The organism is Adlercreutzia murintestinalis (assembly GCF_943192905.1).
Lineage (GTDB): Bacteria > Actinomycetota > Coriobacteriia > Coriobacteriales > Eggerthellaceae > Adlercreutzia_A > Adlercreutzia_A murintestinalis.
The window spans coordinates 57,672-114,693 of record NZ_CALPCC010000005.1 but is presented as its reverse complement, the minus strand read 5'-3'; the positions used below and the strand labels follow the sequence as shown (position 1 = coordinate 114,693).

Sequence of the window (57,022 nt, the reverse complement as noted above, 5' to 3'; positions counted from 1 at the left end):
TAAAACCAGCGCTTGCTCGTATCTTGATACCACCCTGTCTTCATGGCACCCGCATTGGCAGGATCGAGGTAGTACCAGGTTTTCCCCAAGAGCAACCACCCTGTTCGCGCACTCCCATCCTTGTTGCCGTAATGCCAGATACCCTTCGCATCTTTGCTCCACCCTACTGGATACTTTGGAGTTGCAGGCGTTGTTTGAGCAGGCTTGGTAGGCTTCCCTTGTGTCGACTGGGAGCTGCTTGACGTGCTAGATCCTGCAGATGATGATGAGCTTGAGCTCGAACTTGCCTGAGTCCCCTGCTCCGACGAAGGCTCTACGGATGGCTTCGTTGACGTCTCATCGATACACCCATCCACTTTCGAGCTGTCAAGAAACGTCTCCTGGCTCAGCACAGAAGCAGGTGACGCTTGTTCAACTGCCCACGCTACCGCAGGTGCACCAAAAAGAATGCATACCGAAGAGACCAGCGAGAGAATTAGGGAAGACGTTTTCAACATATAGAACCACCTTCATAGAACCGACACAAGAGATTCTACGCCAGGGAGCACCAATATCAAAATGGAAAACGATGCAAACCGTTCGTTAAACGGCAGCATGCTACAAAAAAGCCGGGGAAACCCCGGCTTGATGCGTATGGAGCCAGTGACAGGAATCGAACCCGCAACCCACTGATTACAAATCAGTTGCTCTACCGTTGAGCCACACTGGCATTGTCCATCATTATACCCGAATCAGATCACGCGTCTCGCGTATGTAGGCGCATAATAATCAAACGTTGCCACCACGACGCCCTTGCCGCTACCAGCCGCGTGAATGTATGCGCCATCACCAAGATAAATACCTACATGGTGCGAGCTTCCCGGACTCCCCCAGAACAGCAGATCACCACGCCGGGCATCCTCAAGTGCCACATCAGTGCCGCACGTTGACTGTGCATAGCTCGTCCGTGGCAATTCCATACCAAGCGCTTCGCGAGCGCAGTACTGGACAAGACCAGAACAGTCGAACGCATCCGGCCCTCTGCCACCGCGAGCATATCCTTTGCCAACCTGCTCTTGAGCCACCGCCACCAGCGCCTCGATCTTCGCTTGCTCGGCAGTTCCCTCAAGCTGACTTTCCACCATATCGCCTAAGGTGCGACCTTCGTAGGCTGGCTGTTCCATCTGGCCGAAATGCAGCGTATCAGCAAAGGCCATCTGGACAAACGGCATATTCAACGATTGCGACGCATACAGCATCGTCGTCAGCACTAGCACGAGCGCAACCCCGCTGGCTACGATGCGCTTGCGCGCCATACTCAGCATCTCCAAATAGACTTCCTTACCTCGACAACATATGCGCAAGGAAGGCTATCGCTCCTTATAAGAATGAAACGATCACGTGACCGAACACCACGATTCGCGTACAGCTTGATGACAGTTTCTTCACAAAAGACCAGTATATGTGTACTTTTTGCGGCGATTCAGCGAAGGGTCCTCCATATCTTTCAGCTAAATCCAGGTATGAAACTCTCGCTTGCCGCACCCTCTTCTTGCCAGAAATAATCAGAAACACCCATGCGATCGGCAGCATCCAGCACGCGCTCGTAGTCGGTCTCATCAACGGTATGGGCCAACTCGGGAAAACGCGCAAGGGTTGTGCAAGCCCGCTTGTCACCCAGAGCGGCCGCACGAGAGATGGTAGGCGTATACTGCCGCATGAGCGACAGACGAACATCATCCCCGAAGCGCTCATGAACGTGACGCACCACTTCGATCGAATCTTCCGCATGCCCTGGCAATACCATATGACGCACGATCACGCCGCGCGTCATGCGCATCTCGCCACATCTCTCATCGTAGACAGGAGACCCCGTGCGCTGCACCATCGCCTCCAATGCCTCAAGCGCCACCACCGGATAATCGGCAACCCCTGAAAGAGCTCGCCCCAATCTCGCATCAGCGTATTTCATATCCGTCAGATATATATCAACCGCCTCAGCATGAGCGCGAATGGCCTGCACTGTTTCGTATCCGCTCGTGTTCCACACGACAGGGATCTCAAGGCCTCTCGTACGTGCTATTCGTATCGAAGCGCACACGCTGGGGGTGAAATGCGTTGGAGTAACCATGTTTATGTTCAGCGCATGCTGCGCCTGAAGGTCCAGACAGGCTTGTGCCAGCTCGAACGTATCCATTACCTGACCAGCCCCACCGCGCGAGATAGCAGCATTCTGGCAATAGATGCATCCAAGCGAGCATCCCGAGAAGAAGATCGTGCCGCTGCCAGCGTTTCCGCTGATGGGAGGCTCTTCCCATGCATGAAGTCCCACGCGTGCAACGCGCATCCGCGCATCAACACCGCAGGAACCATGCTCACCCTTCTCGCGTGCCGCGCCGCACGCGCGCGGGCACAACGAGCATGCAGCGTATGCGCTCACCTTAGTTCGCAGAATAGCCGAAGCCTACCTCGCCGGAAGCCTCGTCATCATCGAGATAATCAAGAAAGTCGGCGTCATGGTAGTCAGCCTCATCATCGAAGCCCTCTTGGGCATACAATTGCTCTGCGCGCTGCCAATCCAGACCGTACTCGGCGCATGCCGCCTCATCCCCATACACAAGCGAGAGCGCAGCAGGTGATTTATCGGCACCCCCGATCACTACCAACAACTCCAACAGATGCAGAGCAGATTCAGCTTGCGGAATGATCAGCTCATAGTCATCGGCCGCCATCAGTGCAGCCGTCAGTTCCCCCATCAGCATCTCACACGTGAAGTCACCCTCGAAACGGCCCGCATCAATCGCCGCCAGCATCGTCTGCGCAGCATAATTGGCGGGTTCAACACGCGTCGCCCCCATCTCCATGCTTGAGATGGATCTTCGCGATGCCGCAAAAAGAGCATGCGCCTCAATGGCCGCAACCGCTTCAGCAACGCACTGGATGGTATGAGACGCGCGCGCCAGCTGCGCCGCACCACCACCGCCCATCACGCGAACATCGCAGAACAACGCATCAAGGATATCGTGCACGCCGCGCGTGCTATCTTCTTCGCCTGCGGCATAGCACATCAGGTTAGCGTGGCTGAAAGCATCCAGCGCAACCATATCCTTGCACGCCAGGGGCGCTTCCACAAAGCGAAGATCGGACAGAGTGGCAATGGCATTCATCTCACGCGCGAAGTTCGGCGTGACCGCCGATAGGTCGATCAACGTTGCGCCGGGCCGCATCAACTGCATCAGCCCATCGTCACCAAAGCAGAGATCCTCCAGATCGTTCATAGAGGGAAAGAAGGTGATAACGGCATCCGCTGCGGCGATCTCTTCGCTTCGCTGCCATCCGGCCTCATCCAAACGCGCCGCTACTGCCTCGATGAATGCGGGGGCGCCGCGATATGCGTAGATACTCAATCTATTCCGCCTTTCTGATGCGCTTGGCGATGCGATCCGCTACGCTCAGATTCTCGCGCTTATCGGCACCCCAAAACGCCACCGCCAGCATGCCCGGTCCCACATGAGAACCGATCACCGGCCCAATGCTTGCCGTCACCACCAGAAGATCTTCGTCATCTTTCGTGATCATATCCTTCAAGCGAGCCATATCCTTCTCGCAGTCAGCATTGCCCAAAACAACGTATTCGGACCCACCGTGATCCGATCCGTTTTTCTTGTAGTACTCAGCAAGCTGCTTGATGCCCTTCTTGCGTCCCCGCGCCACACCCACCAGCTTGAGCGTTCCATCAGCATCAATGGTCAGGAGCGGTTTCACATCGAGCGCTGAACCGGCCACGGCCACCGTAGCGGGAATACGGCCCCCACGGCGCAGCGTATCCAGATCCTCCACCATGAACTCGCAATCCACGAAGTAGCGCGCTTCCTCGGCCCATGCAGCTAGCTCAGCTGCGGATAGCCCCTTATCCATCTGGCGAATCGCCTCGAAGATCAACACCCCTTCCGCGATGGATGCAAGATAGGTGTCAACGACGTAGAGCTCAAAGCCCGGATGACGCTCAAGCACTTGATCGCGCACCATGCACGCCACATCGAAGCTACCCGAAAGACCGCTCGTGAACGACAGATACACGCAGGGCACGCCCTCAGCCGCTGCCGCCTCAAACGCTCCGGTCAGCACGGGCACCGTCAGCTGGCTCGTCGATGGCTCTGACCCCTTTTTCATCGCGCCATAGAACTCCGCCGCCGACGCCGTCTGGAACAAATCATCCTCAAAGGTCCGCTCATCCATCAGATAGGGAAACTTGAGCAGGGTGATCTCGGGACGATCCAGCAGCTGCGCTGGTAGGTCACAGCATGAATCAACTATCAGATGACACTTCTTCATGAATCCTCCTAGACCGCCACGACCAGCTCGCTGGCGTCTCCGCTCAACTTGCCCCGGATCATATCGAGGCATTCATACGCGATGCCGACCGCCGGCCCCACATGAGCGCCCAGCACCGGGCTCACCGGCAGCACCTCAACCGCACGACCGACAACCTCTTCCACCGCCTCGCGCAGCTGATCGAGCGCCTTTGACTTCTTGCCGATATAGTGCACGACAACGCGCTTCAATCCGAACTGCTGCATATCCTGTCGCAACTGGTCGACCATCGCAGCGAGCGCCCGCTTATGGGTGCGAACCTTGGCGAACGTATCAGCGTATCCGTCCTTTACGGTAAGAATGGGCGAGATGCGCACCACTTGCCCCAGAAGGGCTGCCGCCGATCCAATGCGGCCACCCGCTTTAAGGAAAGCCAGAGAGTCCGGCACGAACAGAATACGGCTCCGCATAACAGCCACTTCGGCTGCAGCAACCACATCGGCAAACGATGCACCCTGATCGCGCGCGTCGGCCGCATCCAGCGTGCAGAATGCTTCATCGTATCCGGCTGACGCAGAATCGATCAGCACGCATTCAAAATCGATATGGTGACTCTTCACCATGCGCGCTGCGCGCACAGCACCCTCGAACGTGCCAGAGAGCGCCGATGAGAGGAACGCACCGACAACACTCTCGTCCGCCTGCGCCGCTTCCTCGAACAGCGCTTCGAGCTGATGCGCCGAGGGCTGGCTCGACGTAGGAATGGCATCGATGCGCTCTTCCAACGTTTCATAGAACGCTGGAATATTCATCTGGGTCTCCACGTGCTCAGCGCCATCGAAGTGCAAGAACAGCGGCACTACCGTGATATCGCGCTGTGCAGCCACCTCAGCCGGCAGAGATGAGACCGAGTCGGTAACGATTCGTATCATCGGCCACGCCCTCCTTTCATCAGGGACGCTCGGGCACATGACGCAACTGCGCCACCAGATTCTGTCGCCGCTCGTGAAGCCCCCGCTCTAACCCTACCGGATAGGTATGGGGATTCAACATGCGCAACTGGCTCTCATCGAGCGTTTCAAGTCCCGCGCACGCCCGATGACGCGCCGCGCGCGCATCCGATGGATCGTAGTCGGCCACCATACGACCTTGTCGCAAAAACGGCGCAAGGAGCACCTCGAAACGTTTGCCCGCAAGCTGTTTCTGGCGCAGCGCATCAAGCGGATCAACGATCACTTCGCCCGCATCAACATCGCTGTTGATATCGTAGATCATATCCCCGGCCACATGGCCATCGTCGTTGAAATAGCGGCGCACATTCAAGACGCCGGGCAGCGTCAGCTTAGATGCGCTTTCCGATATCTTGAGCTTGTCTTCCCAGATATCTGACCCCGCCGGACGAATCGCCGAGAGCTTATACACCCCGCCGAGCGTCGGCTGGTCATACGCCGTGGCGAGCTTCGTGCCCACCCCCCACGCATCCACCGGCGCCCCTTGATCGAGGATGGATTCCACCGTGCACTCGTCCAGGTCGTTCGAGAGCACGATGCCAACTTCGGTCAGTCCCGCTTCGTCCAGCATCGCGCGCGCTTTCGACGCGAGCCAAGCCAAGTCTCCCGAATCAATGCGAATCGCAGCGAGCGCCTCTCCCCGCGCCCGCATCTCCTGACCAACCACGATCGCATTGCGCACGCCCGTTTCAACGTCGTAGGTGTCCACCAACAGCGTGCAGTTAGAAGGGAAAGCATGCGCATATGCCCGGAACGCTTCAAGTTCGCTCGGAAACGACATGACCCATGAGTGCGAGTGCGTGCCCGACACGGGAATGTTGAAGATCTTTCCCGCGAGCACATTGGAAGTAGACGCGCAGCCGCCAATATAGGCCGCACGACTCGCCCAGACTCCACCCATGCCCTGTGCTCGCCGCAAGCCGAACTCCGCCACCGGCGCACCGCCCGTAGCGCGACACACACGAGCCGCTTTCGTGGCGATCAACGTCTGGAAGTTCACGCAATTGAGAAGCACCGTCTCCAGCAGCTGGCACTGCATGATAGGACCGCGCACCACCATAATGGGCTCATGAGGAAACACCACAGTCCCCTCAGGCACCGCGTCCACATCGATGCACAGCGACATGCTTCCCAAAAAGGACAAGAACTCAGGGTCGAACATCGGCGTTCCGTCAGATGATCGCACCTCGGTCAAATATGCGATATCGTCTGCACTGAACGAATAGTCGGCAAGGATCTCTGCCACTTGCTCCATCCCGCACGCGATGGCATAGCCTCCTCGGAACGGATAGTCGCGAAACGACATCGTGAAGGCAGCTCGATCGTCAAGCTTGCCCGCGCTCCAATATCCTTGGGCCATGGTCAGCTGATACAAGTCGGTGTACAGCGCCCAATCCGTGCCCGTCATTCAGAGCCACCCTTCGCTGCGCCAGATGCGCTTTGCTCGCCTTGCCCTTGCCCACGACCACGCCTTCTCCGTCGGCGGCGCGGCTTTCGGTCTCCCTGCGCCTGAGCATCCTCATGCGCGAGCGATGACGAGCGCTGCCCCGGACGCACCTCTTTGCTCCCAGCATTCTTCGCCTTCGAAGGCTTTGCCCCCTTCTTCTGCTGAGGTTGCTGCACCTTCTCGGTCGTCGCTTCGCCCCCCGATATCTTGGTGGAGCGGCGACGGCGCGGTTTGCGAGCTGACTCGGTCTTTGTTGGTTGCTTATCCTCGCCTTGCTTACGGCGTCGCTGACGGGGCTTTCGGTGGGTGTTGGCCGACGATCCAAGCGCGCCTTTGCTCTCGCGATCCGCTTTCGTGCGGTGTATCTGACCTGCCTGCGCCAACGTGTCGGTGCCGGTGAACTTCGCGGTTTCAAAATTGGTCGGCAGCCCTAACATGGCGGCGCCGGAACCCTTCGCATCCTCCCAGGCTTGCTCACCGATCTCATGAGGACGTGCGCCATCCTCTCCAGGCTCAAAGGCAGCGAGCGGCACCTTGACGGGCTTTTCGTCGCCCACGCGCACCACTACCAGCTCGCGCGGTACGTCAAGCTCCACCACCTTGCCTTCACCTTCGGGCGTCTTCACCGTCGAGCGCGCTTTAGGCGCACGGCTCTTGAAATCTTTGTAGGCTTCATCCTCGTAGCGCAGACAGCACATCAACCGCCCGCAAAGCCCCGATATCTTTTGAGGGTTCAGCGAGAGATCCTGGTCCTTCGCCATGCGAATGGATACCGGATTGAACTCACCGCCCAAGCGTTTGCAGCACACCATCTGCCCGCAATGCGCAACTCCACCCACGATGCGCGCCTCGTCGCGCACGCCGATCTGGCGCATATCGATGCGCACATGGAAACGCGCCGCCAGCTTTCGCACCAGCTCGCGAAAATCGATGCGCGCTTCGCTCTCGAAATAGAAGACAGCCTTATCGCCGTCGAGCAGATATTCCACCGACACCGGGTGCATATCCTCGCTGGTCTGGCGCGCCATCTCGCGAAACACCGGCATCGCCTCACGGCCCAGTTGCTCCATACGCTGCGCCTGTTCGAGATCCTCTTCGCTCGCCACGCGCACGACCGGCTTGAGCGGGCTTTTGAGCTTCTTGATCTCCTCGTAGGAGACCTCTTGTATATCGCTCGCACACACGCCCAACTCAAGGCCTCGCGCGGTTTCGACCACAACTCGGTCTCCCGCGGATAACTCGAGCTCCCCTGGGTCGAACCAGAGGGTACGTACGTTGTAGGCGAGGTTAACTGGCGCTACTCGTGCCATTCAAACCGTCCTTTATTTCGAACAACAGCATGTCCATGCATGTTTCTGGAGATACATTATAGGCCAGCATGCCCTGCAAAGCTTCGATCGCCACCAGCGCGCGTCCAAGACGCGCCAGATCGGCGCCCGCCGCTGCCGCGTGGATGGCTGGTGCCGCATCGGTATTGATGACGAGCTCAGGTGTTCCCGCACACACCGCCATCACATCGCGCAACCAGCTTGATGCGATATGGATGGTCTGCTCGAGACATTCGCGCGTCTTCGCGGAAAGACGACGCTTATGACGAGCCTCGATCTGGCGCAGAGCGCTCTTCTCAAGGAAATCCGCATGCTCTGCGATCTCGCGCTCTTGATGCGCGCGCACCGCGTCGAGGGGCGCCCTCGACAACCGTACGAGCTCGCGAGCGTGTTCAACGATCTCCCAATCATCGGCTCGATCGATGCTCGCGAGCATGGTGAGCACCCGCGTGCGAAATCCCAGTCGCTCATTGCCCGATTCGCGCAGAAAGGATACCGCCTCGGAAAGCGAGCCGCCGCACGCTTCGATGGCCTGGCGCGCCTGGTCACTCCCAGCGCCCGTGTTCTGAGACACGATGCCCGCAGCCTCGCTGGGGGGAATATGGCGAAACGGGACAACCTGACAACGCGAGGCAATGGTCGGCAGCACCGTATCACGCGTGCGACCGAGCAAGATGAACACCACATCCGCGGGCGGCTCTTCCAGCGTCTTCAGGAAAGCATTCGCAGGAGAGGTGCCCATGAGGTCAACACGATCGAGAATATACACCTTGCGAGCAGCTTGAATGGGAGCAAGCGGCACATCGGCGGCGATATCGCGAACCTGCTCGATCAACCAACCATTCGCTCCGGCGGGCTCCATATAGTGCACATCGGGATGGCTCTTGCGACCGACCCGGGCACAGCTGTCGCACTTGCCGCACAAACCGCCTCCCGCGGTACGGCTCTCCGGACAAAGCAGCGCCCGCGCCAGAGCATAGGCCGATGCCGTTTTGTTGGAACCCGCAGGTCCCAAGAACAAATATGCGTGGGTGATATGATCCGATCGCACGCTCGCACGCAAGAAATCGCGCACCTGCGGCTGACCCAGAATACCCTCGAACGCGTCAGCCATCTCACGCCACCGCCAGCTCAGGAAACCGCGTGATGACCGCCTCGAGGATGGCGCGGGCCGTTTGGTCCTCATCCTGCGCTGCGAGTATCTCCACCACCCGATGAGAAGAGCGCTCAGGCAGCTCAGCGAACGAGCGACTCACGCGATCATGGAACTGCTCACCAGCGCGCTCCATACGATCGAGCTCCCCGCGCTGCCCTATACGACGGGTTTTCTCCTGGGAGTCGGGAAGGCTCAGCAAGATGGTCAGATCGGGCTCAAGACCGTCCGTAGCAAAGCGATTCAGCGCGCACACCTCGTCAAGGTCAAGGCCGCGCCCCGCTCCCTGATAAGCCACGGTCGAATCGGTGAAGCGGTCGCAGATGACCACCGCACCCGCCGCCAAGGCTGGCGCGAGCACTTCATGCATCAGCTGCGCTCGAGCAGCCTCGTAGATCAAAAGCTCGCAGGCAGGAGCCATTTCAGCATTCTTCGGATCAAGGAGCACCTCTCGCAGCTTCTCCCCAATGCGCGTGTTGCCCGGCTCGCGCACGCAGAGCACCGCGCGGCCCGAGGCCTCGATGATCTCGGCAAGGTGGCGTGCGTGCGTGGACTTGCCCACGCCATCGTCACCTTCAAACGTTATGAGGATACCGCGACTCAGCGCTCGCTCGCTTCCACGCATGCCCGCACAGCAGCGGCCACCGCCGGTGCCACCCGCGGATCGAACGGATCGGGCATCACAAAATCAGGCGCCAGCTCATCAGGGCCCACCAGCTCGGCCAATGCGCGCGCTGCCGCCAGCTTCATCGGCTCGGTGATGCGCTCAGCGCGAGATTCCAGCGCCCCTTTGAAAATACCCGGAAACGCGATCACGTTGTTCACTTGATTGGGGAAGTCGCTGCGCCCCGTGCCGACAACCGCTGCACCGGCCGCCAGTGCTTCATCGGGGTAAATCTCAGGCACCGGATTGGCGAGGGCGAATACGATCGGATCGGATGCCATCGTCTCCACCATGGCACGGCTCACGATTCCCGGCGCGCTGACACCCACGAACACATCCGCACCCACGAGCGCATCGGCCAACGTGCCAGCCATATCGCAGCGATTCGTCACCGCCAACATAGCGCGCTGCGCATCGTTGATGCCCTCAAGGCTGCTCGAGATGATTCCCCGGCTCCCGCACATGATGATATCCGTGAACCCATAGGACAACAGCAGCTTCGCAATGGCAATACCAGCAGCGCCTGCCCCGCTCATGACCACGCGCACCTGCGCAGCCTCTTTGCCCACCAGCTTGAGCGCATTGATCAGCGCTGAGAGCACCACGATGGCGGTGCCATGCTGGTCATCGTGAAACACCGGTATATCCAGCGCATCGTTCAGGCGCGCTTCTATCTCGAAGCAGCGCGGGGCGCTGATGTCCTCCAGATTGATGCCGCCAAACACCGGAGCTAACTTGATGCAAGCATCGATGATCTGGTCGGTATCTTGCGTGTCAAGGCAAAGAGGAAATGCGTTCACATCGCCGAAGGCCTTGAACAGCGCGCATTTACCCTCCATGACCGGAAGTGCGGCCGCAGCCCCGATGTTGCCCAGTCCCAGCACGGCGCTACCGTCCGTAACCACGGCGACCGTATTCGCCTTGATGGTGTAGTCATACACTGCCTGCGGGTCGTCCGCGATCGCGCGGCACGGCTCAGCGACCCCAGGCGTATAAGCCACCGCCAGATCGTGACGCGTGGCGATATCCATCTTAGGCACGGTGTCTATCTTGCCGCGCCACCGAGCGTGCTGTGCAAGCGATTCCTCTGCTATCCCCATGACCTCTTCCCATGCTCCATTCGCATCTATTCTGTCCCAGCGATTATACCGCTTCGCTCTCAGGCCGTGCGCGCATCTCGTCTTCGCGCCTCAACTCAAACGTTCGGGTGGCAAGGTGAGCTGCGAGAGCATTCGAATGAGTGGTGAACAAGAGACCCGCATCGTGCTGCGCGCACCAGGCCAAGATCGTCTTCCACACCTGTGCCTGCGCGAACGCATCGAGCATCGTTGATATCTCGTCTGCCACCACATAGCGCGGGTGAGCCATGAGAGCGCGTACGATGCAGAATCGCTGCATCTCTCCCCCCGAAAGCTCATGTGGAAAACGGCCCAACCAGCGCGATTCGATGCCGAGAGCTTCCATCAGGTCCACATCCAATGCGCCCGCCTCCCGCAGCGTCTCGCGCATGCGCATGCGTGGGTCAAGCATGCGTTCTGGATGTTGACCGATCAACTGCACCGGGCACAGACCGCGATCGGGCAGCGGAGCCCCATCAACGAGCACGTCTCCCGCACACGGCTTGCGATACCCCGCGATCAGCGAGCATAGCGTGGTCTTGCCCGCCCCCGAAGGAGCGCTGATGCGCACGCGTTCTTCAGGATGCACGCACAGCGACACACCCGCGAGCACTGGGGTGCCCGCTCGATACGAAAAGCTCACATCGCGTACCTCAAGCATCGGTTCCCACCTTGAATCCGTTCTGTGGCAGAGCGCGCCAGAGCCGCCGCGCCGTCTCTGAACGCAAGCGCTCTTCGCAGCGAAAGCTTTCCACCGAAGTCTCTTCCACCACGGTGCCACCATCGAAAACAGCCACGCGATCCGCTACGTTCAGCGCCAGTTCGATATCATGCGTGATCAAGAGCACGCCGCCCCCCTGATCTGCGAACTGGCGAAAGTCGGCAAGCGCGCGCATCGCGAGATCCGTATCCAATCCCGGCGTCGGCTCATCCGCCACGATCAACGACGGATCGTCCATGAGCGCACAGCACAGAAGGACCCGACGCGCCATACCCCCTGAAAGCTCATGCGGATATCTGCGCGCAGTCGCCTCATCCAAGCCATAACGCGCGAACAGCTGACGCTGGCGCTGCGCTCGTGCACGCGCATCAGCCCTACTGGCCGCAACACCGCGCACTTGCTCGCCAACGCGCATCAGCGGATCAAGGCTCGCAACGCTTTGAGGCACGAGCGATATACCATGCCCGCGCAATGCGACGAGGTCGCGCGCAGTACAGCGCTGCCCCTTGAACCAGATATGACCTTCAACGCGCGCGTTCGGCTCAGACAACCCTAAAAGAGCATCCGCCAAAAGCGTTTTACCTGCGCCCGATGCACCCACTACGGCAACGATCTCGCCTTCATGAACGGCAACGCTCAGATCTCGTACGGCAAAGACCGTGCTCTGCGGCGCTGTCAAGAAATCGCGCAGACCCTCTCCGCGCGTCTCATACATGCGAAAAGACACGCTCAGATGCTCTACCTGAAGCAGATGACATCCTTGTCGGTGAACCGATCCCCGCGCATGCGTGTGGTGGTGATGCGACTCGCCTGAAGCATGTGCGCGTGCCTGGGCATGCGCGTCTGTGCCCATCTGATCGCCCATCATCACTCCTGGCTGCTGTTCGGATCCACCAACCGACGAATACCGCTCCCGACCACATCGAACACCATAACAACTCCGATCAACGCCAGGCCCGGGAACACAGCTAACCACCACATGCCCGCAGAGAGGTACGACATGCTCTCAGAGAGAATGATGCCTATGGCGGGCTGCTCGGGAGAAAGCCCGAAACCGAGAAACGTTATGGCCGCCTCATGCAGGATAGCATGGGGAAACATCAGGATGAGACCCACGATGAACTGCGGAAGCACTGCGGGCAGCATGTGCCTGAGGGCAATACGGGCCCGGCTTGTTCCCAGCGAACGCGCAACCGATACGTATCCCGATGTTCGGCATTGCAAGACCTCAGCTCGGATCACGCGCGTCAGGGCCGGCCAATGGGTCAACGCCACGCCCACGCTCACTCCCCAAAATCCCTTGCCGAGCGCAAACGAGATCAAAACGAGCAGCACGATATGGGGTATGCCCTGCATGAGGTCGATCAGCCACAGCACTGCCGCATCGACGCGCTTCCCGCAGAGCGCCGCAGCCGATCCCAGCGCAAGAGCGATGACCGAAGACGCGCAAGCAGCACCCAGACCCACCAGTATGCTCAGCGAGAGTCCCGCAATGGTCCGCACCAGCATATCTCGCCCCATCTGATCGGTGCCAAACGGATGCCCGAGACATGGGGCGATATCCTTGTGCGCGAAATCGGTCTGCGTGGCCGCAGGCGCGAGCGCCTGTCCTACGACAACGATGCTTCCCAACAGAACCACGGCTGCGATGACCGCACATAGCGTTGCCCTCCGATTGGGAAGACGACGCGTGCGTGGGGCATGAAGGAGCACGGAGACGGCCTCAGCCATGGTGCACCTCCCTCAAGCGCGGGTCGATCACGCCATAGAGAATGTTCGCGATCAGATTGCCTCCGAAAACAAGCGCTGCGGACACCAGTGCGATGCCCGCAAGGAGCGCTGCGTCTCCGCCTATGCCCGCCACGACCGCCGCCTGCCCAAGACCGGGATAGCTAAACACCTGTTCCACCAGCACGCTTCCTCCGAAGATTTCAGCGATCTGGGTGAATTGCAGCGTTATGGCCGGCAGCGCGAGGTTGCGCAGACCATGGCGCACGATGACGCGCGCATTCGATTGCCCGCGGGCACGAGCAAGGCGAACGAACGGTTGCGCCATCACATCGATGGTCTTCTCGCGCGTGTGCAATGCGACATTGGCCACGCCCACCAGCGAGAGCGTGATCGCTGGCAACGCCAGATGATGCAGCGCATCAAGAAAGGTCACCTCCGATGCCGCCTTGCCAATGGGCGCTGAAAAGCCCACCGGGAACCATCCCAACACCACGCTGAACACGATCAGCATGAGCAGCGCCACCCAAAACGTGGGACTCGCTGCCAGTACGAAGCAGTATGCCTTCGTGAACCGATCGATCATCGAATCGCGATGCGCGCCCGCCACCACGCCAAGGGTAAAACCGAGCACCCCGCTTGCCACCCACGCAAGAGACATCAATGCAAGCGAGTTGAGCGCGCGTTGCGCGATCACCTGCTCCACTGGCGCATTGAAGCGCAGTGACATGCCCATATCTCCGTGCGCGAGCGCACCGATCCACGACGCGTAGCGCTCCCAAAAGGGCGTGTCGCTTCCCCAATACTCGCTCAGTTCGGCGCGCTGCTCGACGGACATGGTCGCAAGAGCCGCTTGCCCCACATTCGCTGACACCGGGTCAATCGGAGATGCGCTGACGAGCGCAAACACGACCAGGCTTGATGCCAGCATCAGGAGCGCGAACTTGATCGCTACATGCGCCAGGAACCTCCCCATCAATTTCCCCCGGATCTCTTCGGAGAAGACGGATGTTGGTCGAGTGTCCATACGAAAGGAATGCGAGGGGCGCTCGCCAAGCAAGTTCCGCAGGCGCGCAGCGCCGAGGACTGATCGAGCGACCTCGCATTCCTTTCGCGTAGGGCGGTTTGGCGCATTTCTTTCATCATTCCCAGCACCACTGATCCACGTTGTTCACCAGCGACCACCCATGCCCATGTGGATGGGGTTTCTGAGCAGCCACCGACAAAGCGGTTCGCTTGAAGTACAAGTGATCAACATTGCACAGCCATACCCAGCTCGCACCTCCCTCAGGTGCGAAGCCTTGCGTTCCGTCCCACTGGGCCGCCTGCCAAAACGGATACGACGCCTCCACCGTGTCGGCCGCGAGCGCCGCATCCATATGCGCATCCACCTCAGCGTTCTCGTAACATGCATAGTTGCTCTCCGAGGGCCCATAGTGAAGCGCGTACATCTGCACGGGACTGTTCGCGCCCCATCCCCACAAGACCGGATCGCTGTATTGATGCATATAGATGCCATCTGCGTCATACGTCCAACCCGATCCCTTCGGCGTTACCTGAATGCCCACGTCTCGCATCTGATTAGCGAACTCATTGGCCAGCGCCTGCCGCACCGAGTCGCCCGCGCTGTAATACAGATCGAACGCCGCGCGTATGCCGTCCTTCTCGTATACGCCGTCTGCACCGCGTTGCCATCCCGCATCCTCAAGCTGGCGCAAGGCGTCCTGCCGCGTGAGCATCTTCTCCATATCAGGGTTGTACCAAGGCATGCCGTCAGAGACGCTATAGGCAGGCGTGCCGTATCCGTTCAGCACACTATCGATCATGCTCTGCCGGTCAACCGCCGCATTCATCATCCGCCGCAGCGCAATGTCGTAGGTCACATCGTTGCCCACCGAAAACGCCATATCGCCCTCAACGACGCGCGCCTCACCTGACGCGATGGAAGGCAGCGAAATGCCCCGCGAATCCACCGATTCGCAGTTGAGGACGTCATAACCTGCTGGCTGCGCAGCATCCACCAACGTGGCAGCCGTGTAGGCCACATCCACCTGCGCCGCACTCGCCGCCGCGAGCGAGGCGTCCTCTTCCATGAACACCACCACGACCCGATCCATCAACGGCGCTTCACCGTAATAATCGGGATTGGCCCGCAAAATCACCTGCTGGCCCCGATCCCACTGCTCAAGCATGTACCGCCCGCTCCCAATGGGATGCGCCCCGTACGTTGCCGCATCGTAGGCATGCTCGGGAACAATGCCCACCACAGCAAGCGTGTACAGCATGGCGTTGTAAGGCTTATTCAGGTGAAACACCACTCGCGTGTCGCTGAGCGCTTCGGCCCGATTGATCATGGAGAGGTCGGCTTGGGCAGCCGCGTTCGCATTGATGCCGTTGATGGTGAAGGCGACATCATGTGCCGTGAGCGGCTCTCCATCCGTGAAGCGCACGTCATCGCGAATATCGAAGGTCCACGTCAGACCATCCGGCGCGCACTCGTACGACACTGCGAGATCGTTAACGAATGCAAGATCAACATCAGTCGTTACCAGCGTTGACTGGATTAGCGGTTCGTGCACATGCTCTCCGCATCCCCAGCTGAACAGCGGATCGAAACCCGCCTCCGGCTCAGACGAAGGCGTCATCGAGACGATAACCTGGTCGCGATCTCCTGAAACAGGACCTCCCGACAGTTCATCCTGCGCCTCGCTTGCGCCGTCAGACGCACATCCGTGCAAAGACAATCCCACGGCACCTGCGGCCGCTGCTCCCAAGAAACTCCTTCGGGTAAGAGATGCCATCCCCATCATCCTTCCGGTAGTGTTACGTATTGATAAATCGTAACACATTCATGACACGATACCGCGCCTCCTTGGATTTTCGCCGCTTACGGGGGTATCGATGCCGCTCCCTGAAGTCACCCCACAGATACCGCGGTCATGCCGTGCATGCCTGCCCAAAGAGCCCGCCCACGTCTCATGCGCTGCTTGCAACCGAAACGTCTTCACTCAACGCAGAGAGCGCTTCGGCTTCGCTACCACAGCACCGCTAAGGCGATGCAACACGCGCTACCAAGAACGGTGATGGCAATCTCTTTGCCTCCAAAGGCATGTTCCACCAAACGTGTGCGCATAATGCCGGGCAGCCCATAACAACGTGCATCCATAGCCATGGCAAGCGTATCGGCACGGCGGAACAACCCCACGAAAAGCGGGATCAAGATGGAAGTGTGCGCCCGGAGACGCGCCAGGATCGGACCATCGGAGAGCGGTGCCCCGCGCGACCATTGCGCATCGCGGATGCGCAAGTACTCGTCAGCGGTCACGGGGATAAAGCGCAGCGCGATGCTGAACACCATGGCCACATCATCGACAGGCACCTTCCAGCGCCGCAAAGGCGCCATGAAGCTCGCGAGCGCATCGGTCAGCTGTGTACTGGTAGAGGTATAACACAAGATCAAGCTGGCCCATACAAGGAGCAGGATGCGCACCGCGAAGAAGAATCCGCGATCAAGACCCTCAAGACGAAATGCGAAGCTGCCGTATTTGAACAAGAACGCATTCGCGAGCACCGTGAATACGGCAATGACGTATACCGGTAGCGCTACTTTGAAGACGGGTCCCCAAGGAAGACGGCTCAACAGGAGCGCACCTACGAACAGCGCTGCTGCTGCGAACATACCTTCCCAGGAGTCGATAAAGAAAATGCTGATCGAATAGACCAGCAACAAAATGATTTTCGAGCGCGCATCAAGATGATGCACGCTCGACTCACGCGGTATGTATGTGGATACGCTGAGCGCAGCCACGAAGCCTTAGGCCTTCTCGCCATCCTCAGCCTTCAGGTCGGCAGCCTCGGCGTTCTCGGCGCGAGCTTCCTCGGCTTTGAACTCCTCCTCTTTGACCTTCTCGGCTTCCTTGGCATCCTCGGCAGCAGCTTCTGAGCGCTCTTCGGTCAGTTGCTCCTTGCCTTCTTCTTGCACCTCTTCGGCGAAATTCTCCTCAGCAGCCTCAACGGACTCATGCAGCTCTTCGAGCACGGACTCGCTTGTCTCATCGTCCTTCTTCGCTGCCTTCTTAGGAGCGGCCTTCTTCTTCGGTGCGGCCTTCTTGGCATCATCCTTCTTCGCCTTCGGCGCAACCGTCTCGTTCACCAGCTCCATGATGACCATGGGAGCGTTGTCGCCCTTGCGCGGACCTAGCTTCATGATGCGCGTGTAGCCACCGTCGCGGCCCTCGAACATGCCCTGGTTCACCTTTTCGAAGATCTCACGCACAAGATCTTTATCATTGAGCTTCGCGATGGCAAGACGGCGGCTATGCAGGTCGCCCTTCTTCGCCCACGTGATGACCTTGTCCACGTCACCGCGGATCTCTTTCGCGCGGCTCTCGATGGTCTTGATGCGATCGTTTAAGAAGAGCGCCTGCACCAGGCTGCGCTTCATGGCCTGAGTGTGGCTCCAGTCAGTGCCCAGCTTGCGCCCTTTGTACTTGTGTCTCATTGCATTGCTCCTATAGTTTCAGATTCAAGTCCATGCTGATCAGCTTGTCCTTGACCTCTTCGATGGACTTGGCGCCGAAGTTACGGATGTTCAGCAGATCGTTCTCGCTGAATTCGACCAGCTGACGCACTGAGTGGATACCGGCGCGCTTTAAGCAGTTGTATGAGCGCACCGACAGATCGAGATCCTCGATCTGCTTGTCCAGCTCTGCGTTGGTCTCGGTGCCTTCGGGTGCGAAGATGGAAACCTCTTCCACCTCTTCGACGCCCTCGCGCTCAGAGAGCGCTAAGAATGCGCCCATGTACTGATTGATGATATTCGCAGCACAGCACACGGCATCAGTGGGGCTCACCGATCCGTCAGTCTCCACCTCGAGCACCAGACGATCGTAGTCGGTACGCTGTCCAACACGAGTGTCCTCCACGTTCATCGTGCAGCGCTTCACCGGGCTGAACAAGCTATCGACAGGAATAACCCCGATGGGGTCTTCCGTGCGCTTATTGTTGTCAGCGGAAACGTAACCGCGGCCAACGCCAATGCGGATGGTCATGTCGAGCTGACCACCATCAGCGACCGTGGCGATCACGTGCTCAGGATTGACCAGCGTGAAGCCCGTTGGCACCGCAAGATCGGCACCGGTCACCGTGCAAGGGCCTTCAGCGGATACGTGCGCCGTTGCCTCTTCTGCATCATCAGTCTGCTGCGAGAACACCAAGCCCTTCACGTTGAGCACGATATCGGTGATATCTTCGATCACGCCCTCGGCTGTGGTGAACTCATGCTGCACGCCCTCGATCTGAATGGCGGTTGCCTTGGCGCCATCCAAGCTAGACAGCAGCACGCGGCGCATAGAATTGCCGAGCGTCGAGCCATAGCCGCGCTCCAGCGGCTCCACGATGTAACGCGCTACCGTGTTGTTCACTTCTTCCGTTGTAACAGTAGGCCTCATGAACTCTGTCATGTGCAGGTAGCCTCCTTAGATAGCGGCGATTACTTCGAGTAGAGCTCGACGATGAGCTGCTCGCGGATATCAGAATCGATCTGATCGCGCTGCGGCAGCGAGAGAACGCTTCCCTGCAGCTTCTCGATATCGACCTCAAGCCATGCCGGAACGCTCGTGCGCTCGTTAGAGATAAGGGCGCTCTTGATAACCAGCATATCGCGAGCCTTCGGCGCCACTGCCACCAGGTCGCCGGGGCGCACGCGGAACGACGGGATGTCGACGCGACGGCCGTTCACCTGGATGTGACCATGACGTACCTGCTGACGCGCCTCTGCGCGAGATTTCGCGAAACCGAGACGGTACACCACGTTGTCCAGTCTGCTCTCGAGAATGCGTAGCAGATTCTCGCCGGTAATGCCCTGAGCACGGCTGGCCAGGTCGTAGTAGTGGCGGAACTGCTTCTCCAACAGACCATAGATGCGCTTGGTCTTCTGCTTCTCGCGCAACTGCTGACGGTATTCGCTTTCCTTCACGCGCTTCTTGCCGGCATCGCCCGGCGCATATGCGCGGCGCTCCATGGCGCACTTATCGGAGTAGCAGCGGTCGCCCTTGAGGAACAGCTTGCATCCCTCGCGACGGCACAGCCTGCAATCCGGTCCTGTGTATCTTGCCATTAGATGATCCTTTCAGTTACACGCGGCGACGCTTCTTGGGGCGGCAGCCGTTGTGCGGGATGGGTGTGCAATCTTGGATGCTGGCGATCTCGAGACCTGCCGCCTGCAACGTACGGATGGCCGTTTCGCGACCCGAACCCGGGCCTTTCACGTAGACAGCCACCTTGCGCAGACCGTGCTCCATAGCAACCTTGGCGCAGGCCTCAGCCGCCATCTGCGCCGCAAAGGGCGTCGATTTGCGGGAACCCTTGAAACCAACGGTGCCAGCGGACTGCCACGCGATCACATTTCCCTGAGGATCGGTGATGCTGATGATGGTGTTATTGAACGTAGACTTGATGTGAGCAGCACCCACAGCAATGTTCTTACGCTCAGAGCGCTTGACGCGCGTTGCAACGTTTTTCTTAGCCATGATGCTCCTCGCTTACTTCTTCTTGCCGCCGATTTGCTTGCGCGGGCCTTTGCGCGTGCGCGCATTGGTATGCGTGCGCTGGCCACGAACCGGCAGGCCCTTGCGGTGGCGCAGGCCGCGGTAGCACCCGATCTCCATCAGACGCTTCACGTTCTGAGAGACCTCGCGGTGCAGGTCACCCTCAACTTTCAGATTGTTCTGGATGTAATCGCGGAGCTTCGCTAGATCATCCTCTGTCAGATCCTTCACGCGAATGTCCGGGTTGACACCGGTGGCGGCTAGGACCTGCTTGGAAGTGGTGTTTCCGATTCCGTAGATGTAGGTCAAGGCTGTTTCGATGCGCTTTGACTGCGGAAGGTCTACACCGACAAGACGTACTGCCATTGAATAAACCTCTCTTTACCCTTGGCGCTGCTTATGACGGGGGTTCTCGCAGATGACGAGCACCTTGCCATGGCGCCTAATGATCTTGCACTTGTCGCACATCTTCTTGACCGAAGGACGTACCTTCATTTCAATTCCTTTCGGTTAATGCGTCTTCTCTATCTTCCACGCCCAGCCGCAGGCGTAATCTTCTCGGCTGCACCGCTTGCGCGGCCCGTACTTCGCTATTTGAAACGGTACGTGATACGCCCACGGTTCAGATCGTACACGGAAAGCTCCACCGTCACTTTGTCACCGGGAAGTATCTTGATGTAGTGCATGCGCATCTTGCCGGAGATATGCGCGAGGATCTCATGGCCATTCTCGAGCTCCACCTTGAACATCGCGTTCGGCAGCGCTTCGCGAACGGTGCCTTCAAGCTCGATGACATCTTCTTTAGCCAAAAGTGGTCCTTTCGTGTCATGCCACATACCTGGGCGCATGCTAATAATGCCGCGCGAACGCAGCGAATACTTATGCTATCAAAAGTGCACCAGCTTTGCCAGAGGAATCTGCGACCGGCGCGAAGTCTTCCGCTTTGCCGTTAGATCATGCACAACGCCGCCGCGTTATGACCAAGAACAGCACGAGCGCACAGAGACCCACCCCTGCCAACGCAAGGTACATGCAGCGGTATCCGATAAGCGGCACCACCGCACCAAGCAGCAGCGGCCCTATTCCCACCCCTGTGTCCAACAAGATGTAGAACGTGGCATTCGCTAGGCTCAGACGAGCATCAGTTGTCTGGCGCACCGCCATGGCCAAGCCGCACGACTGGATGGTGCCGACCCCAAATCCCAGCAAAAGCGCGCTTGCGAGTAGCGCCCAATCGTTGTTGGCCGCAGAGAGCACCACCATGCCGACCACAAACGAGATGAACGCGGGAATCATGATCGGACGCGGGCCTCGCCGATCGAATGCGCGACCGGTGAACGGGCGGGTTACGAACATGGCGATCGCATAGACGATGAAGAAGACGCTCGCTGCTCGCGTCAGATCGATCTGAGAGGCGAAAGGCTGAAGGAACGTCAGGAGCGCCGAGTACCCGAAGAAGATCAGGCCCGCCACACCTGCGATGGGCAACGCACGAACCTCGATCAACCGGTCGAGCAGACGAGAGCGAACAGCGGGTGCGGAAACGTCGCCCGCTGCGGAGAGACGCTCGTATTCTCCTTCGAGCTCGGGCGCGTCAAGCACCGAGGCATCCGCCATGTCATCCGCAAGAGCATCGGTGTTCGCACAGGGCCTATCCGGCACCGGCACGGCCCGCATGAACAGGGCGCAGAGCAGCGTTGCGCCAGCGCACACCATGGACAGGATGAACAGCACGCAAAAATCGAAGCGAGCAGAGATGAAGATGCCGAGAAACGGTCCCAGCGCCGCCGCCATGGTCACCGACAGCATGTAATAACCGATGCCCTCGCCTTTGCGCTCGTGCGGAATGATGGAGGTCACTAAGGTGGCCATGGCCGTGCTGAACACGCCATAGAAAAAGCCGTGCAAGAAACGCACGGTCATCAACAACTCCAACGTGCTGCCCATCAGGTATGCGCCATTGAGCACGATGGTGAGAGCTGCACCGATCAACGCAAGGCGCTTGCGCCCGATCCGCTCCATGAACGCACCGCTTGCCAATCGCGCAATCAGCGTTCCGATAATGAAGATGGATGCCGTGAAGGCTGCCACCGCTTCTGAGGCGCCATAGGTAGCCATCGTGTATGAGGTCATGACCACCATCAACATGTAATAGCCGACGGACATGGCCAAATTGGAAAGCGTCCCTAATACGAACGGGGCACTCCATAGTTTCTCTTGCGCCGCACGCGCCACTGTTTCCTAGTCATCTTCTTTCGCAATAAGCACAGCTACCGGGCTTTCCTTGGTCACCGCATAGCTCACGCTTCCCAAAAAGCCCTTCACGCCACCCTGACCGCGGCTGCCCATCACGATGAGGTCGCAGCCCTCTTCACGCGCGCACTGCACGATCAGATCGGCAGGCGAGGTGCCGATGAGCACGCGCACCTCAGTGGGGTTGCTCACGGTAGCCGCCACCCGCTCAAGAGCTTCGCGCACCTCCTGCGCATCGGCGGCGATCATGGCATCAACGCCTGCTAAGGCCGACCCCGTTCCAGCCATGCGGGCCACATGCACCAGCACGAGACCTCTGCTGCGATCCGCCTCGACGATGCCGAGCGCCATGTGCAGCGCACGCTGCGACGCCGCCGAGCCATCATAGGCTACCAATACCTTATTGCACCACATGCCTGCTCCTTGTTGACCTACGGCGTCCAGTCGGTACCCACGATGGCGATCACATTCGAGGCGGAGCGGTAGAAATCGCCGCCGTTCACGACGCGACCGCCTCCGATGGAGTTCGCCACCGCCTTTGCAGCGCCTTCGTAATTGGGATCAGTATAGATCACCAGCGTTTCCTTATAGACGGTATCGTCGTTGGTGTTGCCCACGTTACCGATTTGAAAACCATCCTGCTCGAGCATGGAGGCCATCTGCGCCGCCGCACCCGCCGTTGACGTACCGTTGCGCACTTCCACGCTAACCGAGGCCGCATCAACGCTCTGCGCGCTAGATTCCAAGCTATCAGGATCTCCGCCCTCCTTGATACGCTCGATCATGACCTGCCACTCTTTCGTCTTTGCATCGAAGGCCTGCCGTCCATCTGAGATGGTCGACTCCAAGCCAGGCACCGCGCACACGTACACCGTTGCCGTATCGAGCGGACGGAAGACATCGGCCAGCCCCATCAACTGAGATGCTCCGAGGTCGGTATCGAGATATCCGCTCGCGTCGCCGATCGCTGCCGCCAGATTCAAGCCCTCGGCCGCCAGCGCTTGGGTGAGCAACTGCACGGTGAACGCCACACGGTTGCGAGCGACCGTATCCCAACCGCCCGTCACATCCATCGCGCGTAAGAACACGATCGCTTGCTGTCCGCTGAGCACCGTTTCTCCTGCGAAGAGAACCTCGTTGCCGGCATATGGATCGTCCACTTCCGCATCGAGGGTCATCTTCACGCCGCCGATCAGATCGACCAGCTGCTGAATGCCCGTCTGCGTCGTGCGCACGAAATGACTGATGTCCACGCCCGCGAAATCCGCCACGCGGCGCACGAGCTCGGCTTCCCCGCCCTCTGCGAGCGCATCGCAGAGCGGATGATATTCGCCATTCTGAAAGCGCACGAGCGTATTGGCCGGAATGCTTATGAACGTGAGTGTTCGTTGCGACTCGTCTACCCGCACCAGCAGATATCCCTGGGTATTCTGCGGCACGTCATAGCTGGCAGGAGCGCTGGGAGAAAGACCGAGGTCAACGGAGCAGAGCATGAAGAACGGGTTGTTCTCCTCGGCGGGCTTCAAAGCCTCGGCAGCATTCGAGGGTGCCAGATCGAGCTTTGCGTTCGTCGTGGTGAAATAGGCATAGACGCCTACCGCGACCGCGATCGCGAGGATGGCAGCGCCAATGCCCATACCCACAGCCCTCGCATGCCTGCGCTTGCGGCGGCGCACCTCTTCGACGAGCGTGGAAGAGGTCGGACGTGCTGCTGCCACGCGAGCACCGGCATGCCTGCCACTTGGAGAGCGTCTGGTTGGGCGGGAAGCCATGGCGTCAAGCGCTCGCAGACACGCGCTTCACATCGGCGCCGAGCGACGAGAGCTTGCCCACATAGTCCTCGTAGCCGCGATCGATATGCGCGATACCATGTACCGTGGTGTCTCCCTCTGCGATGATGCCCGCGAGCACCAAGGCGGCTCCAGCGCGCAAATCGGTTGCGGACACCGGCGCGCCCTGTAAACCATCTACGCCGCGCACCAGCGCATGATGCTCTTCAAGATCGATATCGGCGCCCATGCGCATAAGTTCCGCAGCGAACATGAAGCGATTCTCGAAGACGTTCTCCGTTATGACCGACAGCCCGTCGCCAAGCGCTGCCAACAGCATGAACTGAGCTTGCAAGTCGGTCGGAAAACCCGGATGGGGCAGTGTCTGGATATCGATGGCGTTCAGCGGCGCGGTGCGAGATACGCGAATCCAATCCTGGTCCGTCTCCACCTCGCAACCCAACGAGCGCAGCTTCGTGATGGCCATGCGGAGGTAGTCAGGGTCAATGCCTCGCACGGTCACAGGACCACCCGTCAAAGCGCCTCCCGCCAAGAACGTGCCCGCCTCGATGCGATCCCCGACCGTGGTGTGGTCGCAGGGATGAAGCTGCGAGACGGGAACGCCTTCTACGTGGATGCTCGACGTGCCGATGCCCGATATCTTGGCACCCATCTCGTTGAGCATGTTGCACAGATCCGCGATCTCCGGTTCGCGGGCGGCGTTGTCGATGACCGTTTCGCCCTCGGCGCACACCGCAGCCATCAGCATATTCTCGGTAGCACCCACGCTGGGGAATTCCAAGGTTACCTGAGCGCCATGCAGACCCTGGGGCGTATGCGCCACAATGATGCCGTGATCGACATCGAACACGACGCCGAGCGCTTCGAGTCCAACCAGATGCATGTCGATATTGCGGGCGCCTATCTGGCATCCTCCGGGCATGGCCACGCGCGCCTCACCGAAGCGCCCGATCAAAGGTCCCAGAACCGCGATGCTCGCGCGCATCTTCGTGACCAATTCATACGGTGTCTCGTTGCGCGTCAACGATGCGGTGTCGATCGTCAGCACATGATCGGTGCGCGACACGGTGGCACCAAGGTATGCCAGCACCTCCCCCATCACATCGATATCGTCGATCAGGGGCACATTGCGCAACGTGGTGACACCACGCCCGAGCACCGACGCGGCCATCAGCTTCAACGCGCTGTTCTTGGCACCGGAAACGGCAACCTCGCCAGCGAGATTGCCGTTTCCATGCACCACTATGACTTCATTGGCAGAACCCATGTAAAACCTTACTGGTCAAAACAAAGTCAGGAAGACGCTTCCCTGAGAAGGCTCGCGCGCAATGCGCAGCCGATCAACCTTGCCTACGGCAGGATGTTCGCGCAGGCGCTCGGACACACCCGGGAACGCGTCACAGCATCGAGCGATTCCGGTTGCCTAAGGACAACCGGAACAGCCTTACTCACCCAACGCGAAACGAATGAAGCCGACGATCTTGATGGTGCCGCCCAGCTCCTTAGCGCACTCATCGACGTACTGCTTCACGGTCACATCGCCATTCTTCACGAAATCCTGCTCGGCCAGGCAGTTCTCTTTGTAGAACTTCTCCATGCGGCCCTCGGCGATCTTCTCCTGGATGTTCTCCGGCTTGCCGCTCTCAGCCGCCTGCGCCTTGTAGATCTCCAGCTCATGCGCGGCCACGTCAGCGGGCACGCTCTCGCGCGTGGCCGAAACAGGATTGATGGCGGCCACCTGCATGGCCACGTCGCGCCCGCAAACCTGGAACGCCTCGCAAGCCGGATCGATGCCCTCCACCGCAAAGTTCACCAACACGCCGATCTTGCCGCCGCCATGGATATAGCTGGCAACACCGGGCGCCTCGACGGTTGCTACGCGAGAAAGCTGGCAGTTCTCGCCCATCACGTGGATGCAGTCGGTCAGCACCTCGTCCACCGTCATACCATCAGAGTCGGCCTGCTTGAGCGCATCGACGCTCTCGCCAGGATTCAGCAGGGCCGCCGCCGCGATGCGCTCGGCGTATCCCTTGAATTTCTCGTTCATGCCCACGAAGTCGGTTTCGCAGTTCAGCTCGATGACGGCACCCTTCGTGCAGGTCTCGTCCACGATGGCCATGACGGTACCCTCATTGGTAGCGCGTCCGGCCTTCTTCGCCACTGCTGCTAAACCGCGCGTGCGCAGCACGTCGACAGCAGCCTCCATGTCGCCATTCGCCTCAGCGAGCGCCTTCTTGCATTCCATCATGCCTGCGCCGGTCATCTCGCGCAGCTCTTTCACCATAGAAGCGGTGATCTCGGCCATGATTCCTCCTTATCGGATAAGGCTTGAAAGCCCGAAATGGTATCTAGTTGGTGCCCTCAGCAGCATCGATCGCAGCGACCTCTTGGTCGGCGATCTCAGCCGTGATAGCCTTCGCGTCAACATCGGCCTCAACGGCGCTGACCACGTCAGAGCCCTGAGCATCGTCGGCCACCTTCTGCTCGTCCTCTTTCACCAACGCTTCCTCTTGCGCATCCGCCTTGGCCTCGGCAGCCATGTCGGCCGCGCTCACCACAGCACCGGTGCCCGCGATGACCGCATCGGCCACGAACTCGCACAGAAGCTTCACGCTGCGGATGGCATCATCATTGGCCGGAATGCCGTAATCCACGTCGTCCGGGTCGCAGTTGGTATCCAGCGTGCCCACCACCGGCACGCCCAGACGATGCGCCTCGTGCACGGCGATCTCCTCACGGCACGTGTCGATGATGAAGATGGCGTCCGGCACGCGCTTCATGTTGCGGATGCCGTTGAGGTTAGCCTGCAGCTTCGCCAGTTCCTTGTGCTTGAGGATCTGCTCCTTCTTCGGCAGCAGCGCCATGCGGCCATCCGCATCCTGCGCCTCCAGGTCCTCCATGTAGTTCACGCGGCTGCGGATAGTGGCGAAGTTCGTCATCATGCCGCCCAGCCAGCGGTTGTTCACGTACGGCATGCCGCAACGGTTGGCAGCATCGGCCACGCTCTCTTGGGCTTGCTTCTTCGTGCCCACGAACAGCACGGTACCGCCCTTGCGGGTCAGCTCGCTGATGTAGGTGTAGACGCGGTCAAGACCGACCAGGGTCTGCTTCAAGTCGATGATGTAGATATCTCCGCGGCTTCCGAAGATGTAGGGTTTCATCTTGGGGTTCCAACGGCGGGTCTGATGCCCGAAGTGTGCGCCGGCATCCAGCAAAGACTGGATGCTGACCTTGGTAGGTGCAGCCATGTTCACTCCATTCGTTAATCCTCTGCCCGAGGTCTTCCCGACAACCGCAGCCTTTTCTAGTGGCCACTAGCGGCGATCGGTCGCCCGAGCATGCGTCAAAGTAAAAAGCCCGAGTAGTATAGCACTGCTCGGGCCTACGCGCTATCGAATCGCTGAGCTATTTTTTGAGTTGGCTCTCATGTTTCGGGAAGAAGTCGAAACGCGGTGGCAGCGGGCGCACCTGATGGCGTCCCTCGTCGATCTCGCCTGCCCCGCACAGCTCGTCGTTGCTGGCGAAGTCGTAGTTCCAGCTGAAGAAATCCTGTGCGTCAAAATCAAGATAGTCGCAGATGGTCTCACACCCGCGCGGGCAGATCGGATGCATCAGCAGCGCGCAGACGCGCAACAGATAGAAGCAATCACACAACAGCTGACGACGTGCCTCGCTCGGCGGAACGTCAGTGCCTTCGCGCTCGACTATCGCCTTGATGCCGTCGGCCCATCGCTTCTGCGACCACCGGATGAACTCATCAGCCAGCTGCATCACCGAATGCAGTTCGACCCGATACATCAAGGCGTCGTAGCGCTGCATGGTGCGCTGAGCGCGCTCGAGAACATCTGCGCTCACCGGACCTACGGGCATGAAGCCCTCGAAGCTGTTCGCCGCCTCGTACAGGCAACTGCGCGCTAACCGATTGAACACGTTGGTCAGAAGCGCGCCCTCTTTGAGCACGGGATCGGCCACGCGCGGGTCGGATTTCTGCTCGTCGGTGAGCCGGGGGTCGAACGGCTTCGGGGAAAACGCCACCGACTTCTGATCGAGTCCCAGCGCCAGGAAATGGGCGCGCAGCTGCTCTGCTGTGTAGTGTTCGAGCAGTTCAGAGCCCGTCGGCGGCTTGACCGCGCCCGACGAGGACGCCTTGGTCTTGCCGAAGAGCAGATGGTGGTTCGCGATGAGCTCGGTTTGGCGCAGGGGGCGCGCCTCGGCACCGCCGAAGATGCCATGACTGCCGAGCGCCTCCCACAGAGCCGGTTGCGCTACGCCGTAGAAGTACAGATTGTCCTGCCCGATAAACTGGTAGACCTTCGCCGTATCGTCGCACCAGAAATCACGCCACGTACCCCGCGGCAGCCCGAGCGCATCATTGCAAGCGATGGTGAACGAGATGGGGGCCCACAGCGACTCAGGCCAGCACCACACCGTCAGATCGCGCACCTCATCGAGCACAGGCGCCTTCACGCCCCACTCGATGTTGCCCGTGATGCGGAAGGGCACGAGCGTTTTCGACGTGCGGAAGCGAATGCCTGCCGCCGAGAGCTTGGTGCATGCCTCTTCGCGCGCATGCACATCGTCGAACTCGAGACTGAAACTTTGCTTGTTGCCCTCCGCCTCGCGCGTCGTATGCGAGGGCAGATCGGCCATGATGCGCTCGTATGCCTCGAACAGCTCGTTTTTCACGAACACGATCGGCGCACCTAAAAACTCCGCGATCGTCTGAGGCACGACCCTGCGCACCTCTTCGTCCGCTTCAAGTTCGGACACGCGCTGTTTCAGGAAAGCACCATACGACGGCAGATCGAAATACCAGTTGCTGACCGGACGCATCTCGGGCATCGTGCCGGTCAACGTAGAGACCGGCGCGATCAGATCGGTCGGTTCGTATTGGTGCCCCAGATCGCATTCGTCGGCGTAGCCGTGCTCGCTCTTGCAGCCCTGCACGGGACAATGCCCCTGCACCTGACGACCATTCAGGAAGGTGTTGGCCTCAGCATCGAAGAACTGTAACGTGGAGGCCAGCTGCAAGGTGCCTTGCTCGTAGAGTCCGCGGATGAAGGCATCGGTGAGCTCTTGATGCACTTCCCCTGCATGCCCGATGCCGCTTCCCTCGAAGATATCCAACGACACCCCGAAATCGGCAAGCGCGGCAGCCTGAGCATCGTGGTTGCTCTGCACGTATTCAGCGATGGTGCCCGAAAACGCGCCGGATTCAACCGCTTTCCGATACCCCTCGTTGATGGGGCTACCAAAGCAATCGGTGCCGCTCACGAAGCGAACGTTGTCGGCACCGATACGATCGCGCAAGAAGCGTGCGAACGCATCGGCGGGAATGAACACGCCCCCCAGGTGTCCGAAGTGCAGCGGCTTGTTGCCGTAAGGCATGCCAGCGGTAACGACCGCGCGATGCGGCCACACCATATCGGCGTCCCTATCCCAGCGCACGGCCATCCTCCAGCGCCGCGATCAACGTCTCGAGCTTGGCCGCGTCTCCCAAGTCGCTCTCGCTGTACCCCAGCATATCGAGCAGGCCCAGAAGATCGCTTCCCGCATAGGTCAAAGACACCGTAGGCAGTCCGATGCCATACCCTGCCTCTTCGCTGGCTGCCGCCACGGCATCCTCGAGCAGGCCGATCTCGTCTGCCAGCCCGTTTTCCACCGCATCAACGCCGGTGAAGGGCAGCCCTGTTGCCAGCTTGCGAACCTCATCCTCTTTCATACCGCGCCCCTCGGCCACCGTTTTGACGAACAGATCGTTGATCTGATCGACCATGGCTTGGTAGTAGGCGCGCTCATCCTCGGTCAGCGGGCGGGTGCCACCACCGGCATCCTTGGCATCGGCCGAAGTGATGTTGTCGATGCGGATGCCGAGCTTGTCATAGAGCCCCGAGAGATCGCTGACCTGCAAAATGACACCAATGGACCCGATCATGGTGGTCTTATCCACGAAGATCATATCGGCCTGGCTGCTGATCTCATACGCTGCGCTCGCATTGGTGGCCGCGCTCGAAACCACGATCGGCTTGCTGAAATCGGCGACGTATTGCGCCATCTCTTCGCCTGCGGTCGCCACGCCACCGCCTGAGTTCACCCGCAGCACGACGGCAACGATGTCGTCGTCATCCTCGGCCTGGTCGAGCAGCTCCTTCAATCCCTCCGGACTGCACACGCTGCCGTCATATTGAATGGTGCCATCAAGTTCAATGATGCCCACGCTGGGCTCATACACCGCATAGCCGCCCTCGTCCTCGTAGAGCGAGCCGAACGGGTTCATCATGGCCGACATCGTCGTGGAGCACGACGCCATGCCGACGATGCAAACGATCGCCACCGCCACGATAACCACGATGCCGACGATCCAGCCTTTGCCGCTCTTCTGTGGCGCAGCAGGTGCCGCATACACCGGTTGAGGGGTCGCTTGCCCAGCATCGCTGAACGATTGGCTGAACGCCTGCGTTTGAGAAGGTGCCGTCTGCGCCGCTGACGCGGTCGGCTGAGCTTGTGGCTGGGCAGCTGCATCGGTTGTTGGCATGGCAGTTTGCCCCGCTACCGGAGTCCCGCCTGGCGCAGCGGACGGTTGGCTTGCGCCGTAGGTCTGGTCATATGCGTTTTGAGGTTCTTGGCTCATGGCGCTTCCTTAGAACTCGAAGTTCTCATCGGTGCGACCCTGATGCGTCTGCGCCTTCTTGGCAGTGCGCAACAGGAACTCAGCATTGGTGTCGGTCTGCTTTAACGACTTGATGAGCATATCCATCGCGCGCTCGGTGTTGTTCATGTTCGCCAAGATGCGGCGGACTGCCCAGATGAGCGGCGCTTCCTGCGGGTCGAGCAGCAGCTCTTCCTTGCGCGTGCCCGACGTAATGGGATCGATGGCCGGGAAGATGCGGCGATCAGCCAGATTGCGGTCGAGCTTGAGCTCCATATTGCCCGTGCCCTTGAACTCTTCGAAGATCACCTCGTCCATCTTCGAGCCGGTATCGATCAACGCCGACGCCAGAATGGTAAGACTGCCACCATGCTCGATGTTGCGCGCGGCGCCCAAGAAGCGCTTCGGCGGGTAGAGCGCCGTCGAATCCACGCCACCAGAGAGCACGCGCCCGCTGGCAGGTTGCGCCAGATTGTATGCGCGCGCTAAACGCGTGATGGAATCCAGCAGGATCACGACGTCCTTGCCTTGTTCGACCAAGCGCTTTGCACGCTCGATGACCAACTCGGCTACTTGAATATGGTTTTCGGAGGGCATATCGAAAGTGGACGAGACCACCTCGCCTCTGATGGAGCGCTCCATATCAGTTGCTTCTTCGGGGCGCTCGTCGATGCCAAGATACATCAGGTGCGCCTCGGGGTTGTTCGCAGTGATGGCAGCGGCGATGTCTTTCAACACGGTGGTCTTGCCCGCCTTCGGCGGCGACACGATCAGACCGCGCTGGCCCTTGCCGATGGGTGCTGCCAGATCGATAACGCGGGCGGTGGTGGTGTTCTTGCCGTGCTCCATAAGCAGTCGCTCGTCAGGAAACACCGGCGTCAGATCGCTGAACTTCGGGCGATGCCCCAGCTCGTCGATGGGAATGCCGTTAACCGTGAGCACTTTTTGAATGGCGGCGAACTTCTCGCCTTCGCGGGCTGGACGGGTCTGTCCCGTGACGAGGTCGCCCTTGCGCAGACCGTTGCGGCGAATCGTGGAAAGCCCCACGTACACATCATGCTCGCCAGGCAGATATCCGTCGGTGCGCAAGAAGCCATAGCCATCCTGCAAGATATCCAAGATGCCGCCCACTTCCAAGAAGCCCTCGGCGATGGCGAGCGCCTTATAGATGGCCTCCACCATGTCGGCCTTCTTCATGCCGGATGCATCGATGCTCAATTCGGCGGCCTTCTCGCGCAGCTCGGGAAGCTTCAGCTCTTCAAGCTCTTCCCTGCTCACGCTTGGCACGTACTCCCGGTTGCGATCGTTGCGGTTACGGCGATTGCGATTGCGATTGCGCCCGTTGTGGTTAGCATGACCGTTCTGGCTGTTCTGGCCATTTTGGTTGCTCTGAGTATTCTGAGCGCCCGAGTTCGCAGCATTCCCACTGACCTTCACCGAGCGCTTTGGCGTGCGCTCGTCGCCCTTCTCGGCTTTGTCAGCATCCGTTTTCTCAGCTTTGCTAGCCTCTGCCTTGTCGGTCTTGCCAGCCCCATCAGAGGTTGAGGCATCGTCGGCCTTCGCAGATGTGGCAGCATCGGGCGCATCGGACGGTTCAGCCGCTGAAGCTGCTTCGGTCTCGGCCTTCTTGGGACGTCCGCGTTTCTTCTTCGGTGCGGGCGCCTCGTCTGCGGGCTGCTCTTCTGTTGCGGGCGCCGCTTCGGGCTCCGCCTTCTTCGCCGTCGTCTTGCGCGTGCGCTTCTTCGGAGCGGCCTTTTCGGGCTCGGGTTGATTGCCAGCCGCTTCTGCGGCCGCAGCCTCGAGTGCCCGGCGCGCTTCTGCCTCCGCTTTCGTAGGACGACCGCGCTTGCGCTTCGGAGGCTCTACCGGCGTCTCTTCAGTCTTCGCTTCTTCTGCCATCTACTTTACTTTCTCCCAATCGTTCAAGAAGCTCTCAATGCCCGCCGTTGTCAGCGGATGCTTCACCATCTTCTTCAGCACGCCGAAGGGCACGGTGGCCACATCGGCCCCCATCAGCGCACACTGGGTCACATGGTTGGCGCTGCGAATGCTCGCGGCGATGATCTCGATCTGCTCACCGTTTACCGTGCTATCCGTGAAATCGTAGTTGCCTACCGCCTCTGCGATCTGGGCCACCTGCGCGATGCCGTCTTCAGAGATATCATCGAAGCGACCGATAAAGGGCGAGATGTACCGAGCGCCGCTACGAGCAGCGAGCATGGCTTGCGGCACAGTGAAGCACAGGGTCATGTTGACGCGGATGCCATCGTCTGCCAGCGTGCGCGTAGCCGCTAGGCCCTCTACCATGGTGGGCACCTTCACAACCACGTTCGGTGCGAGAGCGGCCAACCGGCGCCCATCGGCCACGATCTGGTCGCGCGTCATGGCAACGGTTTCGGCCGACACGGGACACTCCGGCCCCACCACATCGCAGATGCGCTTGATGTGGTTCTCGAAATCGGTCAGCTTGCCCCCTACCCGGGCATACAGCGTCGGATTGGTGGTGACGCCAGCCAGTACGCCCCACGCGGCTGCCTCTTCGATCTCTGTCAGATCAGCGGTGTCAAGGAAGAATTTCACTACGTTCCCTTCGTTTATGCCTGCACGCGCACACGGAAGGTGCGAATCTCGGCAGGTGGAATCCATCAGACTATTCACATGGAATATGGAACGGGTTCACGATAGCACAAATCAGCCCGTTTGCCGCAATGATTTCCCAGACTGTGATCGATTCAGCGCAGCTTGGCGCGCCGTGCTCGCCAATCGGGCATGAAGGTGTCCATGAGCGCGCGGAACCGAGGACCGTGCCCGCGCTCCAGCAAATGGCACAACTCGTGTACGACCACGTATTCCAAGCACTCCGGCGGATAGAGCGCCAAGCGCGTATTGATGCAGATGCGTCCCGTAGCGGGCTGACAACTGCCCCAGCGGCTCTTCATGTTGCGGTAGACGAGGGTGCCAGCGCGCACCCCCATAAGAGGCTCCCATGCCGCCACGAGCGGCGGCACGCACGCGCTCACCACCGCCTTCCACGCCGCCTGCTCTTCAGCAGAAGCGCTCTCTGCCACTGAGAGAGGCGCTTTGGCGATGGCGTCTTGCTGTCGAGCGATCCAAGCTGCCTTCTCTTCCACGAACGCCTCGATCCGAGCAGCGGGCATGCGCAAGGGAGCAGATATCTCGATGTGCCCATCGGGCGGTTTTATGCGCATATGCAGGTTCTTGATGCGCTTGCGGGTAAGCCACACGTCCATACCGCTGATGCAGACGAGCTGAGCACCCGTTGACGACGCAGAGCGCACAGCGCCTCCGGATGCGAGGGCGCAGGTGCGCAAAGCTAAGCTCGCGCTAGTCACGTGCCGTCTCCAATGCCATCGCATAGGCGGCATTGCGAGACAAGCCCGCTTGCTCTTGGAGCGCCCGACGCACCTCCTGCACGCTTGCACCCGACGCAACGAGCGCACGAGCCAACTCCTGCGCCGCCGCCACGTCCGGCTCTCCTTCTGCTGCCGCGGGCGCGTCGATCACCAGCACGATCTCACCTTTGACCTGGGTGCGCTCGTTGAACTGAGCGCACAGGCGGACAGCGGTATCGCGCACGACCTCTTCATGCAGCTTCGTCAGCTCGCGACAGACCGCCACCTGACGCGCGGGATACGCGCGCGCGATCGCCTCGAGCGCATCGCAGAGACGGTGCGGGCTCTCGTAGAACACGAGCGCAGCGTCAAGCGTGCGCAGGCCTTCGAGCACGCGCTCGCGCTCGCCGCTCTTCCGAGGGAAGAACCCGCCGAAATAGAAGCGCGGGCAGACGGTGCCGCTGGCCACGTATGCGGTTGTGACCGCGCTTGCGCCGGGCAGCACTTCCACGTCTACGCCCGCCTCGCGTGCGGCCAGCACCAGCCGTAACCCCGGATCGGACACCCCTGGCATGCCAGCATCAGAGCAATAGGCGATGCGCGCTCCGGCCGCCGCACGCGCCACCACATCGGCAGCGCGCTGATCCAGCGCGTTCTCGTCAAGACGTTCCAAGCGCTTCGAGATGTCAAGCCCCGCGAGCAAACCACCTGTCACCCGCGTGTCTTCCGCGCACACTACATCGGCCTCGCGCAGCGCCTCCAGTGCGCGCAGCGTCATATCGCCTCGGTTACCGATAGGTGTTGGCACGATGGTGATCTTTCCCGCATCTCCCATGGACATCTACTTCTCTCCTACGATGCGCAGATCGCGCGTGCGCCGGTGCTGGATGGCCTCGTGCAGACCGCCCGCAAGCGCTCCGCCTTTCGTACGATTCAGACTGAACGCGAGCGGCATCGCATCCACCAACGCGCGCTCGAGCTCTCCCGCACGCACCTCATCGGCCGCACAAGCGAAGATGCGCGTGGTGTCGAGCATGCGAAACGCGTCGATGGGCAAAATGGATTCCTCGGGCTCGCCGGAGAGCAGACGATCGAAGGGCACCGCATTGCGCCAATGACGCACGATGCGATGCTTGATGCCATGCTTGCCGCACGCCTTGCCCACATACGCCTGGCGATGCTTATCGAGCACCATCAGATACACGCCTTGCACCCCCTCAAGCGTCCGCAAATCCTCCACCGCCTCAAGCTGCGGAAACGATGCCCGCACGTGCTCGATCGCCGCATCGAACGCCTCGGGAGAGAGCTGCCGAAAATACGCCATGGATAGATCGTAGTTCAACAAACAGCGTCGCCGATGCTCAGCCCACAGCCGCCGATCGGCGCGCAGCCAGGCATCTTTGAACAAGTAGCGCCCACGGCCCGTCCGATAGATCAGATTGCGCTTCGAGAGGCGCAGATCGCGCAGTGGAAGGCGCGTCGCTATGCCGAAATGCACGCGGGTCACGCCACGGATTCCTCTTCGATCTCCAGCTCGGCAACCCGCTCAGCATGGTCGATCCCCTGCGCATGGGTAAGGCGCACCGTACGCGCCTGTCCTTCCTTGGCCGCCAGATTCGCCTTCGCCACCGCGATCATCAGCTTGATACGATTGAGCTGGTTCACCTCGCTGGCGCCCGGATCATAGTCGACCGCGACGATGTTGCTCTCCGGATAGCGGCGGCGCAGCTCCTTGATAACCGCCTTGCCCACCACGTGATTCGGTAGGCAGGCGAAAGGCTGCGTGCAGACGATGTTCGGACAACCCGACCGGATGAGCTCCACCATCTCGGCGGTGAGCAGCCACCCCTCGCCCATCGAGTTGCACAGGCTCAAGATCTCGCTGGCGTATTCGGCTAGCTCGTAGATGTCCGCTGGAGGCTCGAAGCGCTGAGCGCGCCGCAGCGCCTCGGTGACCGGGCGTCGGAGCTTGGCGATGGCCGCAAGCCCGATGCGACTGCCCAGCGCGCTTTTGGCCGATTTGCCGATCTGGCGCTGGAAGATACCGCCAGCCATGCCGAACAAGAAGAACTCAATCAGCCCCGGCACCACCGCTTCGCAGCCCTCGGCTTCAATCTGGTCGACGATCTGATTGTTGGCAGTGGGATGGAACTTCACCAGGATCTCACCGACCACCCCAACGCGCGGCTTAGTGCCCTCGCCTACCAGCGGCAACGTGTCGAAATCGTCCACGATGCGCCGCACCGTGCGTTTGAACTCGCCCATCTTCACGCCACGTGCAAGTTGTTGCTTGCAGTGGTCCACCCAATGGTCGAACAGGCGCGTTGCGCTGCCGGGCTCCGCCTCGTAGGGACGCGTGCGGTACAGGCACATCATCAAAAGGTCGCCATATTGCAACGCGAAGATGGCTTGATAGAGCATCTGCGGAGTGATGGAGAAACCCGGGTTGTCCTCGCCGAGGTCCTTGAACGAGATGGCGATGACGGGAATATGCGCAAGACCTGCGGCCTTGAGCGCCTTGCGGATGAGCGAAATGTAGTTGGTCGCGCGGCACCCGCCGCCCGTTTGGGTGATCAGCACTGCCAGCTTGTCGGTGTCGTAGCGCCCGCTCATGACCGCTTCCATGATCTGGCCGGTCACCAGAATGGACGGATAGCAGATGTCGTTATTGACGTACTTCAACCCCGCATCCACCGCACCGGTGTCCACCGATGGCAGCAATTCCACGTTGTAGCCGAAGCGATGGAAGATCGGCACGAGCAGCTCGAAATGGTACGGTGCCATCTGCGGGGCCAAGATGGTGTAGCCTTCTTCTTTCATCTGCTCGGTGAACTGGGCGCGCGCGAACTCAGTAGAGGTGCTTGCGCGCTGTTCGAGCTCGGCGGTCACCACCCCGTCGGCCTTCTGCGTGAAGCTATCCGGCACGAGCGCATCCACGCCGATATCGGTGATGCACGCTGCCGGGCACGGGCGAGAAGCAGCGGCTGCATCGGCGGCAGCCTCCGCTTCTCGGTCTGCTTGGTCCTTCAATGCCGCCAGCAGGCTGCGCACGCGGATGCGCGCTGCGCCCAAATTCGACACCTCGTCGATCTTGAGCACGGTATAGACCTTCCCCGCCGCTTCGAGCACTTCCTGCACCTGATCGGTGGTCAGAGCGTCCAGTCCGCATCCGAAGCTGTTCAGCTGGATCATGTCCAGGTCGCGGCGTTGCGTGACCACTTTAGCCGCAGCATAGAGACGCGTGTGATACATCCACTGATCCACCACGCGAATGGGGCGCTCAAGCTGGCCGAGGTGCGCTACGGAATCCTCCGTCAGCACCGCCAACCCGAAACTTTGCAACAGCTCGGGGATAGCATGGTTGATCTCGGGGTCCTGGTGATAGGGGCGTCCTGCCAGCACGATGCCATGCGTGCCGGTGCGCTCCATCCATGCGAGCGTCTCGGTGCCCGCACGGCGCACATCGCGCTTGAACGCCTCGTCCTCTTCCCACGCCGCATCGACGGCCGCTTCCACTTGCGCGCGCGTGAGCGCAGGACCCTTCGCCCCCACCTGCGCACGGAAGGTGTCGGAGAGTTCCACCCACAGGCGCTCTTTCAGCTTCTCCTTGTTGTCATAGGGAAGCCAAGGGGCCACGAAGGCCACATCGCTGTCACGCAGCTCGTCGATGTTGAGCCGCAGCGCCTCCGGATAGCTCGCCACGATGGGGCAGTTGAAGTGGTTGCCCGCCGTGTCGTCCTCTTGGCGCTCCCACTTGCTGCACGGCATCCAAATGAAATCCGGATGCTTGTCGAGCAGATTCATGATATGGCCATGACTGAGCTTGGCTGGATAGCACACGCTCTCAGACGGCATGGATTCGATGCCTGCCTCGTAGGTCTTCTTCGTGGACGGGTCAGAGAGCACCACGCGGTAACCCAGCTTCGTGAAGAAGGTGAACCAAAACGGGTAGTTCTCGTACATGTTGAGCGCGCGCGGCATGCCCACCACTCCCCGGGACGCATCCTCTTCCGAGAGCGATTCGTAGTGCTTGAAGAGCCGATCGCTCTTCCAGGCGAAGAGGTTAGGGACGTCAGACGATTGCGTGCCGGTGCCAAGGCTCTCGCCCTTCTCGCAACGGTTGCCAGTGATGAAGCGCCGATGCTTGCCCGTGGCTTCATCCACGCCGAAGTCGTTCACCGTGAGCAAGCAGCTATTGGAGCACCCCTTGCACCGCACCGTGCGATGCGTCGGTGCGAGCGCCTCGATCTCTTCGAGCGACAGCAACGTGGAGCGCGTCTGCTCTTGATCGCTCTGGCGTTCTCCCGCAGATGCCGAAGCTGCGCGATCGCGTGCCAGCAAGGCCGCACCGTAGGCGCCCATGTTACCGGCTATGTCGGGACGCACCGCGTGCACGCCCGCCAGCTGCTCGAAGGCGCGCAGCACCGCATCGTTCAAGAACGTGCCGCCTTGAACGATCACCTTGGTGCCCACATCGTGAGGATCGCGTATCTTGATAACTTTGAACAGCGCGTTCTTGATGACCGAAAGCGCTAAACCCGCTGCGATATCGCCGACCGTAGCACCTTCCTTTTGAGCTTGCTTCACGCGACTGTTCATGAATACGGTGCAACGACTCCCCAGATCAACCGGCGCGCTTGCCTGAATGGCGGTTTGAGCGAAGTCGGCCACTTCCAGATTGAGCCCGCTTGCAAAGCTCTCGATGAAGCTACCGCAGCCAGACGAGCACGCCTCGTTCAGCATGATATGGTCGATCACGCCGTCTTTCACGCGCAGGCACTTCATGTCCTGGCCACCGATGTCCAAGATGAACTCAACGCCGGGCAGCATCTCTTGTGCGCCCCGCAGATGCGCCACCGTCTCGATCTCCCCCGAATCAACGCGCAGCGCCTCGAGCAGCAGCCCTTCGCCATAGCCGGTGACCGTCGCATGCCCGATGCTCACGAGCGGGCGGCCCGCCTCATCGGTGGGAAGCACACGATAGAGCTCTGCGATGGCCGCCTTCGCACACCCCAGCACATCACCCTTATTGGATGCATACGTTGACCAGAGCAGCTCGCCATCGCGCCCGACCAAAGCCGCCTTGAACGTGGTGGAGCCTGCGTCGATACCCAGATAGGCGGCACCGCGATACGCCTCAAGGTTGCCACGGCGCACGCGCTCGGCATTATGGCGCTCCTTGAACGCAGCATAGGTCGCATCGCTCTCGAACAGCGGTGCCAAGCGCACCACTTCACTGCCCTGCACGTCACCGAGCCCTTCTAAACGCGCGAGCACCGCACGGAGCGGCTCTGCCTTCGCGCCTTCCACCGCACCTGCGATAGCGCAGCCCGACGCAACGAACAGATGCGCGTTCTCAGGCACGATGATAGCGTCATCGGCAAGCTCAAGCGTCTCATAGAAACGATGGCGCAGCTCAGGCAGGTATTGAAGTGGTCCGCCCAAAAACGCCACGTTCCCCCGAATGGGGCGTCCGCAAGCCAAACCCGATATCGTTTGCGTGACCACCGATTGGAAGATGGAGGCCGCGATATCCTCCTTGCGCGCCCCTTCGTTCAGAAGCGGCTGCACATCGGTCTTGGCGAACACGCCGCAGCGGCTCGCGATAGGATAGATGGTCTCATGCGTCTTGGCCAGTTCATTCAAGCCGCCCGCATCGGTATCGAGCAACGCTGCCATCTGATCGATGAACGCGCCCGTGCCACCTGCGCAGGTCCCATTCATGCGCTGCTCGATGCCGTTATCGAAATAGATGATCTTGGCGTCCTCGCCGCCCAGCTCGATAGCGACATCCGTGCGCGGGATGAAGGCTTCCACGGCTGTTTTGCTGGCGATGACCTCCTGCACGAAGGTGATGTCCAGCCACTGAGACAACAAAAGGCCGCCCGAGCCCGTGATGGCGATCGTCATCGCTTCGTCGGGAAACTGTGCGGCTGCTTGACGCAGCACGTCCATGATGGTGGCGCGCACGTCAGCATGGTGGCGTTGATACACCGACCAAAGCACGGTGTTCTCGTCGTCAAGAACCGCCAGCTTCACCGTCGTCGAGCCGACATCGATGCCAATATGCTTGTTCTGTTCTGCCATACTCTCTCCTGGTTAGTTCATACCGTCAGGGATTCACCGGGCTTGATGAGCAACAATCGCATAGCGATGCGCGCCATGTCCTCCGAGCTTTCGCGCATGCCCGTCTGCAACCATCGCGTGATAACGCTGAGATAGGCGGCGGAATAGAATGCGATGTAGTACTCCACGAACGGCGTGGGATCGCGCCGATAGCGCTCGTGCAGAAGCCCCCGGATCAGATCGGCACACAACCCGTCACGCAGCTGTTGGCAGAACTTCGCATCCCCGGTCGGGCCAAGCATGGCGCCGAGCAGATCACTCTGTTCACGCAGGTAATCGAACAGTTCGACCAATACCGGAAGGGGCCGACGCGTCACCTTGATCTTCGCAAGGTCCACCAAGGTGAGCTCTTGCATACGATCGCGAAAGCGGCCTATCTCATCCATGAACTCTTGCTGCAATGTCAGAGTAAGATCGTCTTTTCCCTTGAAATGATTGTAGAACGTACCGCGATTCAGATCGGCGCGCTCGCACAGGTCGTTGACCGTGAAACCATCCATCCCGCGCTCGGTCGCCAATTCGATCAGCGCCATGCGCAAGGCGCGCTTCGAGCGGGCGATGCGCCGGTCAACCTCCGCACAAGGCATCTGCACCGATGCCGCCATGGCTGTTGTCATCCGCACCTTTTCAACGTTGCGTGCACAAATCAACACTCTGTTCAATAGTGATTTTAACGCGCGGATCACGCTCTGTAAAGATGCCTCGCAAAAGAGCGTGAAAACGAGCGATTCCCAAGCTGAGAAATGCCCGGATCCGAGAGCGGTCAAAACTTGAGAGCGACCAAAAAGAGCAGCCCCGCAAAAGGGACTGCTCATGCATGCGGACTCTCAGATGAGGTCATTGCGATGTTCTTGCGCGCCCGCCGACGCGCACGACGCAGCGAGCGCAAGCGCGCTGCCGATACGGGCACCATGCGCCACTGATGCGCCGTTAGAAGCGGGCGCGACGCTCCTTATGCGAGCACGCGCTCTTCCTCCTCGAACAGCTCGAGGTTTTCCGACTGAGGCTCTGGCTGCGCATCGTCGATGAACGCACCGAACAGCGGCTCGCCATCCTGGGAGAGCTCGACCATGCCCGTCAGCACATCAGCATACTGGTAGGATTGACGTGCCGTGCGCCCGCGTTTGCGCTCCACCTCCATGATGAACAAACGTGGATGCACCTGCGTGAGCGTTCCTTCGGTCTCAACGATCTTGCTGCGGCCCATATTCGCGCGCACCTTGATGCGTTGCCCGACGAAATCGTTCAGCGTGTCATGAATAGAATCGACAATGCGTGCCTGTTTTTGCAGATCCATGATCCCCTCTTCTTCGCCATGCGGTCCAAACCAGAATAGTTCAGCCCGCGATAATACGCTGGAAGCGGCGAAATGCCGTTCGGGAGGTGCGAACGGCAGGAAAACCCGCTATCTTTCAGGTTTTTTTCAGGTTAGCGGCGCTCAGGTCCACTCGAGAATGTCCCAACCATGGTCTGCGGCGTAGCGGCGCAGCTTATTGTCGGGCGTCACCGCGCACGGATGCGCTGCGGCCTGCAGCATGGGAACGTCACTGTAGTGATCGCCGTACGCCCAGCCAAGCTCCCATCGACCAGCGCCGAAGTAGCTATCCGCGAACTCTTCCAGAACCGCAATCTTCTCCGGGCCTTCGGTCGGCAACCCATCGACCTGATCGGTATAATCGCCTGCCGCGTCGATCTTCATGCGGCTTGCCAAGGCAAACTCGATGGGATGGTCCACCATGGCTGCTGCGATCATAGGCTCAAACGATGCAGAAACGAGCACGACCGCATGCCCTGCCTCAAGGTGCGCCATCATGGCAGCATCAGCGTCCGTGCGGTACAGCGGTGCGATGCGCTGATGGAAGAAACGGCACAGAAACGCATTCACCTGCACGGCCGGATCGCCCTTGAACGCGCTGAACACACGCGTGCGCACCCCTTCGGCATCCTTAGGCAGATTCAGCTTGTACGCAAGCCCCCAGCATCCAATGCGAAAGAGCTTCCAAAGCGACAAGCGGCCGCTCCGACCGAGCGCATCCACCAGCTTCTTAGGCGATGAGCCGCTGATGCAGGTTCCATCGAAGTCGAAAGCGGCAATGGTGACCTTCTCTGATGCGTCTCCATGAAGATGCGCGAAGCGGGCAGGCACGAGCCGCTCAGCGGCGAGCGCCTCATCGGCCACGCGCACCACCCCGGCAGGAAGCAACGTAGATCGGTCGCATACCGACACGCACTCCGTCGGTTGCATCCGATACATATCGCTCATCTGACGGCGTTCTCTAAACACCCTCGTCCTCCGCCTCGTCGTAGCCTGCGAACTGAGCATTATACAACTCCGCATAAAAGCCGCCCTCTGCGAGCAGCTGATCGTGGGTACCCTGTTCCACAATGTCACCCTGCTGCATCACCAAGATCAGATCAGCATTCCTGATGGTGGAGAGCCGATGCGCGATGACGAAGGAAGTGCGACCCTCCATGAGATTATCCATCGCTTGCTGGATGCGCGCTTCAGTGCGTGTATCCACCGAACTGGTCGCCTCATCGAGGATGAGCATGCGTCGGTCGGCAAGAAGCGCACGGGCGATGGTGATCAGCTGCCGCTGCCCCTGGCTGATATTGCTGGCTTCCTCGTTGATCTCGAAATCGTAGCCACCTGGCAGCGTCATGATGAAATGATGAGCGCACGCACCTTGCGCCGCGCGCTCAACCTCATCATCGGTAGCGTCAAGCTTGCCATAGCGGATGTTCTCGCGAATCGGGCCCTTGAACAGCCAGGTATCCTGCAGCACCATAGCGAACAAACCGCGCAGATCGCTACGAGCGATGTCACGGATATCGGTGTCGCCCAGACGAATGGCACCCGCATCCACCTCGTAGAATCGCATGAGCAACTTCACCATGGTGGTCTTGCCCGCGCCGGTGGGCCCCACGATGGCAACGGTTTGACCTTCGCGCACCCGAGCAGAGAAGTCGTTGATGACCGGCTTGTCGGGAGCGTATCCGAAACGCACATGATCGAAGGTGACGTCACAGCGCATCTGCGCCGCCGAGACGAGACCGCCATGGGCGCGCGTGTCGTCGGAGAGCTCGGGCTGATCGAGAAAAGCGAAGATGCGCTCGGCTGCCGCAGCCATCTGTTGCAGCACGTTGCCCACCTGAGCCAGCTGCGTGATGGGCTGCGTGAAATTCTTCACGTACTGGATGAACGCCTGAATGTCGCCTACCGTTATGGCGCCCCGCACCGCCAGCAGCGCCCCTACCACCGCCACCGCCACATAGCCTAGATTTCCCACGAAGCTCATCACCGGCTGCATGAGACCCGAGAGGAACTGCGATTTCCAACCCGCTTCATAGAGCGCATCGTTCGCCTGATTGTACAAGCGAACGGTCTCATCCTCCTGCCCGAAGGCCTTGACCACCGCATGCCCCGAAAACGTCTCTTCCGCTTGCGCGTTCACCTGCCCGAGCAGCCGTTGCTGCGCGAAGAAGTGCTTCTGCGACAGGCGCACCACCACCATAACGAGCACCAGCGACACCGGTACCATGACCAGCGTTATCAGCGTCATCAGCCAATTGATGGAGAGCATCATGGCGATGACCCCCACGATGGTGACCGCCGAGGTGATCATCTGGGTGACGCCTTGGTTGAGGCTTTGACCCAGCGTATCCACGTCGTTGGTGATACGGGAGAGCGTGTCGCCGGTGGCGCTCTTCTCGAAATACCCAAACGGCATGCGGTCGATCTTGCGCGCAAGAGCACCGCGCAGCCGATAGCATATCTGTTGGGACACGTACGTCATCGTCCAGCTCTGCACCCACGAGCACACCGCCGAGAACACGTAGAGCACCAGCGTCGTTATGAGGATGCGCCCGATCAGCGCGTAGTCGATCGTCGACGTACCCGCGATGGTGCCCACGACCCCCTCGAACAGCGCAGTGGTTGCCTCTGAGAGCACCTTAGGCCCGGCAATGTTGAAGAGCGTGGACCCGATCGCGAAGATGAGGATCACCGCAAGATGCACCTTGAACTGGCCCATGAACGCGAGCAGAGCGCGCATGGTACCGCGAAAATCAGCCGGCTTCTCGCCGGCGGGCATGCCAGGGCCCCCGCCCGGGCCATGTCCGTGTCCCGGTCCGGGCCCTCTTCTGCCGCGAGCCTGGCGGCGCTTTCCTTCCCATGCAGCACCCTCGGCGTCCTTCACCGCCTGCGCGCGAGCGTGTCGGTGGCGAGCGCGCTCTTGGCTCGTCAGACGATCGAAAGCCGCATCAGCGATCTGAGGCGCTTCGGACTCGACAATGCCCGGCGCATCCATGCGCACCGCGTTCCCTGCGCTCATGCGGCATCCCCACCTCGAGCAAGCTCTGCCTCAGAGAGCTGCGAAAGCGCAATGTCGCGATATTCCGGACACGAGCGCATCAGATGCTCATGGGTACCCTGACCGACCACCCGGCCCTCATCAAGCACCACGATGCGCTCTGCCCCCATGACCGTTGCGATGCGCTGCGCCACCATGATGCACGTAGTGCCTTCCAGCTGGTCGCGCAGGGCCGCCCGTATCCGCGCGTCGGTCTTGTAATCGAGCGCCGAAAAGGAATCGTCGAAGAGCAGGACCCGCGCGCCCCTCGCGAGCGCACGCGCGATGGCAAGCCGCTGACGCTGCCCACCTGACACATTGGTGCCTCCCTGCGCGATGGGCGCCTCCACCCCTTCTGCGCGCGCAGTCACCAACGCAGATGCTTGCGCCACCTCGAGCGCCCATCGGACGCGCGCCTCGGGCATCCCCTCATCGGCATAAGCCACGTTAGAATCGATCGTACCCGAGAATAAGAACGCCTTCTGTGGCACATAGCCGAACGTAGCGCGCAGATCAGCTTGTCGCATCTCGCGCACATCGACGCCATCAACGAGCACAGCGCCCTCTGAGACGTCGTAGAAGCGCTCGATGAGCTTCATCACCGTTGACTTGCCCGCACCGGTGGCGCCCACCAACGCAAGCGTGGTGCCCGGCTCAGCCGTAAACGACACGTTCGACAGCGCGCACTCGCTCGCCTCGTCATAGCGAAACGACACGTTGCGAAATTCAATGCGCGCATCGCCTAGCCTCCGAGGCGCACCCTCTGCGGGTACCTGCCACGCGCGTTCGCCTTCCGCAGATGTCGCATGCCCCCCTTCCACAGGTCCCACCGAAGCCTCTTTCCGCTCGTCAGAATCGGTGATGGACGGCTCGCACGCGAGCACCTCGTTGATGCGACCCGCGGCAACATCGGCCCGCGGCAACATGATGGAAACCATGCCGATCATCAAAAAGCCCATGATGATGACCATGGAATACGTGATGAAAGCGATGAGGTCGCCGGTTTGCAGCGTTCCCTCTCCCACCAGCAGACCGCCGAACCACACGATGGCAACGCTGGTGACGTTCATGACGAGCATCATGGTCGGCATCATGAAGCTCATAGCGCGATTGGTGAATAGCTGGGTGCGCATTAGCTTGACCGATGCATCGTTGAAGCGCTCTTGCTCGAGAGTCTGGCGATCGAACGCGCGCACCACCGCAATGCCGGAGAGCATCTCGCGCGCGATCAGGTTCACCTTGTCGATCAGCTCCTGCATGATCTTGAACTTCGGCAGCGTGAAGCGGAACAGGATGCCGATGACCACCGCAACGACCACGATGGCCACCACCACGATCCAGCCCAGCGCCGCGTTCGTCGTCAGCACCATAACGATGCCGCCGAGCGCAACGAGCGGCGCATAGAGCACCATGCGCAGCAGCATGATGGAGACCATCTGTATCAATTGGATATCGTTCGTGCCGCGCGTGATGAGCGACGCTGCTGAAAAGCGCCCGATCTCGGCTTCGGAGAAGCGCACGACCTTCGAGAACAGTTGACGGCGCAAGTCGCGTCCGATGCCCGCGCCCGTGCGCGCCGCCACAAAGCCCACGGCAACGTTGAGCACCATGCTCACAGCCGTCAGACCCAGCATGATCGCACCGGTCATCAAGAGGTAGCGCATCTGCATGGCAGTCAGGTCATAACCGAGCGCTGCATATTCCCGCACCGCCGCAGCAAGGGCACCTTGCGTGGCGAGTGGATCGTCAGCACCGCTTGACAGACCGTATGCGCGCGCTAACGGTGCTGCCACGATGGTATCGAGCTGATCGAGATGCGCGCGACCGTATTCGTTGAGCGCGAAGCGGTCTGCGCTCGACGGCGCATACGATTCCTCGAAGATCGCTCGATCGTCTCCGCTCAGATCATCGCGAATGGTCTCGTAGGTTGCCGACGTCAGCTCATCGGTCGCCACATGCTCGACACCTGATTGCTGAATGCCCACATCCACTATGTTCGAAGTGAGATTGGGGATAGCGAGATCGCAGAATACAGCGCCAACGAGCAGGAGCACACATGCCAGAAGCGCTGCCTTATGCGCGCTCAGATATCCGAGCACCTTCATGAGAGCCTCAACGCGTACGACCCGCTCAACCGGATAACCCTCATGCGTTCATCGCCGCGATGGCATCCGTTGATTGCTGTATCTTGGCATCGATGCGCTCTTTCTCGGAGCCTGATGCGGGCGTAGGCTGGTAATTGTTGTACCCAGAAGCGCTCGATATGCTGCATGCGATGAACGCTACGTCGTTATTCTGAGCCACCTCATCGCCAGTCACCGTGAACGTCTGTTGGAAGATCATGCAATCCATATCAGAAGGCCCCGAATTGCCACCGAAACAGAAATTGCCCAGGCTGTAGACGATGTAGCGCCCGTTATACACTTCCCAACCCTGTATGACATGCGGGTGCGAGCCCACCACGAGGTCGGCACCAGCATCAATGGCTGCATGCGCGAGCTTCACCTGCGTGGCATTCGGCACGTACTCGCGCTCGATGCCCCAATGGTAATACACCAACACCACCTGCGCGCCCGCGTCCTTCGCCTCGACGATACGGGCCGTCACCTCCGCCTCGATGCCTTCATGCTCGGCAAGCTCATAGGCGCCGATGAGCGCGACCTTCACGCCTTTCACGTCCCGATACGCGATGCGATCGTAGCCGAAGGTCTGCACGCCCACCTCTTCTACTGCCGCTATGGTATCGGTGTAGCTCTGATCGCCGTAATCTTTGGAGTGATTGTTCGCCATGCTGGCTGCCTCGACGCTCGATGTGCTGAACACCTTCGCGTAGTCGGCATCGCCTTTGAAGGCGAAGGTCTTATCCTGCCGCGTCGTGACGTCGGTGAGCGTGCCCTCCATGTTCACGATGGTCAGATCGTCCTCGGCGAAAATCGGCTCTACGTTCGCCAGAAACCACGCCGGGTCGCCCACCGACGAGAACTTCGCGTTGAAGCTGGTCGAGCGATCGAATGCCTCATCGGTGCCCAGCGTGCAATCGCCTGCGAAGGTGACCGTGAACGACACCGGCACCGGAGCCTGATCGGCAACCTCTAAGTGCTCAGTTGGCGCATCCGACAGCTGATCGTTTGCGGTGCCGCCCGATGCCGATCGCGTGCATGCGATACCAGCGATCGCGACCACCTGAACGACGATCACCAGCGCGAGCAGCACCTTAAGTCGGTTGTAGCCAACCTCGCTCAACCTTCTCCTACCGTCTCCGGTTCAAGGTCAGCATCGCTCACACGTCCGCGGAACGTGCGATAGATGACCACATGATAGAGCAGCACCAGCGGCAATCCGATGCATAGGATGATCGTCATGCACAGAAGCGAAAGCTCGCTGGCTCCCGCAGATGCAAGCGTGATGGCCTCTCCTATGCTGTCGGCTGATGCGTTCACGAGCACCGGGAACATGCTGCACGCGCCCAAGAACACAACAGCACCCGCTGCAACGCTCTGGCACAGAAAGCTCCACAGATCAGCACGAGAACGCATCTGCCGATCGAGCACGATGCCGCCGATCAGACATGCCAGCACCACCAATGCCAACAGCCAGCGCGCGAAGAACAGGTGCTCCGGCATGCCGTCAGTGCCCATGATGCCAAGCACCCACCCGCTCAGCAGGATGAAGAGCACCACGGCCGCCACCTGAAACGGCAGACGCAGCGCGCCTACCCGCGCCTGCAAGGCAGAGCCCTCCGGCGCTTTCAAAGCGAGCCAGCAGGCTCCCGCTGCGATGAACATGACCAGGCCAAAGATGCCGCACAGCAGCGTGAACGGAGTGATCAACCCGAGCAGCGGCACACCGTTGTAGTTGCCCGCAGTATCCATAGGGATGCCCGCGATGACATTTCCTGCCGCCACGCCGAACAACAACGCTGGCACGAGCGACCCCACGAAGAAGCACACGTTCCACACCGGGCGCCATGAACCCTCGCCCGCCCAGAACTCGAAGGAGACCGCACGTACGATCAGACCGAACAGAACGAGCATGATGGCCAGATAAAACCCGCTGAACGTGGTGGCGTACGCATCAGGGAATGCCGCGAAGAGCGCGCCTCCTGCGGTGAGCAGCCATACCTCGTTGCCATCCCAGACCGGACCCAAGGCCCGCCGCACGATCGCCTGCTCGCGCTCATCCTTCGCGATGAAGGGATAGAGCACGCCCGCTCCCAGATCGAACCCATCAAGAATGAAGTATCCCGCTATCAGCAAAAACACCAGGAAGTACCACAGCACTGCCAATTCCATCACCGCTCACCCCCTTCCAGAACCACCTCTTCGACGACAGACGCACCCGCGTTGTCCGAATCGCCCACAGAAACAGCGGGGACCGTAGTCGCATCCGCATCATCATGCACGGGGCCTTCCTTGATGAAGCGCCCGATCACACGGGCCCAGCCCACGAACAGCATCAGATACACCGCGAAGAACAGCACCAGCGTGATGACCAGCTCGAAAGGCTGCACGGAGACGCTCGTGCCGGTATTCGTCAGCATGAATACCCCTTCTGGACCCGAGGTGCTCGGATAGACCACATAGGGCTGGCGCCCCACCTCGGCGGTCAGCCAACCAGTCTGGATAGCTATGAAGGGGAAGAGGGGCGCGATGACGAGCAGCCGCTGCAACCAGCGCATATTCTGGATGCTGCCACCCTTACGCCCGAAGATGAGGGCCAGCAGCAAGCACAAGCAGATCAGCCCGAACCCGGCCACCATCAGATGGTATGTCTGGAACACGAAGTTCACGGGCATCTCTTCGACCACAATATCGCCGTACTGCTCGGTGGCAGCCAGCTCGTTCAAACCCGGATACTCCGTATCCCACGTGCCGGTGGCCAAAAAGCTGGTCCCGCCCGGAATCGAAAGCGCGGTGAGCTCTTGAGCCGCCTCGTCCACGATGCCCACCGCAGCAAGGCCGGGCACTTCGCGCTCGTACATGCCCTCCATCATGGCAAGCTTGGTAGGCTGCTCTTCCCACACCTCCACCGCAGAGGCATGAGCGAACACTAGAAGCCCTGCCGTGGACAGCACGCCCACGACAGCGCCGGTCATCAGCATCTTGCGCGCCGCGTTGCCATGTTTTTTCTTGAGCATATACCACGCGGCCACCGCCATCATGAAGAAGGCGCCCATCACCAGCACCGCGAGCACGGTATGACCGTAGCGAGGCAACGTGGAAGGGTTGAACGCCGCAGCGAAAAAATCGGTGATGACCGCTTGCGAGCCGTCGGCGGAAAGCTCAGCGCCAGCTGGCGTTTGCATCCACGAATTGGCGATGAGGATCCAGAGCGCCGAAAGCGCTGAACCGGCAAACGTCAGCCATGCAGAGGCCACGTAGAAGCCCGGCCGCACCTTCCCGCGCCCGAAGATGACGATGCCAAGGAAGATGGATTCCAAGAAGAACGCGAACAGTGCCTCTGCGGCGAGCGGCGCACCGAAGATATCTCCCACGAACCGGGAGTAGTTCGCCCAGTTCGTGCCGAAGGAGAACTCCATGGTGATGCCGGTGGCCACGCCGATGGCAAACGATGCGGTGTATATCTTGACCCACATGCGCGCCAGCGCGTCGTCCTCGGGATTCTTCGTACGATGGGCCCGTGTCACGAAAATGGACATCAACAGCCCGATGCCGATGGTCAGCGGCACGAATATGAAGTGATATCCGGCCGTGAACGCGAATTGGATCCGCGACATGAGTACTTGATCAGCGAATAGATCCATCTCACCCTCCTCTTCCTTGCTGCCCCGATTGTAGCGCACCGTGCGGCGCGACAACGTAACGCTTTGAAGAACATGCGCGCGTTGCTTTAGAATCCTGACAGAGACGCGCCGTAGGCGCACAAGCCGAAGCACGAGAGGCGACAGGAGCACCGGAAACATCGTGGCGAGCCTTTTCAAGATCGAAGGAGCGAAACGCATGCTCGCTCTCGCATGCGCGTTCGCGATGGCGCTGGGAGCGCTGTGTGCCGGGCAGGCCATTGGTCTCGCGCAGGCTCTCGTTGGGCTGTGGAGCGGTGCGAGCATGCACGAGCAGCTTGGCTGGATCGCGCTGTTCGCCGGCTGTTTCATCGGGCGGAGCATCGTGGGAAACGGCGAAGAGGCGCTCATGGATGGCTTCGCCCGCCGCAGCGCTGACCGTCTGCGGCGCACCTTCCTGGAGGCGCTTTGGCAGGGCGGTCCTGCGCTCGTGCGCGCGCACGGCAGCGCCGCCTCCACAGCCGATGCCCTCGAAGGGGTGGATGCGATCGAAACCCTCGTTCGCATCCTCATTCCCAAGATGGCGAACGTCATGGTCGTACCCGCTGTTCTGCTCGTGTGCCTGTTCTGGTTGGACTGGGTGAGCGGACTGATCGCGCTTGCGTGCTATCCGTTTACGGTGCTCCTGATGCGCCTCATCGGGCAGAGCGCCGGCTCCGAAGCGCAGCGGCGCTATGCGCAATTCGAGCAGCTCTCTTCAAGCTTCGTCGATATCTCCTCGGGTGTGGGCACCCTGCGCGCGTTCGGTGTGGAAAGGGCATTCGCTGAGCGGATCTTCACCGTATCGGAGCGCTTCCGAGCGTTGACCATGAAGACGCTGCGCATCGCCATGCTCTCCACCACCGTGCTCGATCTGTTCGCCACCTTGTGCTTGGCAGGCGTGGCCATCATGTTGGGATTTCGCCTGGTGGAGGGCACTATGGCCTTCTTCCCGGCGCTTGCATCCCTTATGCTCGTGCCGGAGTTCTTCAAACCCATCCGCGAATACGGCGAGGACTACCATGCCACGCTCGAGGGCAAGGCGGCGCTGGCCTCGATCGAAGAGTTGATCCACCGCAGCGCCCACCCAGACGATGTCGAGCGCACCCCAGAGTTCTCTTGTCGCCTCGATCGGGTAACCGCTAAGATCGAGGTGCTGCTCGCAAAACCGGGCATCATCGGCATCGTGGGCCCGAGCGGATCGGGAAAAACCACCCTGCTCGCTCGCATTGCCGGATTCGCTCCCTCCGGCGGAATGCGCAACACCGCCCGGGCGCGACACGTTGCCTACATCCCCCAAACCCCATACCTTTTCCGCGCGAGCCTGCGCGACAACGTGGCATTCTATCGGCCCGACGCAGACGATGCAGAGGTCCGCGACGCCATCGCACGCGTTGGTCTCAGCGACGTGGTGGCCCAGCTGCCTTACGGGCTCGACACCATCATCGGCGATGCGGGTCGCCCGCTTTCGGGCGGTCAAGCGCACCGGGTTGCGGTAGCGCGCGCCCTTCTTGACCCTACGCGCGATCTTTGGCTGCTCGACGAGCCGACCGCGCATCTCGATGCCTGCACCGCACAAGAGCTCATCGAGCACATAGCGCCTCTCATGGAAGGGAAAACGGTGCTCGTTGCCATGCATGACGATGCGTGGCTGCCCCATGTGAGCGAGGTGATCGAGCTATGAGCAAACCTCGCGACACGTGGGTGCGCCCCTACCTGCGCCGCTATGGAAAGGTGCTCGCGCTCGCCATCGCGCTCGGCGTTGCAGCTTCCCTGTTCGCCTGTGCGCTCATGTTCACCTCGGGCTACATGATATCGTTGGCCGCGGCAGTGCCGCTGACCGTGCTCGCGCTTCATGTGCCTTCCCTGTTCGTGCGCATCTTCGGCATAGGAAAGCCGCTCTTGCGCTATGGGGAGCGCCTCTCGAGCCATAATTGGGTGTTCCGCATGATGAGCGAAATGCGCCGCAAGCTCTACCTAGTGCTCGCGCAGCGCACGAGCGCATTGGGCGACGGCGCGGGGCAGACCACGCTCGGACAGGTGCTGGCGCTGCTGACCGACGATATCGGGCATGTGCAAGACTTGATCCTGCGCGGGATGCTGCCGCTTGTAAGCGCATGGCTGCTGAGCGCGCTCATCCTCATCGGTTGCGGTGCGCTGTCGTGGCCGCTGTTCGGTCTCATGGCCGCAACGCTCAGTATCGCGGCGGTGGTCGCGCCGCTGATCGCCGCGCTTACGACGAAGGCGCGCATCATGGCCGCCGCCTGCGCTCAGGAACGCCTCTACGACGAGCTGACCGACGATGTGCTCGGCATAGCCGACTGGGTGCTCTCCGGACGCCACGGCGACTATCTACATCGCATAGACGACCAGCTCCGCACGCGCGATGATGCACGCGCATCACTGCGCGCCTTCGAGCGGCGCATGCGCCTGGCCACGCAGATCCTCTTCTGCCTCTGCACGATAGGCATGCTCGTCTGGGCCAGCAGCGTTTTCTGCACCGATGCTTCCGGCTCGGCGCTGCTAGGCGCGCTTGCGACGTCTGGCTCCGAGAACGCGCCCGCCTACGCACCGAATTGGATCGCTGCTTTCGTCTTGTGCCTGTTCCCTCTGATGGAGGCGCTTGCACCCCTGCCCGATGCGGCGATGAGCTTCGTGGCGCAACGCGCCTCCCTTGAACGCCTCAATGCCGCAAGCACGCGCGCCGCCCACGCGCGAGCAGGATCGACCTGCGAACAGCGCATCGACGAGCGCCCTCTGGAAGGCGCCGCGCTCGCCCATCCTGCCATCGAACTCCACGACGTTGACTTCGCCTACGATCAGGCGCATCCGGTCATCGAGCATCTCTCGCTTTCCATCCCCTTCGGTCATAAGGTCGCCCTGTGCGGCGCGAGCGGCGCGGGCAAGACCACGCTAGCGAAGCTGATCTATGGGGACGTGGTGCCTTGCGCGGGGAAGGTGCGCGTCGGCGGCAGCGACCCCGCAACGCTTGGAGCAGCGCGCTGTCGCGCTTTTGGCGTGCTGGAACAGCAGCCCAAGCTCTTCGACATGACCCTGCGTGAGAACCTGCGCATCGGCAAACCGAATGCGACCGATCAGGAACTGCTGGATGCCCTGCACAGCGTTGGTCTGGCAGCGCGTCTTGAACAGATGCCGCACGGCCTCGATTCCCGCATCCAGGAAGGCGCCTTCAACCTCTCTGGCGGCGAAGCGCATCGCTTGGCCTTGGCACGACTGCTGCTCGCCGATGCGCCCATCATCATCTTGGACGAACCGTTCGCGGCCCTTGATGTGGCAACCGAGCAGGTGGTGCTCGACACCATCATGAACACCTTTCGCACCAAGACGGTGATCGCCATCACCCACAGCCCCACCAGCACCGCAGCCTTCGACCGGATCATCACCTTAGAGACCCCCTAGCCCGCGCGCTGGAGCAGCCCTGACCGTGCGATCTTGCTACGGAATGCTCAAGCGCAGACCGTAGTACTGCGCTAAGCGGTTCACATCCTCGTCGGTGATGCGCTGATCGGGGCGCGGGTCGCCCATTGCCAGCACGCGCACTTGCACCGCAGCCGCCTTCTCTATGGTATGCATCAGCCCGAACGCATCATCGAAGGTGGCGCCAGCACAGAGGATCCCATGGTGCGCCCACACCACCGCATGCGTGCGTTCCATCAGATCGGCGGTAGCCAGCGCCAACTCCACGCTTCCCGGCACATCCCATGCGAGCACCCCGACACCATCGGGAAAGACCAGAGCGCATTCGCTGATGGTCGCCCACAGCCGCCGCGTGAACGTCTCGCTGTCAAGAGGGAGCGCGAACGTCAACGCATTGATATCGACCGGATGCGCATGATGCAACACGCGGTCGATTCCTCCTGAGGCGAGCGTGCGCACTTGATGGTTCAACAGATGAGTGGGCAGCTCGCTGGTAGGGCAGCCACCCTCAGCGAAACCCCAGCACTGCCGATAGGCGGTGCCCGTCTCATCCAGCTGGATGATGCCCACGCATCGCTCAGGATCCTCGGGGATGTTGCGGAAATAGCTGCCCGCCGCTGTTATGGCGAAGAACTCCCCCGCGAGCATCGGCACATGCACGCAGCACGGGCGCCACACACCAAGAACCAACTTGTCGAAGAGCGGCTCGATCTCGCTGTGGCGAATGCGATACGACAGATTACCGCCGTTGCGCTCATGCCATCCTTGTTCCCACGAATCGGCGGCCATGCGAATGAAGCGGCGCATGAACGGAGCTTTGACCACCTTCATCAGGCACCCACATGCGCGATCCAGACAGCATCTTCAGGCGCCTTATCGCAGAACGCCGAGGCGAAATAGCGCACCAAAGCCGCACCGGTGGGTGTGGTCAGCTCGCCTTCCACATCGCCTGCAAACGAAGGGGCACCCTCCAGCACATTGGCTGTTGCCGGTGCGGGAATCGGCAGCGTACCATGCGCGCAATCCACGAAGCCGAAACCCGTGCAAACCGGCGATGCCACGATCGTCTCCGCACCCACCGCGAGCACCGACGCGCAGGCGATGCAGACCCAGGTGATGGCCTCATCGGAGCCCACCTCATGAAAATGAACCTCATCTATGGACACGCTGTGCGCCTTCGCCTCCGCGCGCGCGAGCACCTCATAGACACCGAACGCCGCCGCACGCTCTGCCTCGGAGAGCTGCTTGGCAGCTATCTTCTCGCGCACCTCAGTCACGCTATGATGATGGCGGTGATCGGCCCCGCAGCAATCATCAGCCTGCGTCTGCTCGACACCAGCCGCCTGCGCGATGCGTTGCCGCTCTTCTTGAGCGAGCAGCTGCCCTACCCCGATCGCGAAGGAATCCTTGCGCGCGCCGTGCATGCAATCCAAATACAACGTCTTCATCGCAGTCCTCCGCATTCGGTATCAACATGCGTCGCTTCGACGACCGCATGTCCGCCTTTCACGTCCATATGGTTGATCATGCTGGCCATATAACCAGCGCCGAACCCATTATCGATGTTGACCACGGCCACACCGCTCGCGCACGAATTCAACATGCTGAGCAGCGCAGATACGCCCCCGAAAGAGGCACCGTAGCCCACGCTCGTCGGCACCGCGATCACAGGGCTATCGGCAAGGCCTCCCACCACGCTGGCAAGCGCGCCTTCCATGCCCGCCACTGCCACGATCACGCTGGCATCGGCGATCAGGTCCATCTTGGCAAGCGTGCGATGCAAGCCCGCCACGCCCATATCGTAGGCGCGCTGAACCCGATTACCGAGAAACTCCGCGGTTTGCGCCGCTTCCTCAGCCACCGGGATATCGCTCGTACCGCCCGTGACCACCAGCACGTTGCCCAAGCCATCAGGCTCGGGAAGCGCTCCTATCCGCCCAAGGTGCGATACCTCATCGAAGGTGAGGGGCACCTGATCTGCCACCGCCTCAGCCTGAGCAGCGCTGAGCCGCGTTACCAGAATGCGTGTGCGGCCATGATCGAGCATGGTGCGCGCGATGCCCGCGATCTGCTCGGCGGTCTTGCCGGCGCCGTAGATCACCTCAGAGGCGCCCTGCATCACCTCACGATGCAGGTCTACCTGCGCATACCCAAGATTCTCGAACGGCTTTAGCTTCAGCCGCGAAAGCGCATCGTCAGCTGACAGCTCTCCCGCCTCTACCGCCCGAAGAATATCGCGTGTTTGGTTCATAGTCCCTCCAAAACCTCATCGGCGCTGCCCGTACGATACCCCAGCAAATCTGCCGTCACATAGGAAAACCCTACATCTTTGAGAGCGGCATGCACCTGCGCGCGCATGCTCGCATCCAGCAGACGTGGCAACTGATCGGGCATCACCTCGATGCGCGCCATTTCGTCATGAACGCGTACGCGCACTTGATCAAATCCCGCCTCGTGCAGCATGCGCTCAGCCTCGTCTACGCGAGCAAGCCCCGCGCGCACGATGCGCGTGCCATACGGAAATCGCGTGGCCAAGCATGCCATGCTCGGTTTATCCCACGTGGGAAGGCCCAGCTGACGAGACGCTTCCCGCACTTCCGCCTTCGTTAGCCCCACCTCCGCGAGCGGACTGCGCACGCCCGCTTCACGCAAGGCGCGTGCACCTGGCCGATACGCCTCAGCATCGCTCGCGTTCGACCCTTCCACCAACACCGCACCGACCTGCTGTGCTGCTTCCAGCAGGTGCGCGAGTATCTGTTGCTTGCAGCGGTAGCAACGATCAGGGGCATTCTCCACTACCTCATCGACCGCCAGGATATCGAAGGCGACGATTCGCTGGGGCACCCCGCATCCCTCGCAAAAAGCAGTGGCTGCTGCGGTCTCGCTGGCCGAGAAAAACGCTGTGTCAGCCGTCAACGCGAGCACTTCGGTGCCAAGCGCTTCACGTGATGCGGCCAGAAGCAGTGCCGAATCCACGCCCCCCGAAAACGCAACGGCAACGCGCTCCATATCGCGCACTATGCTGATGAGCGCCTCGTATTTGATCTGCAATTCCTTCATACCAAAGATTATGCCGCATCGGTCAAGAGCACGCGTGCTGGCATGCATCCCTCTTGTCCCGAAGATGGTGTCACCGAATGCGACCTCTGATCCTTCGCGCACATCCTCAAGCGTTACTCGGGGAAAAAGACATCCATCCGAGCATTCTTCGCCTGAGCGCCTATCCAGCTGCCCACTGCCATCAACACCCCTGCCACCACGATGCCGATGAC

53 protein-coding genes and 1 tRNA gene (1 of these 54 running past the window's edge) are annotated in these 57,022 nt (G+C 60.6%); 3 read left to right on the top strand and 51 right to left on the bottom strand.

Features of this window, described 5'->3' with window-relative positions; all coding sequences use genetic code 11:
• Positions 1-634: 634 nt before the first annotated feature.
• The 39 genes from NFR19_RS02740 to NFR19_RS02550 form a co-directional block, all read right to left on the bottom strand.
• Positions 635-709, bottom strand: a tRNA-Thr gene (locus tag NFR19_RS02740).
• 22 nt (positions 710-731) lie between these two features.
• Complete coding sequence (locus NFR19_RS02735; RefSeq protein WP_251212252.1) at positions 732-1,304, bottom strand: C40 family peptidase; 573 nt, start codon at positions 1,302-1,304, stop codon at positions 732-734.
• A 182-nt stretch (positions 1,305-1,486) separates the two neighbouring features.
• Positions 1,487-2,326, bottom strand: a complete 840-nt coding sequence (locus tag NFR19_RS02730) for a radical SAM protein (protein WP_251212247.1) — start codon at positions 2,324-2,326, stop codon at positions 1,487-1,489.
• A gap of 94 nt (positions 2,327-2,420) precedes the next feature.
• Positions 2,421-3,386, bottom strand: a complete 966-nt coding sequence (locus NFR19_RS02725; protein WP_251212246.1) for an NAD(P)-binding domain-containing protein — start codon at positions 3,384-3,386, stop codon at positions 2,421-2,423.
• Position 3,387: 1 nt separating this feature from the next.
• Entirely contained in the window at positions 3,388-4,314 is a 927-nt protein-coding gene (locus NFR19_RS02720; RefSeq protein WP_251212245.1) for a DegV family protein, read from the bottom strand.
• Positions 4,315-4,322: 8 nt separating this feature from the next.
• A complete protein-coding gene (locus tag NFR19_RS02715) occupies positions 4,323-5,225 on the bottom strand; it encodes a DegV family protein (RefSeq protein WP_251212244.1) in 903 nt (300 codons plus the stop codon).
• A gap of 19 nt (positions 5,226-5,244) precedes the next feature.
• Positions 5,245-6,711 (bottom strand): nicotinate phosphoribosyltransferase, encoded by a 1,467-nt coding sequence (locus NFR19_RS02710; protein WP_251212243.1) that lies wholly within the window; start codon positions 6,709-6,711, stop codon positions 5,245-5,247.
• The gene (locus NFR19_RS02705; RefSeq protein WP_251212242.1) at positions 6,708-8,060 is read right to left on the bottom strand and encodes a PSP1 domain-containing protein; all 1,353 of its coding nucleotides are present in this window, start codon (positions 8,058-8,060) and stop codon (positions 6,708-6,710) included. Before NFR19_RS02705 ends, NFR19_RS02710 begins: the two co-directional genes overlap by 4 nt.
• Positions 8,038-9,192, bottom strand: a complete 1,155-nt coding sequence (locus tag NFR19_RS02700; protein WP_251212241.1) for a DNA polymerase III subunit — start codon at positions 9,190-9,192, stop codon at positions 8,038-8,040. The genes NFR19_RS02705 and NFR19_RS02700 overlap by 23 nt, the downstream gene beginning before the upstream one ends.
• 1 nt (position 9,193) lies before the next feature.
• The gene (tmk, locus tag NFR19_RS02695) at positions 9,194-9,856 is read right to left on the bottom strand and encodes a dTMP kinase (protein ID WP_285813434.1); all 663 of its coding nucleotides are present in this window, start codon (positions 9,854-9,856) and stop codon (positions 9,194-9,196) included.
• Positions 9,832-10,995: an NAD(P)-dependent malic enzyme gene (locus tag NFR19_RS02690; protein ID WP_251212239.1), complete on the bottom strand. Its 1,164-nt coding sequence runs from the start codon at positions 10,993-10,995 to the stop codon at positions 9,832-9,834. The genes tmk and NFR19_RS02690 overlap by 25 nt, the downstream gene beginning before the upstream one ends.
• 43 nt (positions 10,996-11,038) lie before the next feature.
• Positions 11,039-11,674 carry an ABC transporter ATP-binding protein gene (locus NFR19_RS02685; protein WP_251212238.1) on the bottom strand — a complete coding sequence of 212 codons (636 nt, stop codon included), beginning with the start codon at positions 11,672-11,674 and terminating at the stop codon, positions 11,039-11,041.
• Positions 11,667-12,461 (bottom strand): ATP-binding cassette domain-containing protein, encoded by a 795-nt coding sequence (locus tag NFR19_RS02680; protein ID WP_251212237.1) that lies wholly within the window; start codon positions 12,459-12,461, stop codon positions 11,667-11,669. Before NFR19_RS02680 ends, NFR19_RS02685 begins: the two co-directional genes overlap by 8 nt.
• 140 nt (positions 12,462-12,601) lie before the next feature.
• Complete coding sequence (locus NFR19_RS02675; RefSeq protein WP_251212236.1) at positions 12,602-13,465, bottom strand: ABC transporter permease; 864 nt, start codon at positions 13,463-13,465, stop codon at positions 12,602-12,604.
• The gene (locus NFR19_RS02670; RefSeq protein ID WP_251212235.1) at positions 13,458-14,438 is read right to left on the bottom strand and encodes an ABC transporter permease; all 981 of its coding nucleotides are present in this window, start codon (positions 14,436-14,438) and stop codon (positions 13,458-13,460) included. Before NFR19_RS02670 ends, NFR19_RS02675 begins: the two co-directional genes overlap by 8 nt.
• Positions 14,439-14,604: 166 nt before the next feature.
• Entirely contained in the window at positions 14,605-16,236 is a 1,632-nt protein-coding gene (locus NFR19_RS02665; RefSeq protein WP_251212234.1) for an ABC transporter substrate-binding protein, read from the bottom strand.
• 260 nt (positions 16,237-16,496) lie between these two features.
• Positions 16,497-17,225, bottom strand: a complete 729-nt coding sequence (locus tag NFR19_RS02660; RefSeq protein ID WP_251212251.1) for an energy-coupling factor transporter transmembrane component T family protein — start codon at positions 17,223-17,225, stop codon at positions 16,497-16,499.
• Between the two features lie 51 nt (positions 17,226-17,276).
• Positions 17,277-17,963, bottom strand: coding sequence for a 50S ribosomal protein L17 (gene rplQ / locus NFR19_RS08910; RefSeq protein ID WP_285813433.1), 687 nt, complete (start codon positions 17,961-17,963; stop codon positions 17,277-17,279).
• A gap of 10 nt (positions 17,964-17,973) precedes the next feature.
• Positions 17,974-18,924 carry a DNA-directed RNA polymerase subunit alpha gene (locus tag NFR19_RS02650; protein ID WP_251212233.1) on the bottom strand — a complete coding sequence of 317 codons (951 nt, stop codon included), beginning with the start codon at positions 18,922-18,924 and terminating at the stop codon, positions 17,974-17,976.
• Positions 18,925-18,953: 29 nt separating this feature from the next.
• Positions 18,954-19,580 (bottom strand): 30S ribosomal protein S4, encoded by a 627-nt coding sequence (rpsD, locus tag NFR19_RS02645; RefSeq protein WP_251212232.1) that lies wholly within the window; start codon positions 19,578-19,580, stop codon positions 18,954-18,956.
• Between the two features lie 16 nt (positions 19,581-19,596).
• Positions 19,597-19,992 (bottom strand): 30S ribosomal protein S11, encoded by a 396-nt coding sequence (rpsK, locus tag NFR19_RS02640; protein WP_251212231.1) that lies wholly within the window; start codon positions 19,990-19,992, stop codon positions 19,597-19,599.
• A 12-nt stretch (positions 19,993-20,004) separates the two neighbouring features.
• Positions 20,005-20,376 (bottom strand): 30S ribosomal protein S13, encoded by a 372-nt coding sequence (rpsM, locus tag NFR19_RS02635; protein ID WP_251212230.1) that lies wholly within the window; start codon positions 20,374-20,376, stop codon positions 20,005-20,007.
• 15 nt (positions 20,377-20,391) lie between these two features.
• Positions 20,392-20,505: a 50S ribosomal protein L36 gene (gene rpmJ / locus NFR19_RS02630; protein ID WP_006363204.1), complete on the bottom strand. Its 114-nt coding sequence runs from the start codon at positions 20,503-20,505 to the stop codon at positions 20,392-20,394.
• A gap of 95 nt (positions 20,506-20,600) precedes the next feature.
• A complete protein-coding gene (gene infA / locus NFR19_RS02625) occupies positions 20,601-20,819 on the bottom strand; it encodes a translation initiation factor IF-1 (protein WP_251212229.1) in 219 nt (72 codons plus the stop codon).
• A 145-nt stretch (positions 20,820-20,964) separates the two neighbouring features.
• Entirely contained in the window at positions 20,965-22,182 is a 1,218-nt protein-coding gene (locus tag NFR19_RS02620) for an MFS transporter (protein ID WP_349665498.1), read from the bottom strand.
• 69 nt (positions 22,183-22,251) lie between these two features.
• Positions 22,252-22,677, bottom strand: a complete 426-nt coding sequence (locus NFR19_RS02615; protein WP_251212228.1) for a universal stress protein — start codon at positions 22,675-22,677, stop codon at positions 22,252-22,254.
• A 17-nt stretch (positions 22,678-22,694) separates the two neighbouring features.
• Positions 22,695-23,981, bottom strand: coding sequence for an LCP family protein (locus NFR19_RS02610; protein WP_251212227.1), 1,287 nt, complete (start codon positions 23,979-23,981; stop codon positions 22,695-22,697).
• A gap of 58 nt (positions 23,982-24,039) precedes the next feature.
• A complete protein-coding gene (gene murA / locus NFR19_RS02605) occupies positions 24,040-25,320 on the bottom strand; it encodes a UDP-N-acetylglucosamine 1-carboxyvinyltransferase (protein WP_251212226.1) in 1,281 nt (426 codons plus the stop codon).
• 177 nt (positions 25,321-25,497) lie between these two features.
• The gene (gene tsf, locus NFR19_RS02600; RefSeq protein WP_251212225.1) at positions 25,498-26,358 is read right to left on the bottom strand and encodes a translation elongation factor Ts; all 861 of its coding nucleotides are present in this window, start codon (positions 26,356-26,358) and stop codon (positions 25,498-25,500) included.
• A 43-nt stretch (positions 26,359-26,401) separates the two neighbouring features.
• Positions 26,402-27,301, bottom strand: a complete 900-nt coding sequence (rpsB, locus tag NFR19_RS02595) for a 30S ribosomal protein S2 (protein ID WP_251212224.1) — start codon at positions 27,299-27,301, stop codon at positions 26,402-26,404.
• Between the two features lie 157 nt (positions 27,302-27,458).
• Positions 27,459-29,507 (bottom strand): class I tRNA ligase family protein, encoded by a 2,049-nt coding sequence (locus NFR19_RS02590; protein ID WP_251212223.1) that lies wholly within the window; start codon positions 29,505-29,507, stop codon positions 27,459-27,461.
• Positions 29,488-30,684, bottom strand: a complete 1,197-nt coding sequence (sppA, locus tag NFR19_RS02585) for a signal peptide peptidase SppA (protein WP_251212222.1) — start codon at positions 30,682-30,684, stop codon at positions 29,488-29,490. The genes NFR19_RS02590 and sppA overlap by 20 nt, the downstream gene beginning before the upstream one ends.
• 9 nt (positions 30,685-30,693) lie before the next feature.
• Complete coding sequence (gene rho / locus NFR19_RS02580) at positions 30,694-32,601, bottom strand: transcription termination factor Rho (RefSeq protein WP_251212221.1); 1,908 nt, start codon at positions 32,599-32,601, stop codon at positions 30,694-30,696.
• A complete protein-coding gene (locus NFR19_RS02575) occupies positions 32,602-33,282 on the bottom strand; it encodes a transaldolase family protein (protein ID WP_251212220.1) in 681 nt (226 codons plus the stop codon).
• 152 nt (positions 33,283-33,434) lie between these two features.
• Complete coding sequence (locus NFR19_RS02570) at positions 33,435-34,055, bottom strand: M48 family metallopeptidase (RefSeq protein WP_251212219.1); 621 nt, start codon at positions 34,053-34,055, stop codon at positions 33,435-33,437.
• Positions 34,048-34,896, bottom strand: a complete 849-nt coding sequence (rsmI, locus tag NFR19_RS02565; protein ID WP_251212218.1) for a 16S rRNA (cytidine(1402)-2'-O)-methyltransferase — start codon at positions 34,894-34,896, stop codon at positions 34,048-34,050. The genes NFR19_RS02570 and rsmI overlap by 8 nt, the downstream gene beginning before the upstream one ends.
• Positions 34,897-35,562, bottom strand: a complete 666-nt coding sequence (locus NFR19_RS02560; protein ID WP_251212217.1) for a hypothetical protein — start codon at positions 35,560-35,562, stop codon at positions 34,897-34,899.
• Entirely contained in the window at positions 35,559-40,142 is a 4,584-nt protein-coding gene (locus NFR19_RS02555; RefSeq protein WP_251212216.1) for a 2-hydroxyacyl-CoA dehydratase, read from the bottom strand. Before NFR19_RS02555 ends, NFR19_RS02560 begins: the two co-directional genes overlap by 4 nt.
• Positions 40,143-40,159: 17 nt before the next feature.
• Positions 40,160-40,798, bottom strand: coding sequence for a TetR/AcrR family transcriptional regulator (locus NFR19_RS02550; RefSeq protein WP_251212215.1), 639 nt, complete (start codon positions 40,796-40,798; stop codon positions 40,160-40,162).
• On the opposite strand from NFR19_RS02550, the gene NFR19_RS02545 reads away from it, so the two are divergent.
• Positions 40,785-40,955 (top strand): hypothetical protein, encoded by a 171-nt coding sequence (locus NFR19_RS02545; RefSeq protein WP_251212214.1) that lies wholly within the window; start codon positions 40,785-40,787, stop codon positions 40,953-40,955. The two genes, NFR19_RS02550 and NFR19_RS02545, sit on opposite strands and share 14 nt — an antisense overlap.
• 178 nt (positions 40,956-41,133) lie before the next feature.
• Here NFR19_RS02545 and NFR19_RS02540 read toward each other — a convergent pair whose 3' ends face one another.
• From NFR19_RS02540 to NFR19_RS02510, 7 genes are all read right to left on the bottom strand, one after another.
• Positions 41,134-41,478, bottom strand: a complete 345-nt coding sequence (locus NFR19_RS02540; protein WP_251212213.1) for a Veg family protein — start codon at positions 41,476-41,478, stop codon at positions 41,134-41,136.
• A 141-nt stretch (positions 41,479-41,619) separates the two neighbouring features.
• Complete coding sequence (locus NFR19_RS02535) at positions 41,620-42,426, bottom strand: HAD family hydrolase (protein ID WP_251212212.1); 807 nt, start codon at positions 42,424-42,426, stop codon at positions 41,620-41,622.
• A gap of 31 nt (positions 42,427-42,457) precedes the next feature.
• Positions 42,458-44,275 carry an ABC transporter ATP-binding protein gene (locus NFR19_RS02530; RefSeq protein WP_251212249.1) on the bottom strand — a complete coding sequence of 606 codons (1,818 nt, stop codon included), beginning with the start codon at positions 44,273-44,275 and terminating at the stop codon, positions 42,458-42,460.
• A 236-nt stretch (positions 44,276-44,511) separates the two neighbouring features.
• Positions 44,512-46,638 (bottom strand): ABC transporter ATP-binding protein, encoded by a 2,127-nt coding sequence (locus NFR19_RS02525; RefSeq protein ID WP_251212211.1) that lies wholly within the window; start codon positions 46,636-46,638, stop codon positions 44,512-44,514.
• Positions 46,639-46,678: 40 nt separating this feature from the next.
• Positions 46,679-47,776, bottom strand: a complete 1,098-nt coding sequence (locus NFR19_RS02520; RefSeq protein WP_251212210.1) for a CapA family protein — start codon at positions 47,774-47,776, stop codon at positions 46,679-46,681.
• Positions 47,773-48,825 carry a cytochrome d ubiquinol oxidase subunit II gene (gene cydB, locus NFR19_RS02515; RefSeq protein WP_251212248.1) on the bottom strand — a complete coding sequence of 351 codons (1,053 nt, stop codon included), beginning with the start codon at positions 48,823-48,825 and terminating at the stop codon, positions 47,773-47,775. Before cydB ends, NFR19_RS02520 begins: the two co-directional genes overlap by 4 nt.
• Positions 48,825-50,297 carry a cytochrome ubiquinol oxidase subunit I gene (locus NFR19_RS02510; protein WP_251212209.1) on the bottom strand — a complete coding sequence of 491 codons (1,473 nt, stop codon included), beginning with the start codon at positions 50,295-50,297 and terminating at the stop codon, positions 48,825-48,827. The genes cydB and NFR19_RS02510 overlap by 1 nt, the downstream gene beginning before the upstream one ends.
• 196 nt (positions 50,298-50,493) lie before the next feature.
• Here NFR19_RS02510 and cydD point away from each other — a divergent pair, with 196 nt between their 5' ends.
• Together cydD and cydC are read left to right on the top strand one after the other, a co-directional pair.
• The gene (cydD, locus tag NFR19_RS02505; RefSeq protein ID WP_251212208.1) at positions 50,494-51,996 is read left to right on the top strand and encodes a thiol reductant ABC exporter subunit CydD; all 1,503 of its coding nucleotides are present in this window, start codon (positions 50,494-50,496) and stop codon (positions 51,994-51,996) included.
• Positions 51,993-53,732: a thiol reductant ABC exporter subunit CydC gene (gene cydC, locus NFR19_RS02500; protein WP_251212207.1), complete on the top strand. Its 1,740-nt coding sequence runs from the start codon at positions 51,993-51,995 to the stop codon at positions 53,730-53,732. The genes cydD and cydC overlap by 4 nt, the downstream gene beginning before the upstream one ends.
• Positions 53,733-53,768: 36 nt before the next feature.
• On the opposite strand, the gene rhaD is transcribed toward cydC, so the two are convergent.
• The 5 genes from rhaD to panF all read right to left on the bottom strand — a co-directional run.
• Positions 53,769-54,581, bottom strand: a complete 813-nt coding sequence (gene rhaD, locus NFR19_RS02495; RefSeq protein WP_251212206.1) for a rhamnulose-1-phosphate aldolase — start codon at positions 54,579-54,581, stop codon at positions 53,769-53,771.
• Positions 54,581-55,198: a nickel pincer cofactor biosynthesis protein LarC gene (gene larC, locus NFR19_RS02490; protein WP_251212205.1), complete on the bottom strand. Its 618-nt coding sequence runs from the start codon at positions 55,196-55,198 to the stop codon at positions 54,581-54,583. The genes rhaD and larC overlap by 1 nt, the downstream gene beginning before the upstream one ends.
• Positions 55,195-56,001, bottom strand: coding sequence for a nickel pincer cofactor biosynthesis protein LarB (gene larB / locus NFR19_RS02485; protein WP_251212204.1), 807 nt, complete (start codon positions 55,999-56,001; stop codon positions 55,195-55,197). The genes larC and larB overlap by 4 nt, the downstream gene beginning before the upstream one ends.
• Entirely contained in the window at positions 55,998-56,810 is an 813-nt protein-coding gene (gene larE / locus NFR19_RS02480) for an ATP-dependent sacrificial sulfur transferase LarE (protein WP_251212203.1), read from the bottom strand. The genes larB and larE overlap by 4 nt, the downstream gene beginning before the upstream one ends.
• A gap of 113 nt (positions 56,811-56,923) precedes the next feature.
• Positions 56,924-57,022, bottom strand: the 3' end of a protein-coding gene (panF, locus tag NFR19_RS02475; RefSeq protein ID WP_251212202.1) for a sodium/pantothenate symporter. Its footprint extends 1,383 nt past the window's final position; only the last 99 of its 1,482 coding nucleotides appear in the window; its start codon lies off the right edge, out of view; it ends in the stop codon at positions 56,924-56,926.

What these genes read in the sequence shown, in the direction of transcription:
- NFR19_RS02735 (WP_251212252.1), bottom strand. Translation starts at nt 1,304, where the DNA reads ATGCTGAGTATGGCGCGCAAGCGCATCGTAGCCAGCGGGGTTGCGCTC.
- NFR19_RS02730 (WP_251212247.1), bottom strand. Translation starts at nt 2,326, where the DNA reads ATGCGCGTTGCACGCGTGGGACTTCATGCATGGGAAGAGCCTCCCATC.
- NFR19_RS02720 (WP_251212245.1), bottom strand. Translation starts at nt 4,314, where the DNA reads ATGAAGAAGTGTCATCTGATAGTTGATTCATGCTGTGACCTACCAGCG.
- NFR19_RS02715 (WP_251212244.1), bottom strand. Translation starts at nt 5,225, where the DNA reads ATGATACGAATCGTTACCGACTCGGTCTCATCTCTGCCGGCTGAGGTG.
- NFR19_RS02710 (WP_251212243.1), bottom strand. Translation starts at nt 6,711, where the DNA reads ATGACGGGCACGGATTGGGCGCTGTACACCGACTTGTATCAGCTGACC.
- NFR19_RS02705 (WP_251212242.1), bottom strand. Translation starts at nt 8,060, where the DNA reads ATGGCACGAGTAGCGCCAGTTAACCTCGCCTACAACGTACGTACCCTC.
- NFR19_RS02700 (WP_251212241.1), bottom strand. Translation starts at nt 9,192, where the DNA reads ATGGCTGACGCGTTCGAGGGTATTCTGGGTCAGCCGCAGGTGCGCGAT.
- tmk (WP_285813434.1), bottom strand. Translation starts at nt 9,856, where the DNA reads ATGCGTGGAAGCGAGCGAGCGCTGAGTCGCGGTATCCTCATAACGTTT.
- NFR19_RS02690 (WP_251212239.1), bottom strand. Translation starts at nt 10,995, where the DNA reads ATGGGGATAGCAGAGGAATCGCTTGCACAGCACGCTCGGTGGCGCGGC.
- NFR19_RS02685 (WP_251212238.1), bottom strand. Translation starts at nt 11,674, where the DNA reads ATGCTTGAGGTACGCGATGTGAGCTTTTCGTATCGAGCGGGCACCCCA.
- NFR19_RS02675 (WP_251212236.1), bottom strand. Translation starts at nt 13,465, where the DNA reads ATGGCTGAGGCCGTCTCCGTGCTCCTTCATGCCCCACGCACGCGTCGT.
- NFR19_RS02670 (WP_251212235.1), bottom strand. Translation starts at nt 14,438, where the DNA reads ATGGGGAGGTTCCTGGCGCATGTAGCGATCAAGTTCGCGCTCCTGATG.
- rplQ (WP_285813433.1), bottom strand. Translation starts at nt 17,963, where the DNA reads ATGAGACACAAGTACAAAGGGCGCAAGCTGGGCACTGACTGGAGCCAC.
- NFR19_RS02650 (WP_251212233.1), bottom strand. Translation starts at nt 18,924, where the DNA reads ATGACAGAGTTCATGAGGCCTACTGTTACAACGGAAGAAGTGAACAAC.
- rpsD (WP_251212232.1), bottom strand. Translation starts at nt 19,580, where the DNA reads ATGGCAAGATACACAGGACCGGATTGCAGGCTGTGCCGTCGCGAGGGA.
- rpsK (WP_251212231.1), bottom strand. Translation starts at nt 19,992, where the DNA reads ATGGCTAAGAAAAACGTTGCAACGCGCGTCAAGCGCTCTGAGCGTAAG.
- rpsM (WP_251212230.1), bottom strand. Translation starts at nt 20,376, where the DNA reads ATGGCAGTACGTCTTGTCGGTGTAGACCTTCCGCAGTCAAAGCGCATC.
- rpmJ (WP_006363204.1), bottom strand. Translation starts at nt 20,505, where the DNA reads ATGAAGGTACGTCCTTCGGTCAAGAAGATGTGCGACAAGTGCAAGATC.
- NFR19_RS02615 (WP_251212228.1), bottom strand. Translation starts at nt 22,677, where the DNA reads ATGTGGTGCAATAAGGTATTGGTAGCCTATGATGGCTCGGCGGCGTCG.
- murA (WP_251212226.1), bottom strand. Translation starts at nt 25,320, where the DNA reads ATGGGTTCTGCCAATGAAGTCATAGTGGTGCATGGAAACGGCAATCTC.
- tsf (WP_251212225.1), bottom strand. Translation starts at nt 26,358, where the DNA reads ATGGCCGAGATCACCGCTTCTATGGTGAAAGAGCTGCGCGAGATGACC.
- rpsB (WP_251212224.1), bottom strand. Translation starts at nt 27,301, where the DNA reads ATGGCTGCACCTACCAAGGTCAGCATCCAGTCTTTGCTGGATGCCGGC.
- NFR19_RS02590 (WP_251212223.1), bottom strand. Translation starts at nt 29,507, where the DNA reads ATGGCCGTGCGCTGGGATAGGGACGCCGATATGGTGTGGCCGCATCGC.
- sppA (WP_251212222.1), bottom strand. Translation starts at nt 30,684, where the DNA reads ATGAGCCAAGAACCTCAAAACGCATATGACCAGACCTACGGCGCAAGC.
- rho (WP_251212221.1), bottom strand. Translation starts at nt 32,601, where the DNA reads ATGGCAGAAGAAGCGAAGACTGAAGAGACGCCGGTAGAGCCTCCGAAG.
- rsmI (WP_251212218.1), bottom strand. Translation starts at nt 34,896, where the DNA reads ATGTCCATGGGAGATGCGGGAAAGATCACCATCGTGCCAACACCTATC.
- NFR19_RS02555 (WP_251212216.1), bottom strand. Translation starts at nt 40,142, where the DNA reads ATGGCAGAACAGAACAAGCATATTGGCATCGATGTCGGCTCGACGACG.
- NFR19_RS02545 (WP_251212214.1), top strand. Translation starts at nt 40,785, where the DNA reads ATGGCTGTTGTCATCCGCACCTTTTCAACGTTGCGTGCACAAATCAAC.
- NFR19_RS02550 (WP_251212215.1), bottom strand. Translation starts at nt 40,798, where the DNA reads ATGACAACAGCCATGGCGGCATCGGTGCAGATGCCTTGTGCGGAGGTT.
- NFR19_RS02540 (WP_251212213.1), bottom strand. Translation starts at nt 41,478, where the DNA reads ATGGATCTGCAAAAACAGGCACGCATTGTCGATTCTATTCATGACACG.
- NFR19_RS02535 (WP_251212212.1), bottom strand. Translation starts at nt 42,426, where the DNA reads ATGCAACCGACGGAGTGCGTGTCGGTATGCGACCGATCTACGTTGCTT.
- NFR19_RS02530 (WP_251212249.1), bottom strand. Translation starts at nt 44,275, where the DNA reads ATGCCCGCCGGCGAGAAGCCGGCTGATTTTCGCGGTACCATGCGCGCT.
- NFR19_RS02525 (WP_251212211.1), bottom strand. Translation starts at nt 46,638, where the DNA reads ATGAAGGTGCTCGGATATCTGAGCGCGCATAAGGCAGCGCTTCTGGCA.
- cydB (WP_251212248.1), bottom strand. Translation starts at nt 48,825, where the DNA reads ATGGAATTGGCAGTGCTGTGGTACTTCCTGGTGTTTTTGCTGATAGCG.
- NFR19_RS02510 (WP_251212209.1), bottom strand. Translation starts at nt 50,297, where the DNA reads ATGGATCTATTCGCTGATCAAGTACTCATGTCGCGGATCCAATTCGCG.
- cydD (WP_251212208.1), top strand. Translation starts at nt 50,494, where the DNA reads ATGCTCGCTCTCGCATGCGCGTTCGCGATGGCGCTGGGAGCGCTGTGT.
- cydC (WP_251212207.1), top strand. Translation starts at nt 51,993, where the DNA reads ATGAGCAAACCTCGCGACACGTGGGTGCGCCCCTACCTGCGCCGCTAT.
- rhaD (WP_251212206.1), bottom strand. Translation starts at nt 54,581, where the DNA reads ATGAAGGTGGTCAAAGCTCCGTTCATGCGCCGCTTCATTCGCATGGCC.
- larC (WP_251212205.1), bottom strand. Translation starts at nt 55,198, where the DNA reads ATGAAGACGTTGTATTTGGATTGCATGCACGGCGCGCGCAAGGATTCC.
- larB (WP_251212204.1), bottom strand. Translation starts at nt 56,001, where the DNA reads ATGAACCAAACACGCGATATTCTTCGGGCGGTAGAGGCGGGAGAGCTG.
- larE (WP_251212203.1), bottom strand. Translation starts at nt 56,810, where the DNA reads ATGAAGGAATTGCAGATCAAATACGAGGCGCTCATCAGCATAGTGCGC.